The organism is Lacticaseibacillus sharpeae JCM 1186 = DSM 20505 (assembly GCF_001436225.1).
In the GTDB taxonomy this organism is placed as follows: domain Bacteria; phylum Bacillota; class Bacilli; order Lactobacillales; family Lactobacillaceae; genus Lacticaseibacillus; species Lacticaseibacillus sharpeae.
Genome location: NZ_AYYO01000030.1, coordinates 57,672 through 115,248, shown reverse-complemented (window position 1 = coordinate 115,248; position 57,577 = coordinate 57,672). Strand labels below are relative to the sequence as shown.

Annotated in this window: 55 protein-coding genes; 14 read left to right on the top strand and 41 right to left on the bottom strand. The window is 53.8% G+C overall.

Translation table 11 applies throughout. The features are described from left to right. Nucleotides 1-488: 488 nt before the first annotated feature. The 7 genes from FC18_RS07180 to FC18_RS07150 form a co-directional block, all read right to left on the bottom strand. Nucleotides 489-2,645, bottom strand: coding sequence for an LTA synthase family protein (locus tag FC18_RS07180; protein ID WP_056975883.1), 2,157 nt, complete (start codon nt 2,643-2,645; stop codon nt 489-491). A gap of 229 nt (nt 2,646-2,874) precedes the next feature. Beyond that, a complete protein-coding gene (locus FC18_RS07175; RefSeq protein WP_054677981.1) occupies nt 2,875-3,129 on the bottom strand; it encodes a YkuJ family protein in 255 nt (84 codons plus the stop codon). A gap of 98 nt (nt 3,130-3,227) precedes the next feature. Further along, nucleotides 3,228-4,265 carry a lysylphosphatidylglycerol synthase transmembrane domain-containing protein gene (locus FC18_RS07170; protein WP_054677979.1) on the bottom strand — a complete coding sequence of 346 codons (1,038 nt, stop codon included), beginning with the start codon at nt 4,263-4,265 and terminating at the stop codon, nt 3,228-3,230. Nucleotides 4,266-4,274: 9 nt separating this feature from the next. After that, a complete protein-coding gene (locus FC18_RS07165; RefSeq protein ID WP_056975881.1) occupies nt 4,275-5,342 on the bottom strand; it encodes a glycosyltransferase family 4 protein in 1,068 nt (355 codons plus the stop codon). After that, nucleotides 5,339-6,562, bottom strand: coding sequence for a glycosyltransferase family 4 protein (locus tag FC18_RS07160; protein ID WP_054677988.1), 1,224 nt, complete (start codon nt 6,560-6,562; stop codon nt 5,339-5,341). Before FC18_RS07160 ends, FC18_RS07165 begins: the two co-directional genes overlap by 4 nt. A 257-nt stretch (nt 6,563-6,819) precedes the next feature. Further along, entirely contained in the window at nt 6,820-7,248 is a 429-nt protein-coding gene (locus tag FC18_RS07155; protein WP_156660882.1) for a hypothetical protein, read from the bottom strand. 223 nt (nt 7,249-7,471) lie between these two features. Then, nucleotides 7,472-8,347, bottom strand: a complete 876-nt coding sequence (locus FC18_RS07150; protein WP_054677975.1) for a LysR family transcriptional regulator — start codon at nt 8,345-8,347, stop codon at nt 7,472-7,474. Nucleotides 8,348-8,447: 100 nt separating this feature from the next. Between FC18_RS07150 and FC18_RS07145 the strand changes: the two genes are divergently transcribed. The 3 genes from FC18_RS07145 to asnA all read left to right on the top strand — a co-directional run bounded on the left by FC18_RS07145 (nt 8,448) and on the right by asnA (nt 11,066). Next, nucleotides 8,448-8,996 (top strand): chromate transporter, encoded by a 549-nt coding sequence (locus FC18_RS07145; RefSeq protein WP_056975878.1) that lies wholly within the window; start codon nt 8,448-8,450, stop codon nt 8,994-8,996. Then, nucleotides 8,989-9,540 (top strand): chromate transporter, encoded by a 552-nt coding sequence (locus FC18_RS07140; protein WP_056975875.1) that lies wholly within the window; start codon nt 8,989-8,991, stop codon nt 9,538-9,540. Before FC18_RS07145 ends, FC18_RS07140 begins: the two co-directional genes overlap by 8 nt. 518 nt (nt 9,541-10,058) lie before the next feature. Then, complete coding sequence (asnA, locus tag FC18_RS07135; protein ID WP_054677972.1) at nt 10,059-11,066, top strand: aspartate--ammonia ligase; 1,008 nt, start codon at nt 10,059-10,061, stop codon at nt 11,064-11,066. Between the two features lie 41 nt (nt 11,067-11,107). On the opposite strand, the gene FC18_RS07130 is transcribed toward asnA, so the two are convergent. The 5 genes from FC18_RS07130 to FC18_RS07110 form a co-directional block, all read right to left on the bottom strand. Continuing rightward, nucleotides 11,108-11,668 carry a histidine phosphatase family protein gene (locus tag FC18_RS07130; protein ID WP_191983039.1) on the bottom strand — a complete coding sequence of 187 codons (561 nt, stop codon included), beginning with the start codon at nt 11,666-11,668 and terminating at the stop codon, nt 11,108-11,110. Between the two features lie 92 nt (nt 11,669-11,760). Further along, entirely contained in the window at nt 11,761-12,162 is a 402-nt protein-coding gene (gene arsC / locus FC18_RS07125; protein ID WP_054677966.1) for an arsenate reductase (thioredoxin), read from the bottom strand. A gap of 12 nt (nt 12,163-12,174) precedes the next feature. Beyond that, entirely contained in the window at nt 12,175-12,780 is a 606-nt protein-coding gene (locus tag FC18_RS07120; protein WP_054677965.1) for a YitT family protein, read from the bottom strand. 88 nt (nt 12,781-12,868) lie between these two features. Next, nucleotides 12,869-14,215 carry a hypothetical protein gene (locus tag FC18_RS07115; RefSeq protein ID WP_056975873.1) on the bottom strand — a complete coding sequence of 449 codons (1,347 nt, stop codon included), beginning with the start codon at nt 14,213-14,215 and terminating at the stop codon, nt 12,869-12,871. 261 nt (nt 14,216-14,476) lie between these two features. Further along, the gene (locus tag FC18_RS07110; protein ID WP_056975871.1) at nt 14,477-15,331 is read right to left on the bottom strand and encodes a patatin-like phospholipase family protein; all 855 of its coding nucleotides are present in this window, start codon (nt 15,329-15,331) and stop codon (nt 14,477-14,479) included. A gap of 291 nt (nt 15,332-15,622) precedes the next feature. Between FC18_RS07110 and msrA the strand changes: the two genes are divergently transcribed. Together msrA and FC18_RS07100 are read left to right on the top strand one after the other, a co-directional pair. After that, entirely contained in the window at nt 15,623-16,429 is an 807-nt protein-coding gene (msrA, locus tag FC18_RS07105) for a peptide-methionine (S)-S-oxide reductase MsrA (RefSeq protein ID WP_054677960.1), read from the top strand. 161 nt (nt 16,430-16,590) lie between these two features. Then, nucleotides 16,591-17,967, top strand: coding sequence for an MFS transporter (locus FC18_RS07100; protein WP_056975869.1), 1,377 nt, complete (start codon nt 16,591-16,593; stop codon nt 17,965-17,967). A 38-nt stretch (nt 17,968-18,005) separates the two neighbouring features. Here the strand turns inward: FC18_RS07100 and FC18_RS07095 are convergent, their stop codons facing one another. The 8 genes from FC18_RS07095 to FC18_RS07060 all read right to left on the bottom strand — a co-directional run bounded on the left by FC18_RS07095 (nt 18,006) and on the right by FC18_RS07060 (nt 24,968). After that, nucleotides 18,006-18,866: an aldo/keto reductase gene (locus FC18_RS07095; protein WP_054677959.1), complete on the bottom strand. Its 861-nt coding sequence runs from the start codon at nt 18,864-18,866 to the stop codon at nt 18,006-18,008. Between the two features lie 132 nt (nt 18,867-18,998). Further along, the gene (locus tag FC18_RS07090; protein ID WP_056975867.1) at nt 18,999-20,903 is read right to left on the bottom strand and encodes a copper-translocating P-type ATPase; all 1,905 of its coding nucleotides are present in this window, start codon (nt 20,901-20,903) and stop codon (nt 18,999-19,001) included. Between the two features lie 27 nt (nt 20,904-20,930). After that, complete coding sequence (locus FC18_RS07085) at nt 20,931-21,203, bottom strand: cupredoxin domain-containing protein (protein WP_054677955.1); 273 nt, start codon at nt 21,201-21,203, stop codon at nt 20,931-20,933. Nucleotides 21,204-21,227: 24 nt separating this feature from the next. Further along, the gene (locus FC18_RS07080; RefSeq protein ID WP_054677952.1) at nt 21,228-21,596 is read right to left on the bottom strand and encodes a cupredoxin domain-containing protein; all 369 of its coding nucleotides are present in this window, start codon (nt 21,594-21,596) and stop codon (nt 21,228-21,230) included. A gap of 15 nt (nt 21,597-21,611) precedes the next feature. Continuing rightward, entirely contained in the window at nt 21,612-22,049 is a 438-nt protein-coding gene (locus FC18_RS07075; RefSeq protein ID WP_056975864.1) for a CopY/TcrY family copper transport repressor, read from the bottom strand. A 133-nt stretch (nt 22,050-22,182) separates the two neighbouring features. Further along, a complete protein-coding gene (gene phoU, locus FC18_RS07070; RefSeq protein WP_056975862.1) occupies nt 22,183-22,860 on the bottom strand; it encodes a phosphate signaling complex protein PhoU in 678 nt (225 codons plus the stop codon). A gap of 194 nt (nt 22,861-23,054) precedes the next feature. Further along, entirely contained in the window at nt 23,055-23,819 is a 765-nt protein-coding gene (locus FC18_RS07065) for a sulfite exporter TauE/SafE family protein (protein ID WP_054677950.1), read from the bottom strand. A gap of 81 nt (nt 23,820-23,900) precedes the next feature. Continuing rightward, nucleotides 23,901-24,968, bottom strand: a complete 1,068-nt coding sequence (locus FC18_RS07060; protein ID WP_056975860.1) for a hypothetical protein — start codon at nt 24,966-24,968, stop codon at nt 23,901-23,903. 123 nt (nt 24,969-25,091) lie between these two features. Between FC18_RS07060 and FC18_RS07055 the strand changes: the two genes are divergently transcribed. After that, entirely contained in the window at nt 25,092-25,907 is an 816-nt protein-coding gene (locus FC18_RS07055; protein WP_054677948.1) for a MerR family transcriptional regulator, read from the top strand. Nucleotides 25,908-25,977: 70 nt separating this feature from the next. Further along, the gene (locus FC18_RS07050; protein ID WP_056975857.1) at nt 25,978-26,661 is read left to right on the top strand and encodes a DUF554 domain-containing protein; all 684 of its coding nucleotides are present in this window, start codon (nt 25,978-25,980) and stop codon (nt 26,659-26,661) included. A gap of 43 nt (nt 26,662-26,704) precedes the next feature. Here the strand turns inward: FC18_RS07050 and FC18_RS07045 are convergent, their stop codons facing one another. Next, nucleotides 26,705-27,691, bottom strand: coding sequence for an Rgg/GadR/MutR family transcriptional regulator (locus tag FC18_RS07045; RefSeq protein WP_054677947.1), 987 nt, complete (start codon nt 27,689-27,691; stop codon nt 26,705-26,707). Nucleotides 27,692-27,890: 199 nt separating this feature from the next. Here FC18_RS07045 and FC18_RS07040 point away from each other — a divergent pair, with 199 nt between their 5' ends. Together FC18_RS07040 and FC18_RS12210 are read left to right on the top strand one after the other, a co-directional pair. Continuing rightward, nucleotides 27,891-29,471 (top strand): ATP-binding cassette domain-containing protein, encoded by a 1,581-nt coding sequence (locus tag FC18_RS07040; RefSeq protein ID WP_056975855.1) that lies wholly within the window; start codon nt 27,891-27,893, stop codon nt 29,469-29,471. A gap of 150 nt (nt 29,472-29,621) precedes the next feature. Continuing rightward, entirely contained in the window at nt 29,622-30,947 is a 1,326-nt protein-coding gene (locus FC18_RS12210; protein WP_056975853.1) for a TPM domain-containing protein, read from the top strand. Nucleotides 30,948-31,001: 54 nt separating this feature from the next. Here the strand turns inward: FC18_RS12210 and FC18_RS07030 are convergent, their stop codons facing one another. The 6 genes from FC18_RS07030 to FC18_RS07005 all read right to left on the bottom strand — a co-directional run bounded on the left by FC18_RS07030 (nt 31,002) and on the right by FC18_RS07005 (nt 36,606). Next, nucleotides 31,002-31,856 (bottom strand): DegV family protein, encoded by an 855-nt coding sequence (locus FC18_RS07030; RefSeq protein WP_056975851.1) that lies wholly within the window; start codon nt 31,854-31,856, stop codon nt 31,002-31,004. A 165-nt stretch (nt 31,857-32,021) separates the two neighbouring features. After that, nucleotides 32,022-33,197, bottom strand: coding sequence for an MFS transporter (locus FC18_RS07025; protein ID WP_235804214.1), 1,176 nt, complete (start codon nt 33,195-33,197; stop codon nt 32,022-32,024). A gap of 56 nt (nt 33,198-33,253) precedes the next feature. Next, on the bottom strand, nt 33,254-33,694 hold the full coding sequence (locus tag FC18_RS07020; protein WP_054677945.1) for an Rrf2 family transcriptional regulator: 441 nt from the start codon (nt 33,692-33,694) through the stop codon (nt 33,254-33,256). A gap of 2 nt (nt 33,695-33,696) precedes the next feature. Continuing rightward, the gene (locus FC18_RS07015) at nt 33,697-35,226 is read right to left on the bottom strand and encodes an ABC transporter permease/substrate-binding protein (RefSeq protein ID WP_056975850.1); all 1,530 of its coding nucleotides are present in this window, start codon (nt 35,224-35,226) and stop codon (nt 33,697-33,699) included. Continuing rightward, on the bottom strand, nt 35,219-36,157 hold the full coding sequence (locus FC18_RS07010; RefSeq protein WP_054677944.1) for an ABC transporter ATP-binding protein: 939 nt from the start codon (nt 36,155-36,157) through the stop codon (nt 35,219-35,221). The genes FC18_RS07015 and FC18_RS07010 overlap by 8 nt, the downstream gene beginning before the upstream one ends. A gap of 65 nt (nt 36,158-36,222) precedes the next feature. After that, on the bottom strand, nt 36,223-36,606 hold the full coding sequence (locus tag FC18_RS07005) for a nuclear transport factor 2 family protein (RefSeq protein ID WP_056975848.1): 384 nt from the start codon (nt 36,604-36,606) through the stop codon (nt 36,223-36,225). A gap of 206 nt (nt 36,607-36,812) precedes the next feature. Here FC18_RS07005 and FC18_RS07000 point away from each other — a divergent pair, with 206 nt between their 5' ends. Further along, entirely contained in the window at nt 36,813-37,580 is a 768-nt protein-coding gene (locus FC18_RS07000) for a threonine/serine exporter family protein (RefSeq protein WP_054677943.1), read from the top strand. Next, nucleotides 37,577-38,062, top strand: a complete 486-nt coding sequence (locus FC18_RS06995) for a threonine/serine exporter family protein (RefSeq protein WP_420806091.1) — start codon at nt 37,577-37,579, stop codon at nt 38,060-38,062. The genes FC18_RS07000 and FC18_RS06995 overlap by 4 nt, the downstream gene beginning before the upstream one ends. Before the next feature lie 34 nt (nt 38,063-38,096). Here the strand turns inward: FC18_RS06995 and FC18_RS06990 are convergent, their stop codons facing one another. The 3 genes from FC18_RS06990 to FC18_RS06980 all read right to left on the bottom strand — a co-directional run bounded on the left by FC18_RS06990 (nt 38,097) and on the right by FC18_RS06980 (nt 42,570). After that, nucleotides 38,097-39,155 carry a GGDEF domain-containing protein gene (locus tag FC18_RS06990; protein ID WP_162207903.1) on the bottom strand — a complete coding sequence of 353 codons (1,059 nt, stop codon included), beginning with the start codon at nt 39,153-39,155 and terminating at the stop codon, nt 38,097-38,099. Between the two features lie 286 nt (nt 39,156-39,441). Continuing rightward, nucleotides 39,442-39,975, bottom strand: a complete 534-nt coding sequence (locus FC18_RS06985) for a GNAT family N-acetyltransferase (protein ID WP_235804213.1) — start codon at nt 39,973-39,975, stop codon at nt 39,442-39,444. A gap of 72 nt (nt 39,976-40,047) precedes the next feature. Next, nucleotides 40,048-42,570: a M1 family metallopeptidase gene (locus tag FC18_RS06980; protein ID WP_056975844.1), complete on the bottom strand. Its 2,523-nt coding sequence runs from the start codon at nt 42,568-42,570 to the stop codon at nt 40,048-40,050. Between the two features lie 214 nt (nt 42,571-42,784). On the opposite strand from FC18_RS06980, the gene FC18_RS06975 reads away from it, so the two are divergent. Further along, entirely contained in the window at nt 42,785-44,671 is a 1,887-nt protein-coding gene (locus tag FC18_RS06975) for a helix-turn-helix domain-containing protein (protein ID WP_056975842.1), read from the top strand. 82 nt (nt 44,672-44,753) lie between these two features. On the opposite strand, the gene FC18_RS06970 is transcribed toward FC18_RS06975, so the two are convergent. Next, nucleotides 44,754-45,941, bottom strand: a complete 1,188-nt coding sequence (locus tag FC18_RS06970) for an MFS transporter (RefSeq protein WP_056975840.1) — start codon at nt 45,939-45,941, stop codon at nt 44,754-44,756. Between the two features lie 156 nt (nt 45,942-46,097). Between FC18_RS06970 and FC18_RS06965 the strand changes: the two genes are divergently transcribed. Both FC18_RS06965 and FC18_RS06960 read left to right on the top strand, forming a co-directional pair. Further along, complete coding sequence (locus FC18_RS06965) at nt 46,098-46,484, top strand: winged helix-turn-helix transcriptional regulator (RefSeq protein ID WP_054677933.1); 387 nt, start codon at nt 46,098-46,100, stop codon at nt 46,482-46,484. 232 nt (nt 46,485-46,716) lie between these two features. Then, the gene (locus FC18_RS06960; RefSeq protein WP_056975838.1) at nt 46,717-47,031 is read left to right on the top strand and encodes a SemiSWEET family transporter; all 315 of its coding nucleotides are present in this window, start codon (nt 46,717-46,719) and stop codon (nt 47,029-47,031) included. 48 nt (nt 47,032-47,079) lie between these two features. Here the strand turns inward: FC18_RS06960 and FC18_RS06955 are convergent, their stop codons facing one another. The 10 genes from FC18_RS06955 to FC18_RS06910 form a co-directional block, all read right to left on the bottom strand. After that, entirely contained in the window at nt 47,080-47,904 is an 825-nt protein-coding gene (locus FC18_RS06955) for an alpha/beta hydrolase (protein ID WP_054677931.1), read from the bottom strand. Between the two features lie 175 nt (nt 47,905-48,079). Beyond that, a complete protein-coding gene (gene crcB, locus FC18_RS06950; protein ID WP_054677929.1) occupies nt 48,080-48,430 on the bottom strand; it encodes a fluoride efflux transporter CrcB in 351 nt (116 codons plus the stop codon). Further along, the gene (locus FC18_RS06945) at nt 48,424-48,822 is read right to left on the bottom strand and encodes a fluoride efflux transporter FluC (protein ID WP_054677927.1); all 399 of its coding nucleotides are present in this window, start codon (nt 48,820-48,822) and stop codon (nt 48,424-48,426) included. The genes crcB and FC18_RS06945 overlap by 7 nt, the downstream gene beginning before the upstream one ends. After that, complete coding sequence (locus FC18_RS12390) at nt 48,819-49,445, bottom strand: sugar O-acetyltransferase (protein ID WP_056975836.1); 627 nt, start codon at nt 49,443-49,445, stop codon at nt 48,819-48,821. Before FC18_RS12390 ends, FC18_RS06945 begins: the two co-directional genes overlap by 4 nt. Before the next feature lie 52 nt (nt 49,446-49,497). Next, nucleotides 49,498-50,433, bottom strand: a complete 936-nt coding sequence (locus FC18_RS06935; RefSeq protein ID WP_056975834.1) for a nucleoside hydrolase — start codon at nt 50,431-50,433, stop codon at nt 49,498-49,500. Nucleotides 50,434-50,633: 200 nt separating this feature from the next. Next, nucleotides 50,634-51,569: an ATP-binding cassette domain-containing protein gene (locus FC18_RS06930; RefSeq protein WP_054677921.1), complete on the bottom strand. Its 936-nt coding sequence runs from the start codon at nt 51,567-51,569 to the stop codon at nt 50,634-50,636. After that, the gene (locus FC18_RS06925; protein ID WP_054677919.1) at nt 51,566-52,651 is read right to left on the bottom strand and encodes an ABC transporter ATP-binding protein; all 1,086 of its coding nucleotides are present in this window, start codon (nt 52,649-52,651) and stop codon (nt 51,566-51,568) included. The genes FC18_RS06930 and FC18_RS06925 overlap by 4 nt, the downstream gene beginning before the upstream one ends. A gap of 64 nt (nt 52,652-52,715) precedes the next feature. Next, entirely contained in the window at nt 52,716-53,705 is a 990-nt protein-coding gene (gene oppC, locus FC18_RS06920; RefSeq protein WP_082403962.1) for an oligopeptide ABC transporter permease OppC, read from the bottom strand. 1 nt (nt 53,706) lies between these two features. Then, the gene (locus FC18_RS06915; RefSeq protein ID WP_054677917.1) at nt 53,707-55,203 is read right to left on the bottom strand and encodes an ABC transporter permease; all 1,497 of its coding nucleotides are present in this window, start codon (nt 55,201-55,203) and stop codon (nt 53,707-53,709) included. A 177-nt stretch (nt 55,204-55,380) separates the two neighbouring features. Next, nucleotides 55,381-57,357, bottom strand: coding sequence for a peptide ABC transporter substrate-binding protein (locus FC18_RS06910; RefSeq protein ID WP_156660880.1), 1,977 nt, complete (start codon nt 57,355-57,357; stop codon nt 55,381-55,383). Between the last annotated feature and the right edge of the window lie 220 nt (nt 57,358-57,577).

Here is a 57,577-nt window from a genome sequence, read left to right as displayed (position 1 = left end):
ATTAAGCTGAAGAACCTACATTTATACGAAACTTTGTTCAGTTTTCAAGGAACCACGTTTGACAACTTGATGATAATACCAAGTTTGTCATACGCTGTCAAGCAACAATTGTAATCAATTACCTGTTGGCTTTTGATTACCGCGTCGCTAACAACAAGAGATATCTTACCAGCTACATTCGCCACGGTCAAGGCGTTAATTCAAGCTCCGCATAACTGAATACGAATTGCATCTGAACGATTGGTCTAAATGTGCGCATGTAGTTCGTGAATACGGACAGTACGTAACCGTGTTCACGTGACTGATTGGGTAAAACACGAACCTTGTGTGGCAAAAAGAATTTTTCAAAAGAATTTATTAACCCAACCTTGGCGCAAATATGGGCACATTACCTCTAAGAAGGCGACAAATCAAAGCGCACGCAATGCCGCGACTGGTACAAAAAAGCCGTCCACTAATTGTGGACGGCTTGATTACCGGTCAGCGAATTACTTGGCGCTCGATTTTTTCGAAGCAGACTTCGCGGACGAAGCAGAGCTAGAGCTACTGCTGTCACTACTACTATCCTTACTGTTCTTACCCGACTTGAGTTCAGGCGCGTCCGTCACGTACTCGTCAACGGTAGACTTGCCCTTGTTCTTCGCGAGGAGGCTGGTGCCCTTCTTCTGACTCTTCTTAAGTTCATCTTCGGAGGTCTTCAACTTGTAACTGTAATCACTCGCATCAACCTTGGTGTAACCTGACGGCTTGTAGAAACGCAGAAGATCCCCGTTCACAACCCGGTCAGACAGCGACAGAACGGTCGTTACTCGGTTAACCGCAGCGTTTTCCGCCTTCTCCTGAGCTTCCGTTGGGTGCTTAATCCGTTCACCCGTCTTGGTATCGTACAAATGATTACCAACCTTGGTGAGTTCAGGTGTGACAAAGTTCCCACTTCTGAAGGCAACAGTCTGATTGCGATTCTTAGCAAGCAGGTCTGAGCCAAACATCAGGTATTGCGAGTCCTTCACCCCAAGCAAGTTGAGCAGCGTTGGCATCACGTCGATTTCGCCACCATACGTGTGGTTAATGCCACCCTTGAGCCCAGGCATGGTAAACATGAGGGGCACGCGTTGCTGCTGGGCATCGTTGTATTCATTGTAGCCTTTAATCTTCAGCAGCTTAGCCATCGCTGGGTTGTGGTTAGACGACACCCCATAGTGGTCCCCATAGAACATGACCATTGAATTCTTCTCCAGCCCGGTCTTCTTCAGCCAGGCCATAAATTCACCAATGGATTGGTCCAGGTAGTGCGCAGTCTGCAGGTAACCGTCGACGGTCTTATCGCCCGTGTCGGTCTTGGGAATATCGGTAACGTTCTGCTTGTCCAGTGGGTATGGGTAGTGGTTGGTCAGGGTGATCATCTTGGCGTAGAAAGGCTGTGGCAACTGTTCAATATATTGTGCCGACTGCTTGAAGAAAATTTTGTCCTTAAGCCCGTAACCCATGTCGTAGTCGCTCTTCACGTCATAGTAGCTCTTACTGAACCAGTAGTCGTAGCCCCACTGCTTGTACGTATTGTCCCGGTTCCAGAAACTACCTTTGTCCCCGTGGAACGCCGCGGTGGTGTAACCGTCTTGATCAAGAATCGATGGCACCGCCTCGAAAGTGTTACTACTACCAAGGTTACTCATGACGGAGCCTTCAGACAGCCCGTACAACGAGTTTTCCAGCATCAGTTCGGCGTCGGAGGTCTTCCCCTGTGCCACCTGGTTGAAGACATTGTCAAAAGCCAGGGTGTTGCTGGAGTGGTAAATCTTGTTCAGGTTCGGCGTAACTTCCTTGCCTTCATACTTAAAGTCAATCAGGAACTGCTGGAAACTCTCAAGGTGAATGACAAAGACGTTCTTCCCCTTAGCCACACCCGTGTACGAAACGTTGGCGGGCACGTGGTTGTTCTTAATCCACCGTTTGACACTCTTCAAGTCGCTGGCGGACGCCTTGGCCCGCACCGCACTAGTCTGGGCTGTCCGCACGCCATCGTACACGGTGTAGACGTTCAGACCCAAGTACTTAACGATGTAGTTACTGTCAAAGGTCCGGGTCAGCAGTCCAGAGCGGTCGTGGTAGGCCATGGACAGGTTAGCGCCAAACAGCACCACCGCAAAGGCCGTGACCAGCATGGCAAACCGCTTCTTGATGGGCCGCATGTCCATCTTGATGTACCGCACAACCAGCAACACAATCAGAATCAACACATCGAGGAAGATCAAAAAGTCACCCGGCTTGATGATTCCGGCAATCGCAATGCTTAAATTGCTCGATACTGAGCTACTCCCCTTCATGAGTGCGAACGTCATGAAGTCGGAGAACTCACGGTAATACAGGACGTTAGCGAACAGCCACGTACTGGTAATCGCGTCCACAATCACCACTGCAATGTAGGACTTGCGCCCCGTCATGTACAGCGCTATCCCGAATAGCAGGAGTGTTGTTGGTAGCGGGTTGATTGCGAGTAGCATCTTCTGGAACGCGCCATCAACTCCCAGGGAGAACCTGGTATTGTAGACCCAAAGTGTCTTCGCCCAGAACATTACTATTGCGAGCACAAAGAATCCTAGCCGCGAGCTTAAGACTGCGCGAATTCTACTGCCAACTTGCTTCATCGGTGAACCTCCAACATAATCTAGTTTCAAAATTAGTCTACATGTAAACTTTCCAAATAACAATTTAGGTTGCAAAAAGAGATAATAACTTAAAGAAAAAGACACAGAGCTGTGCTATCCTGCCCCACAAAAAATGCGCGGCGACATTATCGCGAGCGCAATGCAACCATCCCACAAAAAAAGGGCGAGCGAATAGGCCCAACCCCTTTATTGTTTTAAATGTGAATCACTAGTCTTCGTTAATGTCTGTCCCGTCATCAAGGAGGTCAAAAATCTCCATTGCGACAAGGTCAATGTTGTCGAACTGGAACGTCTGGTGATCAGCTAGTTCTTCAAGTTCAAATGTTTCTGTCTTTGGGTCATACGTTACGAGACCGCGTTCGGCACCGTTCTTTTCAAAACGACGCGTCTGAACCTCAGTGGAGTCAGAGTCTTGCATTGCCTCGAGACGCTTGATGATTGCAACGAGTTGTGAGCCTTTCATGGGAGTGCCCCCTTCTTTTATATCCGGTATGAGCATACCACGGATTCACGGTTAATGCCGCAAAATTTCCCTAGTTTGTGCGAAAAATTCGGATTTTTTTACGAAATTTGCTTCTTGTCCTTCAATTGTTTGCCGTGGTGCGGCTGGAAACCAACTGCCACCACTCCGCAAATCATGCCCAGGTAGTAGGTGAGCAGCCGCCATAACAGCATCGCCAGCACCAGCTGCGCGGGGTGCGGCATGAAGGTGGAAAAAATCTGGCTGAAGCTGTATTCGGCGCCCCCACTGCCCCCAGGAATTGGGAACAATGACACAATCATCACGATCATCACGTGCATCACAAGCACGCGCAAGAAATCGACGTGCTGTACGTGCAGTGCGAGCAGGACGAAATACGGAACGCTGTAGTACATCAGTAGCTGCACGAGGGTGAGGATGCTGGCCCGAATGACCTTCTTCTTCTCCCGCTTAAGGTGCAGACTCTCCTGATAGAACGTGTCGATTTTCTCCTCAGCGCGCGCACCAATCTCGTGGCGCCGCTTCTGGCCGAGAATCCAGCCGACCGGCACCATCGCGATGGCGACCAAGCGTTTGGTGAAGCCGTATCGGTACATCACGAGCAATAACCCCGCGATGACGGTCACGTGGATGACCATGCCGAAGATGATGAACCACTTCAGCGGCCCCAGCTGGTCGGCAATGTAGTGGAACCCTACCGCAATGGTCAGGATAAAGTTCACGAGCACCATGAACTGGTACACCACGAACTTCATCAGGAGCACGGAGCTGGCCCGGCCACCTTCAATCCCGCTTTGCATGAGGGCAAAAAGCTGGGCGGGCTGGCCCCCAGTCGAAAACGGGGTGATGGCGTTGAACAGTTGCTCAACCAGCGGTACACGGACCGCTTCCCTAAACAGCAGTTGCTCGTGCTCCTGCTTCAGGAACACCTGGACAATCACCGTTTCCACCAGCCAGGAACCGAACATCATCAGCATCCCCACCAGAATCCACCACCAGTTGATCTGGTTAAACTGGTGCACCAGGTGGCGAATGTTGGTATTACGCAGCTCCCAAGCGAAGATGCCCACGCCAAGCAAAAGCATAATGAATGCTGCTATTTTGTTTTTGCGTGACATGACTTCTCCCTACTTCTTTCCCGCTTTTTTCTTATCCTTTTTCTGTTTCTTCAGGTGCTGAATGTGCGCTTGTTCCGTGTAAAACTTCTCCCAGACGTGGGCCAAGTGTTCTTCAGAATATTCATTCGTGGCTTCAGCGCTCAAGTCAGCGTAGTGCTGCAGTTGGTCGGGGTTGTCCTTCAACTGACGAATCTTCGCGTTCATGTCGAGCATGTCGTCTGCTTCCACGGCGTACGGTTCAATAATCTGGTCGTACAAATCCAAGCTGCGCACCATGACTGGCGTGTGGGTCGCAAAGGCCTCAAGCACCGTCATCGGGAACAATTCCTCGTATGATGGCAGCAAGAATAGGTCCGCCACGTTGTAGTAGTGAATCATCGTTTCCCGGGGAATAATATCCGTGAACGTCAGGTTTGCTGGCGGGTTTGCCACTTCCTTCTTCAGGTGGCTATAACCGTTCGTGATGGCGCCAAAGGAGAAGCCTCCCGCCCAGATGAACTGAATGTCTGGGTTGCGCTTGGCTAATTCGATGAAGTCATCAATCCCCTTACGTTCCTGCACCTGACCGGCCCCGAACACAACGAAGGCGTCTGGCGCAATGCCGAGATCTTCTCGCAGTTGCTGGTTGCGCTCCTTGGTTTCGGGGTGGAAAGTCTTGGTGGCCACGAAGTTCGGAATGTAGGTCACGGTATCAGGGTCAATCCCGTACGCGGCCAACCGCGGAATGAAATTCGGGTTGACCACCACGAGATGGTCCATGCGTTTGTAGAAGGAAATCACGTACTTGTCCAGGCTCACGCGCGCCACTGCAGGCAGGGTCAGGCTGGAATCGAGCGTGTCAGGCAAAAAATGTACGTAGCCAATTTTCCGCCCGCGTTTTGGTGCCCAGGTAGACAAGAAAAATTGGGGATCAATCGTGTGGTAGTGGCTGATATTGCTGCGCCCGTAATCGTTGACCTTAATCTTGAATTCGTTGGGGAAGTACTTCCGCAGCAACCCCATAAGTTCAAGATATGCTGAGCCAACGCCTTGACCCGCAACCTTATCGGCAGAACTGAACATATTGATGCTAATCATTCTTCTTCTTTCCCCCATACGCTCTGCAGACGCAGCGTCTTGGCAAATGAACGTGACGACAGCTTTTCTTCCAGCGTCTCGTCATAGTAAACCTGGGCGTCCTCGTAGAACTTAACGATGCGATCACCAAAACGGTCCGCCGAAATCGCGTCCAGCTTGGCTTCGCGCGCCGTTGCGTCACTGTATTCGTCTGCATGCGTTAGGTACTCGACTGCCAGTTGGGCCATCTCGGTCGTGCGCGTAAACGTGCGGCCGATCGTTGGGTCATCAAGCAGTGCGTTCGTGTAATCACCGGCCAGTGCCAGCACCTTCGTCCCCGCCGCCATGGCTTCAAGGTAGGTCAAGCCCTGCGCTTCCGAATCACTAGCGGACATGAAGATGTCGGCAGCCCGGTAGTACAGCGGCACTTCGTCGTGATCCACTTCACCAATGAAACGGATATGGTCCGTCAGCTCCAAAGATTCCGCCTGTTCTTCCAGGCTTTCGCGAGCTGGGCCATCACCAACAACCAGCAGCACCGCATCCGGCACCTGCTTCAAAATCCGCGGCATCGCGTCAATTACACGGTCAATCCGTTTTTCAAACGCCACCCGGGACAGCGAAATGAGAACGGGCACGTCGGTGAGCCCCAGTTCCGCCCGCACATCGCGGTTGCTGTGGTTCGCGTAGGCGTTAAGCTCAATCCCGGTTGGAATCACGCGGATTGGTGCGGTTACGCCGTAGCTGGCCAGCTTCTCCAGCACCCGATCACTGGGCGCCACCACGCCGGCGTCATTGTGGACAAAGGCCCGCGTCATCTGGCGCACATGGTATGGCCGCAGCAGATGGCCGTTAAGCACGTAATGCAGATAGTCTTCATACATCGTGTGGTAGGTATGTACCGTGGGGATGTGCATGTTCCGCGCCACGAACTTACCGATGAAGCCGATGGAAAATTCGGTCTGTGTGTGGACAATGTCCAGCTTGAGGTCCTTGGCCACCTGCAGCGCGTGGAACAGGCCGCGCACAGCAATCCGCCGGTCCTTGAACGACACGAAGGCCACACTCCCGAAGCGGAAGATGTTCGGTTCAACCGCATCTTCGGGCACGTGCGGATCTGTCGTTGTAAAAATGTAGACAGAATGCCCGCGCGCTTCCAACTGATCCTTCAATGTCTTGATGGATGTTGCAACCCCGCTAACCTGTGGGAAATAACTGTCGGTAAAAATACCAATGTTCACCTGACTCACTCCAAACTCGTCAAGAATAGCTTAATTATAAAGATTCACGTAGGCCGATGCAATTTTATACTGGCAAACGTTAAAGATACACAAGAATCTTCCTGCAAATAATGGCAACTTGTTTCAACACTTTTTATATTGCGCGTTTTTTTACCCCCGCACATCGGTCCATGGGCCCATATTATGTCACACATGGTATTAAATTCGCTAGTAAATGCAAAAGCGGCGCAGCATTTCTGCTCCGCCTGCTTGTTACTTTAACGATAAATGGCGCGCTGATACTTGGCGAACCAAGCCTTGGCCATCCCGTAATCGGCCACCAGTAGCAGCTGACTCTTGCTGTAAACCCGCTTGTTTTGGCCCACATAATAGGTGCGTGCGGAATTGGCATCAGCTTGGCTACTGAACTTCAATAACATCATGTTCGTCTTCGTGCCGCCGACAAAAGTAACGCCGCTGGTGGCTTTAACCGCACTCGGCAGGTTAGTCGCGTTCGTCACATTCTTCACCGGTAAGCCCCGTTTTTTGCAGTCGCTGAGCAGGTCCCGCGGCGTGCGCTTGCTCGCCTGCGTAGTGGTTGTACTACTGGAACTAGATGCGGACTGCTTCTGCACGCCACACCCCGTAAGCAGCGCGGTGAGCGCCAGCGCCCCAAGCACTGCTGCAACATTTTTCTTCATCATCATTGCCCCTCTACATTTGCTGTGAATAGCATAGCAAAGTATCCGTGTTCCCGAATGCGACTTTGGGTGGAAATTTCGGTCCTAGTTTTTTTCGTGTTCATCGCGCCAGGTGCTACCAATCATGGCGATGGCTAGTGTTAGCGACCACAGGCACATCTCAATGCGGCCGAAACCCCGCTACTGACAAATAGTTCCGTGAACCGCAAAAAAAGCAACCCAATTCAGGCTACATTCCCGCATCGCGAAAGCACGCCACCAAGTCCGCCAACACGGGGGAATCCCCCTGCCCCGCCAAACTAATCGCGTAGTTCACCGTTTCCAGCGGCGCACCAGGCAGCGTGCACTCGGTCAACGCGCCCGCTTCGACGTACGGTTTGGCCAGCGGCTCCGGCAGCACGGTGAGGCCCATCCCGGCCACGGCCGCGCCAATCAGCACCTGCGTGTTGACACTTTCCAAAACCGGATCCACGGCCACGTTCAGTTGGTGCAGCCGCTCGTCGAAGTGATCCCGGAGCGTACTGCCCGCTTCCCGCAATAACCACGGCAATTCAGGCAACTGGCTGGCCAGTATCGTAGACGCCCCGTTATACTTGCTCGGCGCCCCGAAGACACCGAGCCGGTACACCGACAGCTTAGTGGTCTGAAACGCATTGCTCTGCGCGTTGCCCTCAACGAAGGCCACGTCGATATCCCCGCGTACCAGCCTATCTTTGATTTGCCGCACATTCTCAGCGTAGACGGTCAGTGGCGTCTGCGGGTGCAACTGCTGGAACCGTGCCACCGCTTGGGGCAGCACCAGTTGGCCAATCGTAAGGCTCGTCCCCACCCGCAGTGGCAGCTGCCCCGCTTGCTCTTGACCGAACGCCTGCAGTTCGCCGTAATCGCGCAATAATTGCAAGGCGCGGAGGCGAAAAGTGCGCCCGGCGACATTCAGGTGCAGCCGGTTATCAACGCGGTCAAATAGATGCACCCCGATGCTGGCCTCTAACTCGCGGATGGCCTTGGAGACCGCGGGTTGCGACAGATACAGTTCCGTTGCCGCCCGCGTGATACTCCCGGTTTCGGCCACCACCCGGAAAATTTCTAACTGGCGAATGTTCATGTCCTGTGCTCTCCTTAACCTTTTAGTTATGCTAAGTGTACAAAACATACATTTTTAGTCAAGCTCCATCCAGGCTACAATATAGGTGGAGGATGATTGCATGCACAAAAATTGGTTACTCTTCAAAATCTACCTAATCGCCGGCACATTCACCTTCTCGGGTGGTCTGGCAATGCTACCGCTGATTGAACGGGAGGTGGTGCACAAACACCACCTGATGACCAAGGCGGAACTATACGAATACAGCACCCTGGCGCAAACGCTACCCGGGGTCATTGCGCTGACCAACGCCTTTTTGGTCGGCCGCAAAATTAATGGGCGCGTGGGCATGTTCGCCGCCGGGCTCGGAGCCATTCTACCGGCATTCATCTTGATGTCCCTGGCAACGACGGCCTACCAGATGATTCCGCAATCCGGCGTGACCCTCAGCATTTTGAGTGCCGTGCGTGCTGCATCCGCTGCGTTCCTGTTCAGCGCGGCGTACAGCCTGGCCAAGTTCAACCTCACTGACTGGGTGACCATCACCGTCGCGCTGGTCTGCTTTGGCCTGACCGCGTTCAGCTTAGTTGGCGCCCCGACCATCATTGTCGGCGCGGGCATCCTGGGGGTTGCACTCACTGCGCAGAAACGGAGGGGTAAGCATGCTTAACGTCATTTTAGCGTTCCTGAAAATCGGTTTTCTGGGGTTCGGCGGCGGATACGCAATGCTGTCCCTGATTTTTGCTGAATCCGCGCGTTTTGGCCTCACCGTGCAACAATTCGCCGACCTCAACGCGCTGGACGGACTCATCCCCGGACCCATCGCGATTAACTCCGCCACGTATATCGGCCAGATGTACGGCGGCTTCTGGACGGGGGTCGCTGCGACCCTCGCCGTCTGCGTTCCCTCACTCGTGTTCGTGCCGCTGTACATGCACTTCGAGGCCAAAATCAAAAGTAACTGGGTTCTCACCGGGATTCTGAACGGCATCAAGCCCGCGGCGGTCGGCCTGATTCTCGGCGTGGCGCTCAGCCTGCTGCTGGTGACCGTGTTCGGCGTCAGCAACATCCACGTGTGGACGCACGCCCATCTCGACTGGGTCAGTCTCATCGTGCTCGTCCTGGTGCTGGGCATCGACCTCAAGTGGCACGTCAACCCGCTGTGGCTGATGTTACTGGCCGGGGTGATTGGCGCGGTGGCATACTATATCTAACAGTCAGCGAAAAATATTTTGTCAAAAATTTGTTTCGCACCAAAACGCCGGGTTTAAGGCGTTTGCAGCCGGATACACGTTGCCAGCCAGCTGCCATTTTTACTAATTTGGCTCACATTGGGGTTTCACATTTTAGTTTTCCGTGCTAAGATAGCGCCAAGTTAAATATTTCAGCAACAAGCAAGAACAGTACACCTGCGACCTCTGCCAGTGACTTGGGAAATAGTGCGAACCCATCCAGATGTGTTGCCCGCCGAATAACCCTTGCTTATGCTTCTAACCCAAAAGGCACTGCCCGAGTAGGCTTAGACGTTACCGGAACGTTATCCTCGGCGGAGTATGTTAGTACTCTATGAGGTGGTTTATTTTAGATAAACAATTTGGGTGGTACCGCGATTAATTTCGTCCCGATGAACAGTTAAAAATCTGTTCGTCGGGACTTTTTTTATCCACAATAATCAAAGTCCCAATACCTCACGTTGTCCGTCACCCACATCACCAATCAAGGAGAAACCATTATGCAACTCATTATCCCAGATCACTACGACCCCAAATTGTCCATCCGCGAAACCCAGGAAGCCATCCGCTACATCCGCGAAACTTTCCAGGATGAATTCGGTAAGGAACTCAACTTGTCCCGGCTGTCCGCGCCAATGATGGTACCCCGGTCCACCGGGCTCAACGACAACCTGAACGGCTACGAACAGCCCGTTTCCTTCACCATGCAGGAAATCCCCGATGACACCATGGAAATCGTGCACTCCCTCGCGAAGTGGAAGCGCTGGACGCTCGGTCGCTACGGCTTCAAGCCTGGCGAAGGCCTCTACACGAACATGAACGCCATTCGCAAGGACGAAGAACTGGACAACATCCACTCCATCTACGTCGACCAGTGGGACTGGGAAAAGGTCATCACGCGCGAGCAGCGAACCATGGATACCCTGAAGGACACCGTTAAGCACATCTTCAAGGTCATCAAGCACATGGAACACGAAGTTTGGTACAAGTACCCCAAGGCCGTGCACCACTTGCCTGATGAAATCCACTTCGTTACCACCCAGGAACTGGAAGACCGCTGGCCCGACTACACGCCCAAGCAGCGTGAAGATGCCATCACCAAGGAACTCGGTTGTGTATTCCTGATGCAAATCGGGGGCGCCATGAAGTCCGGCAAGATTCACGATGGCCGCGCCGCTGACTACGATGACTGGAGCCTGAACGGGGATATCCTCTTCTGGTACGAACCGCTCCAGCACGCCCTTGAGATTAGCTCCATGGGTATCCGTGTGGACAAGACGGCGATGGCCAAGCAGTTGAAGATTGCCGGCCAGGAAGACCGTCTCGCCCTGCCATTCCACAAGGCCATCATGGCCGAAGAGCTGCCATTCACCATCGGCGGTGGGATTGGTCAGTCCCGTCTGTGCATGTTGCTGCTGGGTAAGGCCCACGTCGGTGAAGTGCAGGCCAGTGTTTGGCCAGAGAAGATGCTGAAGGAAACCGAAGCGGCTGGAATTCACATTCTGTAATCAAAAAAGTTCTCGCAATTGTGCGGGAACTTTTTTTGTGCCTAATGCAGCGGATGAATTATCTGCACCAGTTTGAACACCCCATCCGCGTAACTGAACTGCGCGATATCACAATTGTGCAAGCGGTTTTCGAAGCCTAAGTTGGCCCAGTGGTGCATGAAGGTCATCGTGGCGCCGGCGTGGCTGACAATCAAAATATTCTGACCGGGATCAGTGTCCACAATCGACTGCACGGCAGCGGTAATGCGCGCGTCCACCTGCTCATCGGTCTCCCCGCCATATGGGGCAAAGAAATCGCCGTATGGACGCGGTGGATTCAAGTATTCCGGCTGGCCTTCGAATTCGCCAAAACCGCGTTCACGCAGACCCTTCAGCCGCGTGTACGGCAAGTCCGTAATTAATGCGAGGGTGTCACTGGCACGCTCGGCGGTTGAACAGTAAGCCGCGTCGAGGTGCACATGGGCATCGCGAAAATACGCGGCAGCCTGCGTGGCCTGCGCGCGCCCATTTGCGGTCAGCGGCGAATCACACCAGCCCTGAATCCGGCGCTGGCGGTTAAACAGCGTTTCCCCGTGGCGCATTAAATAAATTGTCTTGGTCATAGCCAAAGCCCCCAATATCTGCATCTTTGCGTTTAGAATACACCCAATTAGGTCAAATATAAAACGCTATCATGTCTGAGTAATGGTGCTGTCTATTCGGCCAGTGCTTTAACCCGCCGTTCAATCTCATCACGCACATCCCGGAACACCTGCATAATTTCGGCGTCCGTCCCCTGCGCCTGGGCGGGGTCGGGCAACGGCCAGTGCCGGCGCTCAACCGTTGGCGGCGTCATTGGGCACTTATCCCGCGCATCCCCACACAGCGTAACCACCAAATCGGACGAGTTGAGGTAGTCAAGATCAATCAACTTCGACTGGTGCTGGCTAATATCAATGCCGACTCCCGCCATCACCGCAACCGCCTTGGGATTCAGGCCGTGCGTCTCCACCCCGGCACTGGCCACGCGCCAGTCAGGCAGATACTTCGCTGCGAAGCCCTCGGCCATCTGACTCCGACAAGAATTACCGGTACATAAGAAGTAGATTTGCCGCATATTGTTTTCCTCCTATTCGGTTGGTGCCGCCCATCTCCGCAGCATCAAGTTCAGTAAGTGCGAGTAAATGAAAGCAAAGATGAGGCCGTACACCACAGCCCACAACCCAAACGCAATGAGCCCAACGAGCAGGATGGCGTAATTGAACAGCCGGATGGTCGCCGCCAGATTCGTTTGCGGTCGGTATTTTTGGATAATGAGCGCGAACACGTCGACCCCCACCGTTGAGCTGTGCGATGACAAGCAAGCAAAATAGCCGAACGCAACCAGCACACTGGCAATCAGCAGATCCAGCAATGGCGTCACGTTCAGGCGCGTCGGCCACATTGAGAACAAGGTGAAGCTGATTGAGTACACAATGCTGCTTAGAAGTGATTTAACGAACACTTCCCGCCCCAGGAATATCAGCGTCAGGAGCAAGAGCCCGGCTAGCCACAGGTTATTGGCCATCGCAATGCTGATTGGGTAGTAGTGGTTCACAATTTGCGACAGACTGGTTACCCCACCATTAATAATATGATTGGGCACCATCCATTTGGCGTACCCTAGCGCCATCACCACGTTACCGACCACAATCAGCCCGACTTCCCGCAGTTGCCGTGCTTGTTTGCTTCCCATGATTCCTCCATTAATGAATTGATACTGTCAGTGTACTTGGCGGGGCACTAAAAAACCAGCCCGGAAAATTTCGGACTGGTCGCATAGATTATTTAGTTACCCCAGCGTTAACATAGCCAACCCACTTACTACCTGAGTACAGTGAGAGATAAGTACTACCATTTGCGCAATTGTACTTTACCTTAGCCGTCAACTTTTTGTTCTTATACTTAGTCGAAGTTCCACGCTTCTTGCCGAAGAAACTACCCCAGATTGTGTACCCGGCCTTCTTGATAGTCACAGTGTGTTTGTAGGTGATGGCAACTCCTTGCTGACCTGCAGCGGTTTTGGTGCCATTTTGGTTGATATAACCAAACCACTTACCCTTGCTATCATATAGAGACAAATACGTACTGCCAGAGAAATGATTGTAGACAGTCTTCACTTGGTACGTCTTTTGGTAATAATTCTTGGAGTAGTGCTTTACGTTCTTAAAGCCAAAGTCACTCCAAATAGTGTAGTTCTTGCTCGTCAGAGTAACGTACTTATTGGCGGAAATTGCACCACCTTGCTGACCGGAACCAACCTTAACCGCCTTTGCATTCACATATCCGAGCCATTTGTTCTTGTGATCATACAAAGACAGGTAGGTGCTACCGTTGCTGTGATTGTACTTAACTTTTGCCAACAGCGTCTTTTGGTACAGCTTATCAGTCGTCGTTTTCTTGGTCTTGAAGTCGAAGCCACTCCAAACTGCGTTGCCTTTCTTCGTCACGGTCACGTATTTGTTGTACTTAATCGCGTTGCCCTGGACCTTGGCCGCTAGCTTAGTTGCCGCTGGCTTGTACGCTGGTGCCTTACTTGCAGTTACGGCGCGATTAGCTACGTACCCAACCCACTTGCCGTTGCCATCATACAGCGACAGGAAAGCAAATGCAGAGTTATCCTTTTCGCGATAAATCACCTTGGCCAGATAAGTATTGCCCTTAATACTATTGGTATCACCAGTTTGTTTTTGATTGGTAAACACCGCGTAGTCCGAATAGGCTATTTTTACATATTTGTTGTACGCTGCTGCTTTTGCCATTGAATTAGGCATCGACGTACCATTTTTAAACATAGTAGTATATTGGAGCGGAACTACTTGATTATTAACAACACCAACTTCCACCTTGGAATGCATTACATTATGATAGCCAGATAGCGCAGGTACAGCTGCCTTCATAATTACAGATTGACTCTTTGCAGCTGTGACATTCTTGCCAATGACATAGGTGGTTTTTCCGGCTATATCTGAGTCCAAATGCACCTCAAACTTGCAACTGCCTGTGATTGTTGCATTTGTCGCCTGGACAACCTGGGGCGTTGAAGCATCCCCTAATGTTTGCGCAAAACCGATTGCTCCAGTTGCCGCCAATCCGGCAACTAATATTGCAGTAACTTTTTTCTTAAACATATTTTTTCCACTCTCCAATAGTTGAGCGTGGTCACTCGCGGTAAAAAAGTGCGCAAAAAACTCGGCCGCGGACAACTACGCATTTCAAGTTGTCATACATATACCATCCATCTTGTTGCATAAACGTAAATTCATTTTTAATAGATAGGTACCGTTCGCTCGGCCGAGTTTGTAAAAAATATCAACGTATACACACGTATTAAATCATAAAAAAAGTGATAGTACAATCACTATCACTCGTTGTCATGGAAATTACTCAGATTATTTAGTCAGGTAGCTCCGCAAATCCGGGATCAAGGCCTGCGTCTGCTCCAACCCCGTTTCGTACAGTGCTTCAAGCTTGTCGGTGTTGCCTTCCAGTCGACCCACCGTCACGGGTTCGGCTGGCGCGATGACGAACACTTGACCAGCTTCTTCCAGGTCATCGAGCTTGTCGGCCTGGCGGTTGTACATTTCGGGCCGGGCCGCAGCGGCCTTGACGAATTCGGGGTACTGGGCAAAAGCGTGCTCGTAGGCATACCGCAGCGGCGACTGCGTGCGGCGCTTGCGGTACTCACGCTCGCGGGTGCGAATCACCACAATCTTGTCAAAGCCGGCCAGCTGCGCGTATTCGAACGGAATCGAGTCAGCAATCCCGCCGTCGAGGCACAGCCCTTGGCTCGTCTTGGCGGGCGCCGAAATGAACGGCATCGAGGAGCTTGCTTTGAGCGTCTGCACCATCTCCCGCGCCACGGGGTGCTCGAAGTACACCGCCCGGCCGAGTTCCAGTGAGGTTGCCACAATCACGAACTTCGAGGCTGACCGCCGGTACGTGGTAGCGTCGAAATCCTCCCAGCCATCCCCGTGTGATTCAAACAGGTAGTCCAAGTTGATGATGTCCTGCCGGCGAAAGGCACGGCGGACCGAAATGTAGTTCTTATCGTGCCGGTACTGGGTGTTAATCATGTTCGTGCGGCCCCGCTGCTCCGAGATGTAGTTCGTCCCGCACAGCGCCCCCGCCGACACCCCGATGACCGTGTCGAAGTGGATGTCTTCGTCGAGGAATGCATCAAGTACGCCCGCAGTGTATTCGCCGCGCAACGCACCCCCCTCTAATACCAATGCTGCTTTGTACATATCCTCGTCGCCTCCAAAATCAATTGCATACCATTAATTAATGGCTTTAGGTTAACACATTTTGACCGTTGTGTAATTGGTCGATAGCCGAACTTTGTCCAAAATTAAACCGGCCAGACAAATTGTCAACAACCCAATTTGAGCACCAACCGGAGTAGCAAAAAGCCATCCTCCCTATTCCGCCACGAATGCGCCCAAGAATAATCTTGCGCAGTTCAATAAGCTTAATCGCTTACAATTAGTATGTATGTTTGCTATACTTTAGTTAGTAAACATCTGGAGGTGCGCCTTATGATCAAAATCGATCTGCCGCGCGTAATTGCCAGTCCCGGCACCCGCACGTTTGAGCGCGAACAACTCGTGCGGGCGCAATCGGCCCTGGACCGCGGTGAAAACCACAATCGTGTCCTGGCGCAGCTGGAAGCTAGTCTGCGGCCACTTGCGCTGCGCAATAACCTGACACCCGATGTTGCTGACTTGTATTTGCTGCTCATCCACGACCCGGCGGCCCAACAATTTGACTTCGCCGCCCACCGGATTAGTGATGTGCAACATCAAGACCGCGCCATCTTCGCCGGTGGCTGCTTCTGGTGCATGGTCGAACCCTTCGAGACCATGCCGGGGATTGTCTCCGTACTGTCGGGTTACACGGGTGGCACCACCGCACATCCCACCTATGAGCAGGTCAAAGGCGGCCACACTGGTCACGTGGAGGCCGTCGAAGTAATTTTCGATACGCGCCAGGTAACTTACGACCAGCTGCTGCAACTGTACTGGCAGCTCAGTGACCCCACCGACAACTCCGGTCAGTTCAGCGACCGCGGCGCTAACTACCGGCCCGTAATCTTCACTACCAGTGCGGCACAAATGGCGGCGGCAACTGCCGCACGCGCGCACTTAGCCGCGCACAATCCGTACCGCCAGCCCATCGCGGTGGATATCCGCCCCGCGACCACGTTCTGGCCGGCGGAAAACTACCACCAGCAGTTCTACCGCAAATTCCCGCAGCGGGCTAAGCACCTAGAACGTGAACGCAAGCAGTACTTGTTCTGGAAGCGGGTAACCGGCAAGCTGTTGCCCAAAATCACATCAGATTAATGTCACTACACGCGTCGGCCAAGAATGGCGGCGCATTTTTGTCTTCTCATCACATTCACCGCGCGAATGTTTTCAGACCGGTGCTATACTATTCTTAACAACTTTAATTGAAAGAAGTCCGTCAATTGTCTACTGCAAAGCCAGAACATTCAGAAAATCCCATGCTGGTCGTGACCGCCGTTGCGCTCATGTCCTTCATGGGTGTACTCACCGAAACATCGCTGAACGTCAGCTTTCCGGCTCTCATGCGTCAGTTCCACGTCAGTCTCAGTACCGTCCAGTGGGTGACCGCGGGTTACCTGCTGACGGCCGCGCTCGTCATGTTGACGTCCGCGTACATGAAACGCCGCTTCACTAACCGCAACCTGTTCGTGGCCTCCGCGCTCATGTTCATCATCGGGGACATCATCTGTGGCCTCGCACCGGCGTACTGGCTGCTGCTACTCGGGCGCCTGATTCAGGCCGGTTGCGTGGGCCTGTGCACGCCGCTCATGGTCAACATCATCTTGGATGTGGTCCCGCGACACAAACTGGGCACCTACCTCGGCATCGCCAACTTAATCATCCTAGTCGCCCCTGCCCTCGGCCCGACGTTCGGCGGGACGGTCGTCGCCTTCATGAGTTGGCGGATGATTTTCTGGATTCCACTACCATTTGCCGTAATTATCCTTTTAATTGGTCAAGCACAAATTAAACAGTACACGCCGACGCAAAAGTACGCGTTCGACTGGTTGCGCTTTGCGGTGCTGGCGGTCGGATTAATCTGCCTGATTGTCGGTCTGAACGCGTTGGGGGCAAACAACTGGCTCGAGTTTGGGCTGCTTCTGCTGGTCACACTGGCTTCCTTTGCCATCTTCTACCGCCTGTCGTTGCACGCAACGCGCGAACTATTCTCACTGGATGTGTTCAAGGACCCCGCCTTCCTATATAGCTTTCTGCCTTACATCTGCCTGCAATTCGCCAACGTCGGCATTAACTTTTTAATCCCGAATTACACCCAGGCCGTCTTCATGGCTAGCTCCTTAATCGGCGGGTTGGTGCTGCTGCCCGGTAGCCTGTTCAACGGCTTCGGTCAACCCGTTTACGGCTGGATGCTCGACCGGTTCGGGGGCAAATTGCCGCTGTATCTCGGTGCGAGTCTCTTCACGGTCGCGCTGCTGTACATGGCAGTCGTCGGCTCCGGCATGGGCGTTTTGGGCATCACCCTCGCCTACATGATTTTCGCCATGGGCCGCTCGATGGCATTCGGTAATTCGGTGGCGTATGGGCTCAAGCACATTGACCAGAAGTTGCAAAACGACGCCAACGCCCTCTACAACACGGGCCAGCAAGTGACCGGGGCGATTGGGACCACGGTACTGGCCCTGATGATGGGTTCCGTGCACCGCGCCGGCAACACACACGCACAGAACGTCGCTAGCGGCAGCAGTCACGCATACATCATGCTGACGGTGCTTGGGATCATCATTCTGTTGCTATTCCACAGGCTACTGAACTTGCGGGATGCCAAGGCGGCCAGTACGAACATCGATAAATAAAAAATTGGCGCCACGGTTAACAAACCGTGACGCCATTTTTATTCATGTTTACCTGCCGGGTCAATCGCCAGCAATCGTTCAATTAATTGCGGCGAATTAACCGCACCCGGATCATCAGGATACCGATCAAGCCGCGCTATCTCGGCAATTTCTGCCTCAGTGAGGTCAAAATCCGTAGCCGCTAAGTTTGCATCCATTCGCTGACGGTGCACAGACTTTGGAATCACAATGATGCCCTGCTGGGTCGCCCACCGCAAGATTACTTGCGCCGTGGTAACGTGATGCCGCGCTGCAATTGTGGTGATTACCGAGTTAGAGAAAATTCCATCCCGTCCCTGTGCGAACGGACTCCAGGCTTCAATTACGGTGCCCAATTTTGCCGCCGTCTTCCGGGTCGCTCGCTGTTGCCGCCAGGGATTCAGTTCGATTTGGTTCACAGCCGGCACAACGCCGCTAAACTGTGCCAAATCATAAAGACGCCCGGCGTTAAAGTTCGACACGCCAATGCTGCGGATGTAGCCAGCCTGTTGCATCTCGGTCAAGGCCCGCCAAGCCCCGTAGTAATCCCCTAGCGCTTGGTGCAATAGATACACGTCAATGTAGTCAACACCAAGGTGATTCAAACTGCGTTGGACCGCAACTTTCGCACCCGCATAGCTTGCATCTGTCGGCCATAGCTTGCTAGTTAGAACAATTTGTTCACGTGGCACGCTACTTTGGCGAATCGCCCGGCCAACACCTTCTTCGTTGAAATAGCCCGCGGCCGTGTCAATCAGGCGGTACCCAGCGTCAAGTGCCTGACTCACTGCTTCCCGCGCCGCCTCTTGCTGCCAAATTTGAAACGTCCCAAAGCCAATTAACGGCATCTCGACGCCGCCCCGTAATGTTGTTGTCCGCATGTTCGTGACCACCTTTCACCCCAGATGTTAACGCGGAAATGTGAAGATGTTGTGCGGCTGGGTTAAAACGTTGCCGGATATTTAAAAAGCACTGCAAATCAGCAATTAGCGATTTGCAGTGCTTTGCATAAATTACAACCGCGCTTTGTTCAGCAGCACCGAGCTGGTGACCACGGACAGTGACGAGAACGCCATTGCCAGTCCTGCCAGTTCCGGACTGAGGGTGAGGCCCGCGGCGGCGAATACCCCGGCGGCGACCGGAATCCCGAGCACGTTGTAGATGAACGCCCAGAACAGGTTCAGCTTGATGCGGTTGAAGGTCTTCTTGCTGAGGGCCAGCGCCGTATCGACATCGCGCAGGTCGTTTTTCACCAGCACAATGCCCCCTGATTCAATGGCGATATCGGTCCCGGAACCCATCGCAATCCCAACGTCGGCTTGCGTTAGTGCGGGAGCATCGTTAATCCCGTCACCCACGAACGCCACTTTATTCGTCTCCTGGAGTTGCTTGATGTGATCTGCCTTGTCGCCGGGCAGCACGTCGGCGACCACGTCATCAATGCCAACCTGATCGGCGATGGCGCGGGCAACCCGCTCGTTGTCCCCCGTCAACATGACCGTCTTCAGACCGCGGGCATGCAGCGAGGCAATCGCTTCTTTGGATGTTGACTTGGGCGCGTCCTGAATGGCGATGAGGCCAATCACTGCACCGGCACGGCCAACTAGTACCACCGTTTTAGCTTCATTCTGCAGTTCAACCATCTTGCTCTGTAAGTCAGCACTAATCTGGTAATCCTGCAGCAGTTTGGTGTTCCCAACGAAGGCTTGCTTGCCGTCGACAGTTGCCTGCACCCCTTTGCCTTCAACCGCTTTAAAGTCCGCGGCCACGGGAATGTCGCGTTTATCCTTAGTGGCACGGGCAGTGATGGCCGCGGCCAGCGGGTGCTCAGAGGCTGCTTCAAGGCTAGCCGCAACGCGCAGCACTTGATCCGCATCCCCAATAATATCGGTCACAGCAGGCTTCCCCACCGTAATCGTCCCGGTTTTGTCGAAGACGACCGTATCAATGTCGTTCACGCGTTCGAGTACTTCACCGTTCTTGATGAGAATCCCCATCTTCGCCGCCCGGCCGGTACCGACCATGAGCGCAGTTGGGGTTGCTAGCCCGAGAGCACATGGGCAGGCAATCACAACCACAGAAACCGCGTAAATCAGGCTGCTGGCAACCGTCGCGCCGAGGAAGACGTACCAAATGAGGAAGGTGGCCAGCGCAATAATCATGACGGCAGGGACGAAAATGTCAGAAACCTTGTCCGTCAACTTCTGAATTGGCGCGTGGCTGGTCTGCGCCTTCTTCACCATTTCCACAATCTGGGCCAGCAGAGTGGCATCCCCCACCTTCTCGGCGCGGAACGTGAAGGTCCCAGTGCCGTTGATGGTGGCGCCAATCACCTTGTCGCCGGCCTTTTTGGTCACCGGCATACTTTCACCAGTCACCATGGACTCGTCGATGGTTGAAGTCCCATCAACAATTTCCCCGTCGACCGCAATCTTCTGGCCTGGCCGCACGCGGATAATGTCGCCGGCAACCACTTCAGCCAGTGGCACACGGACAACTTGGCCGGCGCGCACGACCTCCGCGTCCTTGGCCTGCAAATCTACCAGCTTCTCCACGGCACTCGATGCGTTGTTGCGCATGCGCTCCTCGAAGACTTGGCCGAGCAAGACGAACGTAATCACGAACGCAGCGCTCTCGAAGAACACGGGCTGACTAGTCGCCATTGCGTAAATACTGTAGACGTACGCGGTGACCGTCCCGATTGCAACCAGTGTATCCATGTTGGAATGGTGCTTCTTAAAGGAAGCCCAGGCACTGGTGATGAACGGCCCGGCGGCAACAATCATAATAATTGTGGTCAAGACCAGCTGCACCCACTCACTGCCATGAATCATGACGCCAAACGGCATGAGCAGCATGTTCACAACCATCGGAATGGACAGGATTAGCGCAATCCAGAAGCGTTTTGTCACTGACATATTTATTCCCCCACTTTCCGGCCGTGCTTACTTAACGATGACCTTACCAAAGAACATGTCCATACCGCAGCTGAAGCTAAATTCACCGGCCTTGTCCGTGGGTACCGTCACCGTCTGCGGCTGGTTCAGTGGCAGGTCGGTGTTGAACCCTAAGTCGGTGCTGTGGACCACGTCCAAACACCCCTGCGCGTTGGTGCGGTTAAAGGTGATGGTTGCGGGCACGCCTTGCTGCAATTCAACCCTTTCCGGATTGTAACCCCCGGCGACCTCGACGTTTACGTTCTGCTTTGCTGTTGTCATGTTGAAATCCTCCATATTTGTCTGCTATTTAATAATTAATTTGCCGTGGAACATGTCCATGCCGCAAGCCCAGCCGTATTCGCCCGGCTTGCTGGTGTCGATCGTGATGCTCTCCGTTTCACCCTTGGGTAACTCGCGGTTAATCCCGAAATCAGGGAATACCACGTGGTCCAAACAGGTGGACGGGTCGGTGCGCGTGAAGTTGAGCGTTGCGGGCACGCCCTGCTTCAGCTCAACCACTTCGGGCGAGTAACCGCCCTTAACCGTGACGTCCACGGTTTGTGTAGCGCCAGTCATAGTTGCCGCCGCGCTTTCGGCCTCGTGCTTCCCGAAGAACCACCACACAATGAGACCGATAATGATGATGCCAATGATTAATACTAAAATCCGCATAATTACCACTCTCCTTTACATCGCGCAGCAGCCATCTTCGGGCCCTAAGCAGTCGCACGCTACCTGCTTGGGTGCGTCCGGCAACTTGGCTGCAAGCATGGCCTGCATGCTGCGGATGTCGTCTTGACTCAGTTCGGTGTGGGCGATTAAATTATTAATCACTGCACCCTTTTTCATCGCACACAGGTGATCGAACAAGTCGGTCGTCGTTTCGTTCATCGCCGTCTTCTCGTCAATCTGGGCGACATAGATGAACTTGCGCCCGTCCGCCTCAGTGGCGAGCATGCCTTTCTTCACCAAACGCCGCAGCAAGGTCTTGACGGTTGATTCCGTCCACTCGCGCTTGGCCTGAATTGCCGCAATCACTTCACTGCTGCCCAAGCTGCCCTTTGTCCAAATAATGCGCATGACTTCCCATTCTGCGGGGGTCATGTCCGTTGCGTTCACTGCCATGCTGATTCCGCCTTTCGTTTACAACTGTCATCCTCATTTATGATACTACGCCCGTCGTTTACACTTGTCAACGTAAATTACAAAAAAATTCCGGCAACCCCAATCGGATTGCCGGCCTGCCTGCAGTCTGTTGCTAAAAATCATCGTCATCCGTGCTCGAATTCAACTCAACCACCTTGCCCGTCTGCAGGTACACAATCCGCTCACATACATTGGTGGCATAATCGGCAATGCGCTCGAGGTAAGTGGCAACCTGCAAGTAATCCGGCCCAAGCTCCACCGCATCCTGATTCTGCAACATCCATTCCAGGCTCGCACGGTAAATGGCGGTCTTGTCGCGGTTCACGCGGTGGTCGCGTGCGGCCACGCGCCGCGCACCATGGGCGTCCACGTGCACGTACGCGTCCAGCACCCCGTCCTGCATCTGGCGCACCACCGCAAACATTGCGCCAATTTGGCTTTCGATGGCGAACACACGCGGGGTGTCCGGCATACGCAACGTCACTTTGGCAATCGCCACCGCGTGGTCCCCAATTCGTTCGAGGTCACTGCTTGATTTCATTGCCGCCACTACCTGCCGCAAGTCACTAGCCATTGGCTTCCCCAGCGCAATTAGCTCCAGACATTTTTGTTCCAGCTGCATCTGGCGCGCATTCACCTGCTGATCGCCGGCAATCACTTCCGCCGCCAGCCGCTTATCGTGGTTCGTGAATCCCTGCACAGCACGGTAGACCGCCACGTTCACCATCATTCCGAGCTCCAGGAACTGCATTTCGAGTGCCCGTAATTTTTGCGTAAAATCTTCGTTCATCACCATTACTCCTTGCACCCGTATGAATTTTTCTATATTTCCAGCCTAGCAAGTAAATGTAATGACCACGTAAAGGTTAGTACCACATGGTGTAAAAGTTATGTAAGTTCAGTGATGCACTAAAAAACGATACGCCCAGAAGTCATCTGTGCATACCGTCGCGCGCCAAACTTATTAACTTGTTGATAACCAGTTCACCCGAAGTATGCCGTGACGAACAGGTACCCCGCCAACACGAACGCCCCGATAGCAATCGCCGACCGCAATAAGCGCGCCGGAATGTGACGGAACCAGATTGGCCCGATGTAGCCACCGATGAAAAAACCAATCCCGAGCGGCAGCACGTACTGCCAGTACACCTTGGTGTTAAAGGCATAGATGATTAACGAAATAATATTCGTCAGCAGCGAGGAGAAGTTCTTAATCGCGTTATTAACGGGAAACGGCAGATTATTGGTCACCGAAAGCAGTGCCAGCAGAATGATTCCCGCCGAAGCGCCAAAGTAGCCAATGTACAGGCCCACCCCGAAGATGGCCACCAGGCGGCCGAACTGTTGCCAGCCCGTCAGCACGTGCGCACGCGCCTGCACCGGCCGCCGGTTTGCGACCACCATCAGAATCCCGGCAAAGGCAATAATGAACGGCACCACTTTCTCAAAGGAAGACGCCGGCGCCTTGACCAGAATGTAACTACCGACGATACCGCCGACCAAGCTAGTGAGCGCCACCTGCAGGGTCATGCGCGGTTCGTGGCGCAGCTCCTTGGTCGATGACGCACCGGCACCAACACCGGTGAAAATCAGCGCGGCGGTATTCGTCACGTCCGCGTTCACCGGCGGCACCCCAAGACTCAGCAGCACTGGGTACGAAAAGATCGAGCCCATGCCTGCCATGGAGCTGGTGAGTCCCGACGCAACGCCGGCGACCAACAGGTAAATAATAATTAATAAACTGTGCACAACTATCAGGACCTTAGTTTCAGTTATTCACAGATTAGTATATACCTATCCACTAATGGTGCGTAAGCTGTGCCTAATTCTTCAGAAACGAATCTCCGTCACAAACTGCAGCTGCCGGTGGTAATCGAGCTCGACAAAATCGGTCGGCCGCACATCACCGGGCTTCTTCTGGAAGTAGTCAACGCCCGCCACCTGCAGCATCTTGTAGACAAACTGCGAGCAGAACATGATGTTTTGGCGCATTGAACGCTTGGTCACGAGACCGAGAATGTTGTAGGCACTGCCAGTCAGATTAATCTCGCGAATCGTGTTCAGTACCTTCTCCTTCTGCGCGCGCGTCACGGGCAGGCGGTACACGAGCACGGAAGCATCCGCTTTTTTATGGAATTCCTCCACCATTTCTGGATTCAGACCCGGTGGATAGACGCGTTCGCCCCCGTTGTAACTGATGATGGTCGTGAGGTCCGCATCGAAACTGAGCGACGCGTGGTTGAACTGCTTCTGCGTGAACAATGAAATCAGCTCACTGGCCGGGCTACCAGTGTTAGAAATCACAAGGTACAAGAATGGATCGGTCAAACTTTCTTCCGCCCGCAGGAAATAATCCTGGCTGAGTGAACCTTCATTGATGTAGCGGGTCGCGCTGTGCCGGTGCAGGTCAGACATGATGTCCTTGACGTTATCCACCGACAAAATATTCTTCACCCGGTCGGCCCCCGCAAGTGCGTGCCGCAATCGCGCCTCATTTTGCTTGAACTCCGCGAAACTAATCGTCGCCATCTGCCCGAGTTTCGGCAGGTAGAACCGGTCGTTGTTCGTGCGCGTCACCAGGAATTCCACCATGAACGGCACTAGCAAGAAGATGGCCGCAAGCAGGCGCACCACCACGGCCTCAACGGTCAATACCGGACTCATGGCAGACGCGAAGAAGACGATTTGCATCACCATGATGGTCAGGTACGCCAGGCATAAAATAAATTTTAGCCCCCGGGGATAGCGCCGCATCACCAGCACTTTGGCCATCAGGAAAACCGCAATGCTGACGGCGCCGAGAATAAATAGGCCCGGCGTTCCGAAGACCGCTAAGCTTAGTAATATCAGGATTTCAATCCGGTTAATCAACCGCTGATAGTTAAAAATATCATTCATGAACGTATGTACTCCACTTCGTCATAATCCCCAACTATTGAGATTAGCATATGTACAAGAATATTAATATTAGACTAAGGTCGCAAACGTGCAATAACAGAAGAAAAATGCGGAGGAAACGCCATGTCTAATGTTGCGCACACACCTGAATTCACCATCGGCCAGATGAGCCAGTTGCACCACATCCCCGTCAAGACGCTGCGCTACTATGACGAAATCGGGCTGTTTGCCCCTCACCGCACCGACGCGCGCACCGGCTACCGCTATTACGTGGCCGACCAGTTCGAACTTCTGAACACGATTCACTACCTGCGGACCCTGGGTATTCCCATCAAGGAAATCAAACAACATCTGGCCGCACGCAATCTGGACGCTTTTTTGAGCCTACTGACCAATCAACTCGCCGCCACGCAGGCCCAAATCAAGGCGCTACAGCACACCGCCGCCCGCTTTGAAGCCCGCATTGACGCCATCCACAAGGCACGCAACATCACGGCACTCGATCAGCCGCAGCTAATTAGCCGTCCGCGCGAACCAATCGTGCTCCTGCAAGACCAAATCCACACCAACAGCGAGATTGAGCTTGCCCTACGTCAGCTCGGCAATGACAGCGGCGAACCCGACAACCTGTTCATCGGCAACATTGGCCTCACTATCAGCCAGGACAACCTGCTGAATGGCAAATTCGCCACCTTCAGCAGCATCTTCATGACCGCCACCGCGCCAAGTGCCCTCAGCATCCCCGCAGGTCAGTTCGTGCGCATCGTGTACAACGGCGACCACCAGGTGAATGCCCCACGCTATCGCAAAATCTTGGCGTACATTGCGGCGCAAAATCTCACTGTCACTGGCGACGCGGTGGAACGCACCATCATCGACCACTACATCTCTGCCGATCCCGCCGACTACCTGACCGAAATTCTGGTGCCGGTTAAATAATTCGTTGACCCTCCAGCTACTAGAAGGTTTATCATGGAAACATCAACTTTCGCCAAATGGAGGACAAGACATGTTAGGCACACTATTCAACACCGGCATGATTATCGCCGGTAGTCTAATCGGCGCACTACTGGGCAAGGGGCTCAAAAAGGAATACCACAAAGCAATGATGACCGCGATGGGGCTGGCGGCCCTCTTCATCGGCATCAAAACCGCTTATTCTGCGGCGGTGAAGAGTCACTACCCCGTCCTGTTCATCGTCAGCCTGGCCATCGGTGCCCTTATCGGCCAGGCATTGCACATTGACGACCACTTCAACAACCTGCTAAACCGCTTCGCCAAAAAAGAATCCGGCTTGCAGCAGGGTCTGTCCACCGGGATTTTGCTCTACTGCATCGGCACCCTCTCGATTGTGGGCCCGATTGAGGCGGCGATGACCGGCGACATCACGATGCTACTGACCAACGGGATGCTGGACGGAGTGACCTCGATGGTGCTAGCGTCGACGTTTGGCGTGGGGATGGTACTCGCCGCGCCCGTGCTGTTCTGCTGGCAAGGCGGCATCTACCTCATCGCCACGCTGCTCCAAGGCGCCATCAGCAACACGATGATCACCGAGGTTTCGATTGTCGGCGGCATTCTGATTATGACCAGCGGCCTGACCATCTTGAACATCAAAAAAATCAGCACGCTCAACCTCCTGCCCGCACTAGTGGTGCCCGTGGTCGGTGTCCTGATTATGGGGCTATTTTAAAATTAACGGGACGGACAACAATTGTCCGCCCCGTTTTTTGTGCCTACTGGAAGTACACACTTGTCACCTGCCAGTCCGCACCTGCCGGCTGACTAGTCAGAAAGTTGAAGCGGTGGCTAAAGTCAGCATTCTTGTCCTCTAATCCCAAAAACCGCACCACGGTTAGTGCCTGCTGCATATCTTTGACCCCCGCTTCCGGCTGGCCCGCACGCAATTTGTACCAACCCCGATCGAATAGCCACGCAATATTGTTATTGGCATTGCGGCTGTACTGTAAGTTCGCCGCGAACGTGTCCAAGTAATACTTGGCAGCAGCGTAATTCTGCCGACTCATGGCAATATTAAACTGGTTTTCCGTCACGCGAAACAACAGGTCGCTTTCAGAACGGAACTGCAAATATTTGCGGGCGCGTTTCTGCAACGTTTTAAACAGTTCCAGCCCTTGGTCATCGGTCATCCCCAGCGCAAAACCGGAGAACATGTAGATGTCGAATTCGCCCCAGGTGTCCAGCTGACGGAAGTACGTGATGGCCTCGTGCACGAACTTTGGGTGCGGCTGCAGGTTCTCGTTGCCACTCACACGCGCGAGCAAGTAACTGCTGATCACTTGCCAAAACGGCAGCACCAACTTGCCCACCTTGTCCTGCGCGTTCTGGGCCAGCTCGGTCACCTTATCCATAATGGGTAGAAGCCGCGTCGACATTTCGGCCATTGACGTGCCCTCTTCCACTTCAAAGTTCTGCGCCAGCGGCATGAAGCGCTCCAGCATCAGGCCCATCGTGCGGTAACCGTTCAGGTCAAAGCCGCTGTCGTCTTCGAAATAGCGGTAGATGAACTCTTCCGGCGTCGTCCACAACTTCTCCAGTAGGTGCACAAAACGGGTGACGGTCAGGTCGCTCTGACCAGATTCAAACTTGGAAATCGTCCCCACCGACAGCTGGTCATCCGCAATATCACTGAGCGTCATGCCCTTGCTCAGACGAATCTCTTTTGCTGTTGCGCCATAACTTTGCACGATTTTTACGGCCATTTTACGTCCCCCTTTTTGTGTACACCTCATATTAACGTGTACGAACTGCAGATGAAACTCATTTTTCGAATTCGAAAATATTGCATAGGTCCCGTTCGTACCCAATTACACTGTGGTCATCAGCAAGTAAATTAGATCTGCTTGCACGATACTACATAGGCAGAGCAAATCCGCTCTGCACTTGAAGGGAAGTTTGACAATGATTATTTGGCGTTATGGTAACAAATTCCAAGTCTGCCTGCTCGGGGTCCTCGACCTCTTCGTTGCGGGCCAAAATGTTTTCTTCGCGGTGGCAATGAGCAGTTTCATCGCCGTCGCCACGGACGGCAACATGGCGCAGTTCGCGCGGATTGCCGTGGTCGCGGTGGTTGGGTACGCAGCCTTCAGCGTCGTCAACTACCTGCACGCAACCTTGCGCGCAACGATTATTCGCCGCGTCAACTTACGGGTCAAAAACATCATGACGGCCCAGATTGTTGACCGTGATCCGCTGCCCGACAACAACGGGACTACGCTGTCGTTCATGACTAACGACCTGAAGCTACTGGAAACCAACGGAGTGGAAACTGAGCTGACCATCATCGAAATGACGTTGACCGCCATCTTTGCCATCGCCGGTGGCATCTACTTCGATTGGGTCACCGCCCTAGTGTTCTGCATCGCCTCCCTCGTACCCATGGGTATTTCCGCCCTCACGCAGGGTCCAATCGAACGGCGCTCTGAGCAGTGGTCACAAGAAAATGGCCGTTACACCAGCTACATCAAGGACATCCTCACCGGGCTAGACACCGTGCGGACCTATCACGCCAATGCGGTCACGAAGACGCGCATCAATGAGGCCAGCACGCAGCTGGAAAATTCCCTGCGCGGCATGAACGTGTTCATCAACCACACGGAGATCATCATGAACACCTTCATCATGACGTTCGGCATCATCCTGCCGTTTGCAGTCGGGACCATGCGCATCATTGCCGGCGCCAGCACCGTGGCGGCCTTCATCGGGGTCGTCCAGCTATCAAACTACATCATGAATCCAATTTTGCAGGCGCTGGATGCCATCAACAAGCGCAACACCACCACGAAAATTCGGGCACGGGTCCGGGCAGCAGAAAAAACGACACCCGATGCAGGTTCTGCGCAACCAACCCCTACCTTTACCGGCCTGCAACTTCAAGACGTTACACTCATGCGCGGAGACAAGCAAATCGTGCAGCACCTCAACCTCAACGTCGCCCCAGGCACCAAGTTATTGCTCCAGGCGCCATCTGGGTTCGGTAAAACAACGATTCTCTACGCGTTGATGCGCCAAATTCCGCTGACGGCCGGTTCCTACCAGATTGACGGCCAAGACGCCGCGTCTTTGAGTCCAGCCACCGTCAGTGATAACTTCGCCCTCATCAAGCAGACCCCGTTCATGTTCGCCGACACCCTACGCTTCAACCTCACCCTTGGCGGCAAGTTCAGCGACGCGGAGATTAACGCGGCGTGCATCCGCGCCCAACTCGCCGACTTGGTGGCCGAAAAGGGGCTCGACTACAACGTCGGCGAATCTGGTGCCAACCTGTCTGGCGGTCAAATTCAACGCGTCGAAATCGCCCGCGCCTTCCTGCACCAGCGGCCGGTCTTACTAGCCGATGAGGCAACGAGCGCGCTGGATGAGGAACTGACGGCGGCCATTAACCAGGAATTCTTCCGGAGCAATCAGACCGTGATTGCAGTGGCCCACCACATCAGCGACGCGGAAAAGGCCCGCTTCGACCAGGTGATTCAGCTCGCATAACAACCCAACTTTCACGAAAGCCCGCGGTATAGTCTGCGGGCTTTTGCGTTGCGGCGAAAAATCCGCCCAAAGTCGCATGCCTGAATTCGTTTTCGTGGGATAATTAATCTATCAAAGGCGCATCTGGGATTGCGCTGCAGGAGGATTAGCATGAAGAAGAAGCTGTTGCGAATGCTGGGGTGGTTCGCACTACTGCTGGGACTAGCAGGGTTAATACTGCCGGGACAAAACACGGCAGCCAAGTCGAACAAATGGGTGAATGATCACGCTGGCGTGCTGAGTACCCGCACCATGCGCCAAATTGACCAGCTGAGCGAAACGGGCTGGAGCAAACTGCCTGGGCACCCACGGCTGGTCGTCGAGACCTACTACAAGCTGCCCCACGGTGATAGCATCGATGAGTTCAAAGCCACCCGCTTTGAACAACTGGGCATCGGCGAAAAAGGCTGGGATAACGGCCTCTATTTTGTCCTCGACCTGAACAACCGCAAGTATGGCCTCGAGGTTGGCTACGGCCTGGAAAGTGCAATGCCGGATGGCGCGATGAGTGACATCATCACGCGCGCAGTGAAAACTGACCTGAAGGCGAAGCGCTACGATGCGGCCACGAGCCTGATTGTCGCCAATATCGACCACCAAATGCGCACGCACAAAGCAGACATCTTGACGCCCAGTGGCATCGCGGCGAAGCGCGCCGCACACAAACGCGCGGTCATCATCGTCAGCAGTGTCCTCGGCGGTCTCGTGCTGATTGCCTTAATCTGGCTACTCTGGTTCAGCTGGCGCCACGCCCGGCGGCAATACCGCCTGCTCACTGCCGCTCAGAGCGACCATGAGTTAACTAGTGACATGACGCTGCTGCACAGTCTGCCCGCAGATGAGCAAAAACGCTTCTTTAACAGTCTCAAGGCGCCTTGGACCGGTCCGATGGAGATCAAGCAGCAACTGCATGAAGACTTCGCGGCCTACATCAAGGACAATCTGGTGCAACTACTGGAGCGTAACGACACAACCACCACCTACCCCACCTACGTTTACGGGGTCACCACGTTGCAGTGTCCAACCTACAAACTGATTGGCATGCACGACCTGTTTGCCGTGGCGGCCTTCGCCAACACGCAAGCGGCCCTGCACTACGACGATTACGGCCAGTACACCGCGAACTTCGCGAGTTGGGCCAAGGATAAGAACCTCACCGTCACGTGGCAAGCAGAGGTCTGGGCGGAGTTCATCAGCAACGTCCGCAAGAAGGATGCGGAGAAGCTGACGCCGAAGAACCAGGTCCGCACCTGGAACGCCATCCTGCACTTCATCGAGCACCCACACGAGCAGCGCAACCCGGGGGCCGACCTGCCATTGTGGGTTGCCGCTAGTTACACCGGGAGCGCGGCGGCCAGTGGCGGCGACAGCTTCGGTAGTGGCTCCGGTTTCGGTGGTGGCTCGTCCGGGGGCGGCGGGTTCTCCGGCGGCTGGTAAGTAAATACAATAATGGCGGTCACACAAGCATGTGCGGCCGCCATTTTCTATCTATTAATCAATCTGCACGCCAATGCCGACCAGTCCCGGCCCCGTGTGCACCCCGAGCGATGGGGAAATGTCGCCCTGGTAATCCACTGCCCGCCCCGTAGCCTGCTCGAGCATTGCGGCCACAGTCGCCTGCAATTCTAGGTTGTCGCCGTTCGCCACCCCGATGCGCCCGCAGCCGCCGGCCAAGTCATCGCTGACCTGTTGCACCATTTTCGCCATCGCCTTAGCTTCCGAGCGCGTCTTGTGCACCACATAGTACACACCGTCCGGTCCGCAGGAAATGACCGGTTTAATCTTCAGTACACTGCCGACCAACCCCGCGACTCGGCCGATGCGCCCACCCGCCTGCAGGTAACTCAGCGTCGGCACGTAGAAGTACACGTGGCTCTTCGCAATTGACGCCGCCACCCGCGCCACGAGATCCGTGAACTGCATGCCGCCCGCAATCAATTCCAGCGCGTAGACGGCCTGCAACCCACTACCAATCCCGATGCTCTTGGTGTCCATGATGGTCACCTTACCGTCCGGGAATTCCTGTGCCGCAAGCTTGAACGTCTGGTGCGTGGCGGACAGGGCACTGGAAATCGTCACCCCGAGAATGTGGGTGTAGCCGCGGGCGAACAGCGCGCGCATCTGTTCCTCCACCGCTAGCGGTGCGGGACTGGCCGTCTGGGGCAATTCGTCAGCACCCCGCAAATGGGTGTAAAATTCCGTCGGCGTCAGGTCCACGCCGTCGTGATAGTCGCGGCCGCCATACGTCACCGTCAGTGGCACCACCGCCACGTTCTGGTTGGCACTGAGCACACTAGGTGGTACGTCGGATCCGGAATCCACAATCACAGCAATTTTGTCGTTCATTTGGTTATCCTCACAAATATTTTGATAATCAAACTATATAGTATTCGATACTAGCTGTAAACGGTTTTGATAACTACATTTGTAACGTATACCAATCTGGCAAGATTTTAACCACAAAAAAGGACGTCCCCGCAAATTGAACGGGCACGTCCTTACATATATCACTTAGACTTGGAGTTGCTTGCGAAAAATCAGGTACACAATCGCCGTAATCGGCACGACCAGCATCAGCGCCGGATAGAACATGCTGTACGGCAGGTAACCGTACAGGAAGCCGCCAATGATTGGCCCGAGCACCATCCCCGTGTCCATGCCGATGTAGAACGTGCTGTTCGCCAGCCCCTGTTCCTCCATCGGCGCCACGAGCAAAGCCGTGGATTGGCAAACCGAGTACATCAGACCGTACCCGCCAGCCAGACCGGCCGCGGCCAGAATCATCATCCAGATGTTGTACAGATTCATCAGCCCAACCATCCCAATCAAATCGCAAATCGTTCCGGCGAGCAGGAACCACTTGAACGGCACGCGGTCGAAGTAATCCTTGAGCACAATCCGCATTACAAGCAGAATGACGGCGTAGATGATGAAGAAACTCCCTACCGCCACGTGCAAGTGCCGCGCCGCTACGTATTCCACAATGTATGATTGCGTGGCGAAGTACGGAATCGACAGCAGCATGATGATGATGGCCACCGGGATGACCTTGGGCTGCACGATGCGTAATTTGTGCTTGCCCCCCTGCACCGCCGTCTGCAGCGGCAATCCGCGGTCGAGCACAAACTGAATCAGTATGAGCAAGATGGCACTGAACACCGTCGCGCACAGGAACGCAATGCGGTAACTGAAGTGGCTGTAGACGAAAATCCCGAGGGCGGGAGCGATGGCCATCCCGAGGGCATTCATCATCCCGTAGTAGCCCATGCCCATGCCGACTTTATTTCGCGGCAACATACCCGACAGCCAGGTCGCCATGCAGACAGAGCAAAGGGCAAAACCAATCCCGTTGGCAATGCGGAACAGCGCAATCATCCACGGCGCAATCGCAACCGCATAGCCGACACTCGCCAGCAAAAGCAATCCGCCACCAATGAACGCCAGCTTGTACTTAGACACCGTGTCCGTTAACTGCCCCGCAAACGGTCGGAATAGTAGCGACACGAAATTCATCATCGCGGCAATCATGCCGGCCAGCACCGCACTGGCCCCCAGGCTGTGAGTGAACCCCACAATCAGCGGGTTCATCAGCATGGACGCTGCTTGGTAGCTAAAGGCCCCGAACAGAATCAAAATCGTGTTGCGGGTAAAAATCGATGGTTGCGGTTGGTCGGAATGGCTGTTCAATGTCAGGCTTCTTTCAGAAAAATTAGTTAATTATAACTATACCATAACCTGCAAACTTAAGGTTCCTGAATTTTGGCCTTCTGCGCTGCCACCAACGCATCAATGATTTGCTGCAAATTCGTCTGGCGCATCGCTGCCTCCGCTTGGGCCTGCACATCAGCGTACACCCCGTTGAGCACGTCCTGGATGTTGCCACCAACCGGGCAGAGCGGATTCGTGTCTTCGTCTACGTGGATCAAGTGCCGGTAGTCTTCGACGGCAGCGTAAACATCAAAGAGGGTAATCTCGCGGGCATCCCGGCCCAGACTGACCGCAACCTTGCCCGGCTGACTCGTCAGCAGACCCGCCTTGACCAGCTGCGACATCAGCCGCCGAATCTGGCTCGCGTTGGACTGCACACTGCTGGCAATCACCGCGCTGGACAGATCATTAGCCGGGTTAATCGCCACGAACGCCAGAATGTGCACGGCATCACTTAATTTGTGCGAATACTTCATCGCTACTTCGCCTCCAAAATATGGTTTTCGAGCAGGTACCGCCGCGCCACGGTCGCCGCCTTCTCGTGTTTGACCGTCACTTCGTAGTTCATCTCCTGCATGTCCTTGGTGCTAATCTTGCCGGCAAGGCGGCGCAGACTCTTGACCACGCCCGGGTGCGCCTGAGCAAAACTCGTCAGCATCAGCGGCGCGCCTTGGTAGGGCGGGAAGAATCGCAGGTTATCTTCCAGCACCACCAGGTTGTACTTACGCAGCTGCGGGTCGGTCGTGTACGCATCGGTCACGTCCAGGTTGCCCTGGGCGAGGGCCTCGTAGCGCAAAGACGGCTCCATGGTCCGCACCTTGTTGAAGTGCAAGCCGTACGCCTGCTTCAGCCCCGGATACCCGTCGTGTTGCTGGTAGAAGTCGGGATCAAAACCGGCACGCAGTTCAGGGTGGTTAATCAAATCATGCACCGTCTTCAGGTGGTATTTCTTTGCCGTCGCCTGGGTCACCGCCAGCCCGTAACCGTTCTGGTAGGCCATGGGTTTAAGCAACGTCATGTTGAACTGCTGGCGAAGCAGGTTCTTGGCGTCCGTGTAGGCGGTCGCCGGGTTCGCCGACACGTTCTTGTCGGTCTGCACCAGTGACTGCAACACGGTCCCGGTAAATTCTGGATAAATGTCAATCTGCTTGGCCTTGAGCGCCTTGAATAGGAAACTGGTGCCACCGAAGTTCCGCTTCAGGGTCACCTGTACGTGCGGATTATCGTCTTCAATCAAGTCCTTGTACATGTTAATGAGGATTTCGGGTTCCCCACCCATCTTGCCCGCGATGGTGATGTTTTCCGTTGCGGGCCGCGTCAGCGCGTGAACGCCATACGCCCCGCCACCAGCGACCAGCAGCGCCACCAGGCCAATCAGGATGTGCTTACCGGAAACATGGCTGAGAACCTTGATGACCCAGCTGGCCACCAGGGCGAGCGCAGCGGCGAGTATGGCCCCGACGAGCAGTGCCGCATTATTGTTGCTCTGAATCCCAAGGAGGATGTACGTCCCGAGGCCCCCACCACCAATCAAGGCGGCGAGCGTGGCGGTCCCGATAATCATGACGACCCCGATACGAATCCCGGACAGAATCATCGGCATCGCTAGCGGAATCTGGACCCGCAGCAACTTGTAGCGCCGCGAAACGCCCATTGCGTCTGCCGCTTCAATCAATAATGGGTCGATATTCGTCAGCCCGGCATACGTGTTTTGAAAAATCGGCATGATGGCGTACAGCACCAGGGCGATGACGGCCGGCACCGTCCCAATCCCAACGAACGGAATCAGCAGCCCCAAAATTGCCAGGCTGGGAATCGTCTGAATCACGCTGGCCACCTGCAGGACGAATTCCCCCGCCCGCCGGTGGTTCATCAACGCAATCGCCAGCGGAATGGCAATGACGATGGTAATCACCGTGGCAATGAGCGCGACCTCGATGTGCTGCAGCAGCGCCAGAAGGATTTCGTGCCCGTTAGTTTGCACATAATGTAGTGTTTGGTTAAGCATCATTCTCCTCCTTGCCCATCTGCGCCAGGTAACTAATCAAGTCTGCAGGTACGAGCACACGCGCACCCACCCGCACGTTCTGGTTGGGATCCTCACGTAACAACTGCGCCCAGGTGTAGATTGTGGCGCTGGCTGGTAGCTCTGTGGCCGTTGCCGCCGTATCAACTGAGCCGAGCCCTGCCGCCACAACTTGGGCCAGGCTCTGCCCGTTGTCAACACTAGCGAAGAAGTTGGCCACAAAATCCGTTGCCGGTGCCTGCAGAATCTCTTCTGGAGTGCCCACCTGCTGCAGCTGGCCTGCATGAATCACGGCCAGCCGGTCAGCCAACCGCACCGCCTCCTGCATGTCGTGGGTGACAAAAATCACGGTGGTGTGCGTCTCGGCGTGCAGCTTCAAGATGAGGTCTTGCAGCTGGCGCTTAGAGACGGGGTCCAGCGCGGAGAACGGCTCATCCATCAGAATCAGGTTGGGCTTACCCGCAAGCGCGCGGACAATGCCCACCCGCTGCGCTTCCCCACCAGAAAGTTCGGCGGGCATGCGGCCTGCATAGATAGCAGGATCCAGGTCAACCCGCGCCAGTAACTCTCGCACGCGCGCGGCAATCTTGTCTTTAGGCCAGCCGAGAGCTTCCAGCTGGACCCCGGCATTTTGCTGCACCGTCATGTTCGGGAACAGCGCACTACTCTGGAGCACGTAGCCAATATGTTGTCGCAGCGTCTGCAGATTGCCCGCCGCCACGTCCTGGCCGTCGAGCAGCACCTGGCCGGAAGTCGGCACCACGAGCCGGTTCACCGTCTTGAGCAGCGTCGTTTTCCCGCTCCCCGACGGTCCCACCAGCACGAACAACTCGTGCGATTGGACGGTCAGCGACAGGTCCTGCAGCGCCGTCTCATTTTCATAGTCTTTTTGGATATGTTGAAATTCAATCATGCGCTACCTCCTGTTGGTGTGCGTGCTTAAACTGTTGTTAATTTAATGGTAACATCTTGACCGGGCTAAAACATCCCGTGGCCATTTAGCGACGTGCCACTGATGGTTTGCAGCACATCCCAGTGCTCGACAATCTTGCCCTGATCATCGAGGCGGAAAATATCCATCCCCGCATAGTCATCGATACCCGGCCATTCTTGCAGGCAGTGCAGCACCACCAAATTGCCCTCGGCCACCACGTGCTTAAAGGTCACGTGCTTGCCCGGATACTCACGGGCCATGCGCTCGAAGTAGGCGATGAACGCCACCTTACCGTCGCCCACGCCGGGGTTGTGCTGGGTGTAGGTCGCCCCCACATATTTGCTCACCGCCAGTGTCGGGTTATCCTGATTGAACATCAGGTCGTAAAAGGCGGTGACTGCTTTTTTATTCGCTTCTAAATTGGTCATGTTTGCGCTCCTGTAATTTTGTAATTAACCTGTGCATTTAATATTAACACCTTTTACATACTTTGCAAGGACGTTGCTGCAAAAGTGTCCGCCAAGTGTGTTCACCACCCGCAAGCACCTGCTCACGGCCCTGTTGCACAGCCGGGCGCACGCGGCTAAACTAGACGAGGTACCAAGTAAAATACATATGCTTAGAGGAACAACCCATGACGCCGAACGAAAAACAAGTCATCGCCCTCTGTGGTCAGGTGGGCAAAATCATGTTGGAAAACGGTGCGGAAACCAGCCGCGTCGAGAATACCGCTGAGTACATCGGCAAAGCGGCCGGTGTGCCTGTTTCCTGCCACGCCACGATGACCGCCGTCTTCGTGGACGCGAACAGCGGCACGCATACGCACCTGGTGAAAGTTCGCACGAAGAACTTCAACCTGCGCAAGGTGGATGACATCAACTCCATGTCCCGTGAATTCACGGCTGGCCACATTGATTTCGCCACCCTTTGTTCCAGCGTGGCCCGCATCGAAAACGAGCACAAGGACTTCACCTTGCCCCAGAAAATTTTCGGTGCCGGGCTCGTATCAGTGGCCCCAATGCTGCTGTTCAAGGCCACTTGGGCCGACCTCGCCTGGGCCTTTTTCGTCGGTATAGCCGGCTATTTGGCGTCCATGTGGGCCGACAACCACACCAGCACGCCCTATTTTGCATCCGGGGTGGGTGGCCTCACAATCGGCGCGCTGGCGATGCTGCTGCAAGTGCTCGGCTGGGGCACTAGCGCGGATAACATCATTATTAGCGCGCTGATGCCACTCGTGCCCGGCGTCGCCATCACCAACTCGCTGCGGGAACTGATTGGCAAGGAGACCATCTCGGGTGCGGTTCGGGCGATTGACGCCGTGCTCGTGGCCGGAGCCATCGGCGGGGGCGTCGTCGTTGGCGGTACCCTAATCCGCCTGCTTACGGGAGGTGCGCTATGATTGCCATTCTCATCCACGCCGTCGTTAGTTTCGCTTCCAGTGTTGGCTTCGGCATCATCACGAACATCCCCAAGCGCACCCTGCTGCCAGCTGGCATCACCGGCTCGGCCTCCTGGGTCGTCTACGTGTTGCTGACGAACGCCACGCACTCGGTCATCATCCCCAACCTGTTCGCCGCCATCACCATTGGCGTGCTCGCCAACATCGCTGCCCTCATCGTCAAGGCCCCGGTCAACGTCATGTACATCCCGAGTCTCGTGTCACTGGTGCCCGGTGCGATTATCTACATGAGCATGAAGGACTTCACGCTCGGACGCGAGGCTGCGGCCCAGGCGGGGCTGGTCAAAACGCTGACCATCGCTATTGCCCTAGCCGTTGGGTTCGTCATGTCCGAGGCACTGTTCAACCAGATTCGCCTGCCCCTGCGTAAGTGGCTGACGAACCGGCGCAAGCGCAGAGCAGCAAATATCCACACCAAATGAAAAAGCAGAACCCGCGCGGTTCTGCTTTTATTGTCTATTCAGCTAACAATTCTCCGTGCACCGTAATGGCGTCGCGCCCGTTTTCCTTGGAGTTGTACAGGTCCTTATCCGCTCGCCGGAAGACTTCGAGGTACCCGCTGTCGCCTTGGTCGACATAGTTGCACCCAATCGACACGGTCCAGTGAATCGTGTCGTTGCCCACTTGCAGCGACTGCTTGCGGATGTTGTACTGAATGACGCGGCAGAGTTCGTTAATCTGCTGGTCGTCGTGTTCAGGTAAACGCACAATCAGGCTGAACTCTTCACCACCGGTCCGGTACGCGCGACTGCCAGCGCCGTAATCCTGAACCAGGTCAGCAAGTGCGCCCGCGGTCTGGTGCAGCACATCGTTACCCACCAAGTGCCCATAAGTGTCATTGATGCGCTTAAAGTGGTCAATGTCCATCGTTACCAGTACGAAATAACTGGTGGCGTCCGCCCGTGTGGCGTAAATGTCATGCAGGTCAGCCGAAAAGGCGCGGAAGTTGTGCAGTCCCGTCATTTCGTCGTGGGTGGCCTGCTTAGTCAGCGTCATTTCCCGGCTGTAATCCCGCCGCAGTCGCAAGTTGAAGGCATTGACCAGCAGCAGTTGCAGCGCGAACGCGATGAAGTTGATGGCCCAGTCACTGAAGGTATCCCCCCGCATCTGGAGGCCAACGGTGTACCAGATAATAATGCTAATCATGAAGGCGATGGGCAAGACGCGCCAGTAGTGTTCCAGCATCATGGTCCCGTAATAACACAGAACATAAGCCAGTGCCAGCACCGCAAAAAACGACAGCCAGCCGCGCCACATGGTGAAGAAGCCGCGCTCCCAGTAAAAGAGCGCGAGGGTCCCAGTGAGATAAGCCGCCCCGATGCGCGACGACACCGTCACCGCCATGAAAATGAACAGAATAATCTGAATGTTCAGGAACACCCAGTCATACGAGATGCCCCCCAGCGTGTAGGTCTTGAACGTCACCACCTCGGTGTGCAGGAAGACCAGCACCGCCAGCAGCAGCGCTCCGAGTACGGTATCGATACGCTGACGAGACACATTGCTCGCTGTCATTTTATCTTGCAGCCACTTGCACACCGAAATAACGCCGAGACACAAAAACAAATTGCCAAACTGAAATTCGTAATACATGTACACTCCCTGCCCCGCACTAGTGTGCAGGCTGTCCCCCGGTCACCAATAGGTATCAACGTATACTAATTAATTCATAAAAATCGTCTACTACATGTATATCTTGTCTGCACAAAAAATACAAGTAAATTGATCAAAAAGACCCAGAATTTGCCCATTCAAACCGTTCTTGATTCCGGTTTCTAAGTTACATGCACAAACCGCACAGTTAGAAGTCGAAATAATAGTACACATCCGCCTTGCCGACCTGCTTGGTGAAGTGATAATCGTCCGTGTTGAACCCGCCGATGCGAAAGCCGTAGTGCAGGTAGAAGCGGTTGGCGCCTAGGTTATTGTCCTGGGCAATGGTCGTGAGCCCGCGCACCCCGCGCGCCTGCGCCAATGGTTTAGCGGCATCCAGCAGCTGGGTTGCAACCCCCTGGCCGCGAAAATCGCCGTTCACCTTCAGATCATCGAGGTACAGGTACTTGTTCCAGCGCCAGGCATAGGTGGCCAGGCCAATGCAGGTGCCGTCAGCCGTGAACGCACCAAGGGCGAACCCGGCCGCATCAATGTCGGCCAGTTGGTAATGCTCATCAGGAAAGGTCTGGGTGGTTGTCTGCGTAAACAGTTCTTCACGGTGCTGCCACTGACCATCTGCGCGTTCAACCACGAGCCGGCCGAACAATGGGAACGGCTCGTTAGGCAGTGCCAGCGCAGCGCAATTGCTGGCGTCGATGCGTTTAACCACAATATTATTCACTTTCATTCTCCTCGATATGTAAAAATGGATGGCCCACTCCTTTTGAGCAGACCATCCATTTTTTAATTCAACTTAACGCAAGGCTGCACGGACGGCATCCTTCTCAGCGTCAATCAGGGCCACGCGGGCTTCAATCACCTTGGTGTCCATCTGGATTTCACGGCCGAGGCCAGGAACGTCCAGCTTTGGTTCGAAGAAGGCCTTGAACTCGTCAAGACGCGCGTGGGTACGGAAGGCGTTGGCGGTCACCGTGATGTAAGTGGTGAACTCCATGTCGCCCCCGACCGTGGCTTCGAGCCATGACCATTCGCCGCGCAACCAGTCCCAAGCCTGCTGCTGGGTGTGGTTGTTGGCGAGCAAGCCGTAGTACCATGCACGCAGGTCTTGTGGCTTGATGACTGCTGCATCTTCAAGCTTGGCAATAAGCTGCGCGCCGAACTCGGTGTCCTTAGTGCCGGTCAAAGCGGCGCGAATGCTGCTCTTGTAACTTGGGTCGGAGCTAGCAACATAATCGTGCAACAGCTGGTCGAACAATGCCTGGGTGCCGAAGTTCTTCACTTCGCTTGCCAGGACAATTGGCCGCACACTGGCTGGCAAGGTGCTTGGGTCGTCCTTGCTTACCGTGAACAGTTCGTGCGCGGCAGCAATGGCGTCTTCATTCTTGGCGAAGATGGCGAAGTCAGCAACGGTTGGCCGCACCATTTCGTCATCCTGCACTTCGCCAGCCACGGGCTTCATGCCCAGGCGCTTGAACTGGTCCGCAGTGAGCTTGCCGAACAACTGGCGCAGGTTAGCTTCGTCTTCCGTGTCGGGGTCAACGAACTTGCGCAGGGAACCAGCAATGCTGTACAGCGCGTTGTTGGCAATGGTCGAGGTGGCACCGGCAAAGCTTGGCAGCAATGGCACCAGGTCAGCGTACGCAACCTGGTGGCCTTCAGCGAGGAAACGCAGGTCTTGGAGCGTCTGCATTTCGTCAATTGGCGTGAGGTCTTGAACGTTAGCCAAGATGTCGTCCAGCAGCGTCTGGTCGTACTTCACGATGAAGTGGGAGTTGTTGCCCACGTTCAAGCGGAAAGGCTTGCCAGCTGCAGCACGTAATTCCTTGTAATCGCCGAGTTCGATGGTCTTGTCAGCCATAATCTGTGGTGCCGCGCTGTAGTTGCTTTCCAGCGGAATCTGCCACTGACGGCCGATATCCTTGCCATCCCCGATGAAGAACTGCTGCTGGCTGAGTGTCAGCTTGCCGTCAACAACGGATGCGGAGACGACGGGGTAACCAGGCTGTTCGAGCCAGTCGTGCATGATGGCCCCAACGTCGATGCCAGAAGCTGCGCCCAGCGCACTCCAGAGGTCAGCCCCCTTGGCGTTGCCGTACTTGTGGGCGTCAAAGTAGGCCTTGAGTCCCTTCCGCAAAGCGTCGTTACCGATGAGTGCGCGGACCATGACCAGCATCCGGGAACCCTTGGCGTAAACAATCGCGCCGTCAAACAGGGAATCAATCTCGGCTGGGTCTTCCACTTCAACGTGCACGGACTGCACGCCATCGGTGGCGTCCCGGTTGAGGGCGGACACGGCTTCGGACGTCTGGAACATTTCCCAGATCTTCCAGTCAGGTTCGATGGCATCAATCGCCACGTATTCCATCATGTTGGCGAAGCTTTCGTTGAGCCAGATATCATCCCACCACTTCATCGTGACGAGGTCCCCGAACCACTGGTGTGCCAGTTCGTGGGCAATCACGGTCGCAACGAGCTGCTTCATGCGCAGTGCGGTGTTGTCTGGATCCAGGAGCAAGTACGCTTCACGGTAGGTGACCAGACCCCAGTTTTCCATCGCGCCCGCGGAGAAGTCAGGCAGAGCCAGCTGCCATGAGTGTGGCAGTGGGTATGGTGTCTGGTAGAAGTCTTCGAAGAACTCGATGGAGCGCTTGGCAATGTCCAGGGCGAAGTCGAGTTCGTTGGCGGCGTGGGCCTTGGTGCCGAACACACCGACCTTGACGCCGCTCTTGGTTTCGGTCGTCTTCCCCTGCAATTCGCCGAATGCGAAGGCAATCAGGTAGCTGGACATCCGCTTGGTGGTGGCGAAGTAGTGCACGCCATCCTCGCATTTTACTTCGGGCATGTTCGCCAGCGTGGTTTCGCCAGCGTGTTCATCGTACTTGATGGCCAAATCGAAGGTCGCCTTGGCCTCAGGTTCATCGATACATGGGAAAGCCTGGCGGGCAGAAGTGGTTTCGAACTGGGTCCCGATGAGCTCCTTCTTCTCCCCATTGATTTCGTAATATGATGGGTAAATCCCCATCATCGTATCGGTCAGCGGACCATTGTATGTAATGGTAACCGTGTTGTCCCCGGTTGCGGGGACGTCGAAGCGGAATGCTTCAGCAGCTGGGTCGTCAGTGAACGCAACGGACAGGCCGTTCACGGTGACAGACTTGATGGTCAGGAACTTCTGGTGCACCCCAACTGTGGTCGTTGATGCGTTACCTTTCATCGTTACTTTCCCGGCGAAGGTCTTGTTAGCACGGTTAATGTCGATGAAGACATCATAGTGTTCTGGTTGGAACGAAGTAAAAAGATGTTTTGATTCAGCCATGGTTTCCTCCAAATTATATAAGAATACATTCATTATACGCCTCTAGCGCGCCCAGTGGGACATAATTATGACGCCGGCAGTGGGCAAATAGCCGTGCGTGTCTGGAAGATGGAGACGGTGCCAATTTTTCCCACTGATTCTAATTTTGGCGCACCCGGAAAATGTTAAAATATACGCAATGCTAATTAACGTCTAAACTCGGGGGACCAAAATCATGTCTACCAAACCATTCGGATCATTCATTCAACAATTGCGTAAGGACCGCGGCATCACTCTCACTGAAGCAGTCGCAGGCTCTGGATGCTCCCCGGCTGCATTGTCGCGCTACGAACGGGGACTAAGCGACATTAGCGTCACCAGCATGCAGAGCATCATCACTAACCTGCAGCTAACCGTCAAAGACTTCCTCCATCACTACACCGCCCGCACAGATGTCATCACCAAAAACACCCTCTACGCCTTCATCAGTGGTAACCAGGAGTATCTAGCCGTAAACATGGCGGATTTCATGAGCACACATGCGCAGCTGTTACATTTGCGTTCAATTAACTTCACCAAATTTTTACTCGAAGTCAGCCAAAAAAGTGATTACTCTGCTTACCGGCTCACGGCAGAACAAGAGCAGGCAATCAGTGATTTCGTTGCCCCTTCCCCCGCTTGGAATGACACCCAATCACTTGCATTGGTCAGTGCCCTCCGTTTCGGGAGTGCAGAGTTAGGCACCCAACTCGCCCAACGGTTAATTGATTACGCCCACCAGTTCACCGCAACGAACATTAGGCAATCAACAATTAGCGGGAATGATTTCGGCTACCTCATCATTAGTTGCCTAATTAATCGCAACTTAACGTCGGGCGAACCGTTACTGACGGCACTGCGCACTTACTACAATCTCCGCGTCGACCATAATCTATTCGATCAAATTAGTACCGACGTCATTAATAGTGCCCCTCTGGTATACTTCAGCGAAGCAGCCCTGGCGTGGATTAAGCAACCATCAGCCATGAACGAAAAGAAAGTACGGCAAGTAATTACGCAGGTTCAGGACCTGTCTCTTTCTGGACTGACCGCTTACTTAGAACGGATGTGGCCGCTCATTAAAAATGGTCAGCACAGCTGGCATAACACAAAGTTAATCGATAACCACCAAACTCCGCAGGTCTTCGATGTGCCCAACTGGCGCTTTAACTATACCAACATCAAAACCCTGCGTAAGTTCTATCACTTAACCCTGGCGGATGTGAGTGTTAACTGGCAAACATCCACCCAGTCACGGTTTGAAAACGGCAAATCAAATTTTGGCTTCAATGACTCGCTACGTTTAACCGAAGCCATGTTGATGCAGCCGACAGTTTTCTACCGCGCCCTTTTCCCGGTCCCGTTCTCGGATTTCAAGAAGCAGGCCAGTGACACTAGCATCCCGGATAAATACGAACGGGTGCGCCAGGCCGCAATTGCCACCCGTAGTACGTTCCGGCCCAAGCCCGCGAGCCGCTATAAAATGCTGCAAGCTGAACTAAATATGCGCGCAATCCAAATGCTGGGTGGCGGTGACAACGCCAAGGCCTTCGCCGAATACGATGGTGCCAATATTCAAAATCTCGAACTAGCCGGAATCCTGACCACCAAGCATTTCCAGTACTCGGATTTAATTTCATTCATGGATGTTGCGGGTCTGCTGGATACCGACAAGCAAATTACCGCCCTGCATTGGATAGTCGCCCACGCCCGCTTCAGCATCAAGGACAGTTCACCAATCACCGAACTTGTCAGCATCGCGGTCAGCCATCTAGCCCACAACGGCGATGTTGCTGCCATCAAGGCTGTACAGTCCTTCTTTGAAAATGTCAATTACAATCGCGTTGAGGCCGCCATTGGTTGCGCGTATTCCCGGACAGAATTGCTGATCAAACTGTACACAAACCCCGCTGATGCGCCCGAGATCAAGGCACACATCATGCGCAACCGGCAAACAATGCGCCAGTTCGCCCAGCCCGGCGATGCTTACCTCTGGATTGGCAACGTATTTGACGGACAAATGGACGAAACCCTCGCAGCTTGGGATGAATGGGCGGCAAAAAGGACGTTCACGGACAAATAAAACTCATACAAAAACGAGCCAAAACGCGGGCAATTGCCCGCGTTTTGGCTCGTTGTTAGTAATCAGAATATCAGGCGGTGCGTTAGTGTTTGCGCATCATCAGCAGCGTGATGATCAGCGCGGCAACCGCCATGAGCACCCCTCCGATTGGCGTGCTGAGCAAGCCGAACGTGCTGAGCAACCGTCCGCCGATGAACGAACCGATGACGATCCCCACATTGAAGGCCGAAATGTTCAGCGCGGAGGCAAGCTGTGCATCTTCAGGCACTGTCTCCTCCGCGGCCTGCATCGTAAACAGCTGCAAGCCGGGAACATTCATGAAGGCAAAGAGGCCCATGATGAGAATCAGCACTAGCCCGAAGACGTGGCTGCCGAGACCAAATGCCATGATGAGCATTAAGCCGGCCACCAGTGCGAACATCGTTGCCAGCGCTTGGAGCGGGTTGCGGTTGGCCAATTTGCCCCCAAGTGTGTTGCCAATCGCGACCGCCAGTCCGTAAACGAGCAGGATAATGACGCTGGCGGTTGCGCCCCAGCCCTGCCGCGTCAAAACCGCGGACATGTACGTGTAAATTGGAAAACTTGCGCCGTAGCCCAGGGCCGTGATGATAAGCCCCGCGACAATCTTGGGTTGCCGCAAGAGGCGGATGAATCCGCCCCGCTTGCCGACCAGTGGGCGCGGTAAGTCATTGGGTACGAGCGCCAAGTTGGCAATCAGGGCGACGACGCCGAGCACAGCGATGAAGATAAACGCCACGCGCCAGCTGGCATGCTGGGCGATGAACGTCCCCAGCGGCACCCCGGTTACGGTCGCCACGGTGAGCCCGGTGAACATCGTCGCGATGGCGGACGCGCGCTTAGTCGGTGCGACCACGTTAGCCGCAATCACCGTCGCCACGGACATGAACAGCCCGTGCGCGAAGGCCGCAACCACCCGGCCCGCAAGTAAAATCGCGAAAACAGGCGCAACGGCGGTAAGCACATTGCCGAGAATAAAGGTAATCATCACGGCGAGCAGCAATGCTTTGCGCGGCAGTTTGCCAGTTAGTGCCGTCAGAATCGGCGCGCCGAGCATGATCCCGGCCGCATAAACTGAGACCGTAAGTCCCGCCGTGCTCAAACTAATCTCGAATTGCCGCATAATGAGCGGCATCACGCCAACACTGATGAACTCAGTCATTCCAATTGCAAAGGCACTGAGCGCCAAGGCAAGCAGCGTCAACGTGGCGCTGGCCTGCTTGGTGGTAGTTAAATTATTGGTTGTTTCCATTTGATCCTCCCCTATGTTCAAGCGCACAGTCGGTTCCCCCACTGGCCGTGCGCAGTTGCGTTACTGACAAGAACTGATTATACTGGACAGGAACAAAATGACAATTACGCACAATTAAGTGCTATACCCACTTTTTAGTGCCTATGGAGGACAACAATGGCGAAGACGTACAACATTGGCGTGGAAGCAACCATGGAAATCATCGGGGGCAAGTGGAAGGCCATCATTCTGTGCCACCTGCGCCACCAAACGATGCGCAGCAGTGAACTGCGGCGCGCAATTCCGCAGATTACACAGAAAATGCTCACTCAGCAGCTACGGGAACTTGAAGACGATGGGATTGTGCACCGCCACGTCTTCAACCAGGTTCCGCCAAAGGTTGAGTATTCCCTGACCGCCCGGGGCGAAAGTCTCAACGCAATTTTGAACCAGCTCTGCACGTGGGGTGAGCGCAACATCGACGAACGGCGCGCGGCGGGCGAGGAAATCGAGCTCCACCACCGCGATGACGTGGCAACAATGCCAGCTAAACAGAACGGTTAACGGGACTAAAAACGGACGGTACCTTTGCGTACCGTCCGTTTTGGTCTAGTCAAAATTAGCGATTCTTGTCAGTTTGCGGCATATTTTAAAAATTGTTTCGCAAGCCCATTGTGGCAGTGCTCATCACCACATTTAGGCGTTTTCATGAAAGCATAACGGTGGTTTGCATTTGTGTCGGCACGGCATATATGTTATATTATTACCCAATTAATTCCACAAGGAGGAAATTGGTATGCGTATCGACACATCGAAGTATCCAGAAGGTAAAGAAGCGGTGGATCCCAAGCGGGTGCGGCGCCTGAAGATTCTCAGTAAGGTGGCCACCATCATGTGCATCTCGATGTACATTTCCTACATTCCCCAGATTATCGCGAACTTCTCCGGCAACCCGGTCTCCCCCCTGCAGCCACTGGTTGCGGCGGTGAACGCCACGCTCTGGGTGGGCTACGGCTGGAGCAAGACCTATAAAGACTGGCCGGTCATCATTTCCAACCTCCCCGGAATCGTATTCGGGTTGGTCACCGTGATTACGGTTTACATCCACTAAAAACAAAAACGAGGACAATTCCGCCATTGGAATTGTCCTCGTTTAATATTATGGAAACAAGAACTGGTTCACATTCAGTGCCACCTGCGGATTGGACCGCAGCATTGCGTGCTGGGCCTCCCAGCCGCGGACCTTAATCTCACGGTAGCTCTTGAGCCGCTTCTTGAGCAAAAAGCCCAAGGAACGCGAACTAGCATTGAGCACCTTGCCGTCGTTGTGCTGACCGTCCATGTCACCGTAAATGTTCAGCACCTGCACCTTGCGCGGGAAGTTCTGCCGCAACCGCAATGCCTGCTTGAAGTTCGGCGATAACCACGCGGGCCGGCCATCGGGCAACGTGTGGTTCGGGTGCTGGTGCCGGTTATGCCCCGGAATCCCATCGAAGTTGCCCCCCAGCGCTACGTACTTATGCAACTGCGGCATCTGTGGATCCCGACCGTAGCGCAGTTCGTAGAAAAGGCAGGCAATATTGCCCATCGAATGTGCCACCATGTTGAACTTGGTGATGCCATAACGGTCGCGCAGGGCCACCAAGACGTTGCGTAGCCAGTTACTAATCCGGTGCCGGCGGGTCGTCCGGTTGTTTTTGAAGACCACCTTCACCAGCGGCCGCACAGTGTCAGCAGGCCAGTAACCGTGCAAGTCGACCTTCCCGTCGCGCTGCACAACTGCGGTGATAACTGAATGCGCGTCATCGGCCGCCTCGGCACTAGCCATCAGGTCGTCCATGGAGCGTTCGCCGCCATGGTGTCCGTGCAGGTAGATTGTCGCTGTCGCCCGCACCGTGGCGTCAACTGGCCGCTGATTCGTAGCACACAGACCGAGCATGAGCGCAACGCTCGCGCCCAGTAGTAACAAATATTTCCGCATCATTCGTGCCTCCCCACATCAACTTAACTCCATTGTAGATGTGGTTGCGGCGCGCAACTACCAAGAAAACCTTAAATGTAACTGAGAAATTCTCAGGTTTTAATCTTAAGTGGCGGTATTATCATTTCGAACCCAAAAAATGCGCTGCTGGGCACCACCTTTTGTTCACCTTCGCTGACTAAAGATTTCGGCCCGCCAGCGCGCCAAACATCACTGCTAGCACGCCACAGACAGCCGTACCGACATAATATAAGCAAGCTGCTACGTGTCGTCCATTGCGCCACAAGCTGGTGGTGTCAGCCATGTAGGTGGAAAAAGTGGTGTAGCCGCCGCACACGCCGGTCAGCAGAATCGTGGTAACCGACCCGGAAAATAGCGTCATGCTGAGGGCGCCGGCGATGAAAGCACCACTTAAGTTAATTAAAAACGTCGCCAAGGGCAATTGTGGCCACAACCGTTTACCTAAGTTGGTTAACGAATAACGCAGCATGGCCCCACAGCCAGCACCAATCGCAAGCAAAATCACCATCCGCGCCGCCACCTCTCACCAAGCTGGCCCACCCAGTAACCGCCAACCGACGCCAGCAGACCCAGCAATAGGTTCAGGGCAAAAATCGCGCAGGCAAGAATCGGTTCACTGCCTACGTGGCGCACCAAATTCAAGCCAAGTGTCGAGAAGGTCGTAAACGCACCGACAAAGCCCGTGCCCAGCCCCAGAATCAGCCAGTCGGGCACGTCATAACGCACCGCGATGCCATACGTGATGAACGTCAGCAGGAAACTCCCCACCACGTTCACGACGGTGGTGCCGAGCATGGTGTGCGCGTCATTGATCCACATACTGAGACCGTAGCGGGCAATGCCGCCGAAACACCCGCCAAGGAACACGGCGAGGTAGTTGCGAAGCACTGTCCCTTTCATTCCGCCGTTCCCCGCTCCCGCCGGTAGGCTGCTGCCTCATCGCGCCAGTACTTGCGGTCCGCAGCGTTAATCTTACGCAGCACGCGCGCCGGGTTGCCGACCGCGACCACGCCGTCCGGAATATCCTTGGTCACCACCGCACCAGCGCCAATAACAGAGTTGCTGCCGATGGTGACCCCGGGCAGCACCGTGACGTTGCCGCCCAGCCACGTGTTGTCCCCAATCGTGATGGGCGCGGCGAATTCAAGCAGCGAAATCCGCGTCTGGGCGTCGATGGGGTGCCCCGCCGTCAGCAGGTTGACCCGCGGACCAATCTTGACGTTATTGCCGATAGTGATCCAATTGGTATCGAGGAAAACGGCGTTCACGTTGCAGTAAAAATTATCGCCGACGCGGATGTGCTTGCCGTAATCAACGGCAAATGGGGGCTGCACGAAGATATTCTTGTGTTCGCCCTGGAAAATCTGTTCTTCCAGCGCAAGAATCCGCTCGGTCTGGTCAATGGGCGTCTGGTTAATTTGCTGGACAATCAATTGCCCCGGAATCTCGCGGTTTGCATCCTGAATCCGGTCTGTGATGTACAGCTTACCCGCCAACATCCGTTCATATTCTTCGTCCGCCATAATTGCCTCCTAAATAAAAACGCGACCGACCACAAGTGGCGGCCGCGCGATTTTAACCTTTAAGTGTATCGAGTTTACCCAACAAGACCCGCTGGAATGCCGGCAAATCAACTTCATTGAGCATGTACACCGCGTTATCCGCGTCGATGTGCGCGTCGGTGCAAATCGTCTCGCCGTTACCTGCGCCCTTACCGCAATCGACGTCGACCGTCACGAACTTACCGCCGAACAATTCAGGGTGGGTCAAGTAGATGATGGTGACCGCATCGTGAATCGCCACGAGCGGTTCTTCTTCATTACCCGGTACGTTCGCGTAGAAGCTGAGCATCTGGCCGTACGCATTCTTAATCGGGTCCGTATCCGCGAGCAAGGCGGCAATCTGCGGCTTGGTCAGCCCGCACTGGAGTGTAATGTCCAGTCCGCACATGACGGTCGGAATCCCCGAGTGCAGCACAATCTGGGCGGCATCGGGATCGGCCCAGATGTTGAATTCAGCCTTATCGGTCACGTTCCCACCAATTGACGAGCCGCCCATGAACACGATGCGTTCGATGCGTTCGCGCACATCGGGGAAGGTCTTCAGTAGGAGTGCAATGTCGGTGAGTGGACCGGTGGGTACCAGCGTGACCTTCTGCTCGGCAGGCAGTGACAAAATGCTGACGGCCATGTACAGCAGCCCGTTCTTTGCGGCGACCGTCTTCGCCGTCGCGGGCGCCGTGAAGTGGCCCAGGCCCGATTCACCGTGGAATTCGGCCGCATCCGCAACCTTCTTAATCAGCGGTTCGCGCGCCCCACGCACAACGGGCACGTCGTCCATCCCCAGCATAGCGGACAACCGCAATGCGTTGCGCGTCACCCGGTCGCTGCTCTGGTTCCCAGAGACCGCCGTGATGCCGAGCACGTTAAGCTCATCGGAACTTGCCGCCGCCATCGCGAAGGCAACTGCGTCATCAATGCCTGGATCTGAATCTAACCAAATGTTCTTCATGTTGTCCCCTTCTGCGTGGCCTGGCAATCAGTTGCCCGGCAAAATGAATATCCGTTCATTATAGCAAAAAAACAGCGGGCAAAGCGCACCCACTGCAACATCCGTTAATCTTTTTTCGTTACGCACCAATAATTCGTGCCATAAAAAAACCGCGCACTCACGTTTACGTGAATGCGCGGTTTTTCGCTCATCTGCTTAACCTACTTGATGATTTCCTTGTAGTGCGCAGTCTCTTCTTCGTTAGCGTAGATGAAGTGACCAGGCTTGATTTCAACCATCTTCGGCTTGTCGGTTTCGTAGTGGTGCTGGCTTGGATCGTACACCAGCAGCTTCTTCTCGCGGGCAAGCTTCGGGTCAGGCACAGGCACAGCGGAAAGCAGCGCCTGCGTGTATGGGTGCAATGGGTTCGTGAACAGCTCTTCAGTTGGCGCGATTTCGACAATTCGGCCGGAGCGAATAACGGCGATACGGTCGGAAATGAAGCGGACAACAGAGAGGTCATGGGCGATGAACAGGTACGTGGTGCCCTGCTCACGCTGGAACTTCTTGAGCAGGTTCAGAACCTGTGCACGGATAGAAACGTCCAGCGCGGAGATTGGTTCGTCCGCCACAACCAGGTCGGGTTCCATAACCAGCGCACGGGCAATCCCGATACGCTGACGTTGGCCACCAGAGAATTCGTGGGGGTAACGGTAGAGGTGTTCTGGCAGCAGCCCAACTTCCTCGATAATCTTACGGACCTTCTGCTGGCGGTCGTCTTCATCCTTGTACAGGTGGTAGTTGTACAACCCTTCAGAGATGATGTAATCAACGGTGGCACGTTCGTTCAGGGAAGCAGCAGGGTCTTGGAAGATCATCTGAATCTTCCGTTCAATCTCGTGCTTCTCCTTCTTCGGCATCTTGCCGTTGATGATGTTCCCTTCGAAGTCGATGGTCCCCTTGGTGGTCTTGTTGATCCCCAAGATGGCACTACCAATGGTGGTCTTACCGGAACCAGATTCACCTACAAGGGAGAAGGTTTCACCCTTGTAGATGTCGAAGTTGATGTCGCGCGTGGCAACGAAGGCGTTCTTACCTTCACCGTACGTAATCTCAACATCCTTGAGGGAGATCAGTTTCTCACGTTCTTCTGTCACTTGCGCTCACCTCCTACGATGTCGGCAGTCTTCACTGCTTCGTGCTGTTCAACCATGCGTTCGTGCAGGTTCTGAATCAATGCGGGCTTCTCAGTCTTAGGTGCCCGAGGGTCGAGCAACCAAGTCTTCGCATAATGCGTGTCGGTAACCTTGAACATTGGTGGGTCGGCCTTGAAGTCAACCTTCATGGCGTAAGGGTCACGAGGGGCGAAGGCGTCCCCCACAATGTCGTGGTACAGAGATGGTGGCGTGCCGGGGATAGAGAACAGTTCCCCACCCTTCGTTGCCAATTGAGGCAGCGAGGACAGCAGGCTCCAAGTGTACGGGTGACGGGGATCGTAGAAGATTTCGTCACAAGTACCGTATTCGATGATACGACCTGAATACATTACAGCAATCCGGTCAGCGATGGCGGCCACAACGCCCAGGTCGTGCGTGATGAAGATGGTAGTGAAGTGGAACTCTTGGGCCAGTTCCTTGATCAGGTCAAGAATCTGGGCCTGAATCGTAACGTCCAGCGCGGTGGTTGGTTCGTCACAAATCAGGATTTTCGGGTGGCAGGCCAGCGCAATCGCGATAACGATACGCTGCCGCATGCCCCCGGAGTATTCGAATGGGTAGTCGCTGTAACGGTCTGCAGCATTAGGAATCCCGGTACGTTCCATCAGTGAGATGGCCTCGGCCTTAGCTTCCTTCTTCGACTTCCCTTGGTGCTTGATAATAACTTCAGCAATCTGGGAGCCAATCGTCTTGATTGGGTCAAGTGAGGTCATAGGTTCCTGGAAGATTGTGGCAATTTCCTTACCACGAATCCCTTCCCAGTCCTTGTCCTTCTTGAGTTTCTCCAAGTGCTGTCCATCGTAATCGATGGTCCCGTTTGGAATGTAACCGTTGGATTCCAGCATCCCGGTGAACGTGCGGGTGAGCACGGACTTACCAGAACCGGATTCCCCAACGATGGCCAGTGTCTCGCCTTCGTATAAATCCATAGAAACGTGGTGAATTGCCTTCAGCGTACGCCCACGAACCTGGAAGTTGACGGACAGGTCATCGACTTTAAGAATTGTCTTTTTATCTGTCATAGTAAAGCCTTCCTTCTATCATAGTCGAGCTCCGCGAAACCAGGGTTTTGCGTGCTCTTCTTAACTACATGTGCGTACGAGGGTCAGTTGCGTCGGCCAAGTTCTGCCCAACAACATATACTGGCACGGTAATAAGCAGCAGGGCTGCAACTGGAAGCCAGAACAGGTATGGGAACGTGGTCATGTACGTGGAGTACTGAGAAATTAACCGCCCAAGTGATGGCGTGTTGGCACTGAGACCAACGCCAAGGAAGGAAAGAAATACTTCAGTGGAGACGAACCCTGGCAGTGACAGAGAGATACTTGTTACCAGGTAACTCGTCAGGTATGGCAGGATGTTCCGCGTGATAATCTTCGTAATAGGTGTCCCCAAAGTCCGGGATGCAACGTTGTATTCACGTTGCCGCTGAATCATAACTTGGACACGAATCCCATAAGCGGTCCCAATCCAAGATGTGCAGTTCATAGCGAAAATCAGGTTCCAGAAACCGGCACCGAAACTGTAAGACAGCACGATGATAATCAGCAGCTGGGGAATGTTGGAGATAACGTTGTAAACTTCCAGCATAATCCGGTCCATCTTCGGTGAAACACCCCAGAATGCACCAACCACAGTCCCAATTACGGTTGTGATAACCGTAGAAATAACTGAAATGGACATTGAGGTCTTAGCACCAGCCCAGATAGCGTCGAACAGTGACTTACCATCGCCATCAGTCCCAAACCAGAACTTGGATGAAGGTGGGTTAAACCGAGCTGCAAAGTCGTTAATCCCAGCTGTACTGTTCATGTCATAGCCAGAGAATGATGGCTGAATGAAGGCCATACCTAAAACTGCGATTAAGATGACCAACATCACAATCGTAATCTTGTTCGAGAAGAACTTACGAGCCACCTGTGGCCAGTAAGCGTACTTCGGGGTGTCAATAACTTCAGATGCTAATTCATCCAGACTAACTGGCGTGAAGTCAGTATCGAACACTTCAACTGGTGCAGCTGTTTCAGCAGTTGCCGTCTTTGGTGCTTCTTGTTTTGATTTCTTAAAAAGGGCCATGTTAGTCATCTCCTGACGCTGAAAGTTTGATACGTGGATCAACGGCGGCCATCAGCAAGTCACCAAGTAATACAGAAAGGACAGCAATTGTGGTAAAGATGAATACCAGACCAATAACAACCGAGTTGTTGTGAGCCGTAATTGAGTCTGGGAGCATCTTCCCCATCCCAGGCATCGCGAAGATTTCTTCAGTCATCGTTGCCCCACCAATCGTGGCAATGATAGAACCTGGAATCCCGTTAACGATAGGAATGGAAGCATTCTTAAAGATGTGCTTCGTGTAAATTTCGTTTTCGTTGAGACCCTTGGCCTTAGCAAACTTAACGTAGTCGGAGCTCTGCTGGTCAATCATGAAACGACGGAACCAGAGGGCAAGACCGGAAACCATCAGCAGACCCAAAATGACACTAGGCATTACCCATGAGGAAATGGCCGAAGCACCATTGGTTGGGAATGAATCTGGCAGCTGGAAGACTGCTTGACCGATGAACCGGAACACGTAGATGAACGCCAGTGATGGGACGGCGATGAACAGCGTGATAACACCAGTACCAATACGGTCAAAGAGACGGTTTTTGTACCGCGCCATGAAAATCCCAAACGGAATTGCCAACAGGTACTGAATCAAAATCCCTACCAGACCGGCACGCACAGAGGTCCCAATCATAGAAGGATCTTGATATGACTGATCGGTATCTGTGTAGTCATCCTGGTAAATAGCCTTTTTACTAGAATCCTGCTTGGATGGTGTCTGGTACTGACGCGTGTACACATCATCGGAGTTGTTAACGGTCTTGCCGTCTTCACCGGTAAATGTGACTGACTTAGCCTCACCTTGACCACCACCAATAACAGAAGAAACTGGCAAATTAGCGTACGTTGGGTATGACGTCCCAAGGTTGAATTTAATGATGTTCTGGTGAATGTATGGGAATGAACCGTTGAAGTAAATCTGGTAACGGTACTTAGTCCCTGAACCAACTAGGGCCCAACCAACAGTTTCATCGTGTTCAATCTTCAGGTACCGCTTCAGGTTTGGGTTCTTCTTGTCGTGAATTGCCCATGGGTTGTCAACCTTAATCAAACCACCGTAAAAGCGGCTCAGGCGTTCCCAGAGTGGAAGCTCTCGCACAGCATAGTAGTCTTTGCTCTGCTTGAACTTCTTCAACTCATAACCGTGCTTACTCGTCCATGCAGCAAAAGCTTTTCTGTTGGCTTCTGTGTGCGCTGTAGTAATAGTTGCCTTTGGATTTGCCTTCTCAACCTTAGTCATAAGATCACGGGTATTGAGGTAATCGAGGTAGTTCATCTTTTCAAAAGCGTTGTTCTCGTACTCAGTCAGTTTATCGGGTGAGGACTGCAGCTTGTTGACGTTGGGGTCTTCCTTGAAGACGTCACGACGTGGAACAAGTGAGTAAATAATGATGAAGGTAGCAGTCGTTACGAGGAAAATACTGACAATTGAGCGCAGAACACGAAAGAATACGTATTTTTTCATGTAGTTGCCCCTTTCTTTTATCTTGCCCAGATGTGACAAATAGTGACACAATAAGTTTCAACTTTGTGACGCTTTTTCCGCCACTATTTTTGATATGGAAAAAGGACTAGCAACGTAGCGCTAGTCCTTTTTCACACCACTCTAAGCTTAGAATGTCCGGTTTATATTCGTACCGACTTACTTGTCAGCTTCAGCGTTGAGCTTGTTAACCTTCTTGGTCCAAGCTGCCTTAGCAGTCTTGTATTCAGCAGCCGTTGTGGTGTCCTTCTGAACCTTGAGGTACTTGTATGCGTGCACAAGGCCAGACTTGCCGTATGCAGCGGTCTTAGGAACAACCTTTGTAACGGTAGCGGAACCACCCTGTGAGTATACAGGGAACTGCCAGCCCTGAGCCATCATGTAAGCTTCAGCCTTAGCGAATGCCTTGTAACGAGCGTTCGTGTCAGTCTTGATAGCTTCAGCCTTAGCCAGGAGCTTAGCGTATTCGTCAAAGCCAGCCTGCTTCTTGATGGAAGCGGATGGGTCCTTGCCAGCGACGTTCTGTGTTGCTTCCATACCAAGAGTCCGGAGCATAGAACCGGTTTCTGGGTTGTAGATTTCCAGGTACGTTGATGGGTCAACGTAGTCAGGACTCCAACCAGAAGCGTTAGAGATATCGAAGTCAGAAGCAGCACCAGTAGTTGCAGCGTAGGTAGCAGCCAGGTATGCATCTTCTGGGAGGTTCTGAATGTCAATCTGAACGTTCTTCTTGCCGAGGACGGTTTCGATAGAGCTCTTGAAGGACTTAGCCTGGTTGAGAAGCATAGACTGCTTTTCGTCCTGAGGCAGGTCGAGCTTGATTGGGAAGGAAACCCCTTCCTTCTTCAGTTCCTTCTTAGCCTTCTTGAAGAGCTTCTGTGCCTTGGACTTGTTGTAGAATGCATCCTGCTGGTCGGAAAGATCAACGTTCTTGAATGCTGTTGGGTTGTCCTTGGACAGGTCCTTCTGAACGAAGTCACCGTAGTCCTTACCGTTGATAGATACGAACTTAGGTGGGGTCAATTCGTTACGCATGCGCTTCGTTGCAGCATCCTTACCAGTCTGCTGAGCGATGTAGGAAGTACGGTCGAAGGCAGCCTGAATTGCGAGACGGAAGTCCTTGTTCATGATTGCCTTGTGCGTGTCAGACTTCTGCTTGGAAGTCGTCTTAGAAGTATCCTTGAATGAACGACGGTTGAAGTTAAAGGTAAAGTTGTACGTGGACTGGTCTTGATCGGTCCAGATAATGTTCTTACCATTTTCCTTCTGAACGGTTGCCCAAAGTGGGGATGTTGGGAACACAGTAGCAGCACTGAGTTCACCCTTCTTGAACTTCTTGTAGTATGCGTCTGAGTCAGAGCCATCGTCGAACGTCATCTTGATATTGTTCAAGTGAACATTCTTCTTGTCCCAGTAACTCTGGTTCTTCTTCATCTGAATTGTTGACTTGGATGTGAAGTTGGACAGAGTGAAAGGACCGTTGTACAGGATGCCATCTGGCTTTGCCTGACCGAACTTGGAGCCCTTAGATGCAAGGAACTTGGCCTGCACTGGGAACATAACCCCGTATGTAAGCTTGGAGTTCCAGAAACTTTCTGGAGCATTCAGTGTGTACTGAATGGTGTAGTCGTCAAGGGCCTTAATACCAACAGTGTTGAAGTCCTTGGTCTTACCGGTAACGTAATCGTTCAAGCCCTTGATGGAACCCTGAACAACGTACAGTGTTTCTGACTTTGCAGCAACCGCGTGCTTCAGACCAGTAACGAAGTCCTGAGCCTTAACGTCACCGTGACTGTTACCATCAGAGTCGACCCACTTAACACCCTTACGGAGTTTGTAAGTGTAGGTCTTGCCATCTTTACTTACCTTCCAAGACTTAGCAAGGTCATTCTTGAGCTGACCGTACTGATCCCATTCGAGGAGTCCGTCTTCGAAGTTAGAGTAGATGTCACTGTTGGTTGCACGGGAAGAAACCGTGTAGTCAAAGTTATCTGGGTCTGTTGAGAATACAGTTTTATATGTATCCACAAGAGTCTGCTTCTTGGCTGTATCGCTGGACTTGCTGTTACCACAAGCTGCGAGCAGCGTTGCAGTAGCAAGTGCTGCTACAACTAAGCCTTTCTTCTTCATCTTCATAAACATAAGCCTCCAACCTATGAATTGTTTATCTTCTCGCTACCGCTGACCGGCTTAAGAAGTTATCTAGATTATACGAAGATTAAAAAGCCGTGTCAACGGAAAATAGTCTAATTTTCGTCGCAAATCCAAAAAAAATTCACTTTTGGGGCATTAATCGTTCCTGAACTGGCGGCTTTGAATCCGTTTTCGATAACCAACTATGACTCAGTGCTTGCGT

What these genes read in the sequence shown, in the direction of transcription:
- FC18_RS07150 (WP_054677975.1), bottom strand. Translation starts at nt 8,347, where the DNA reads ATGAACATTCGCCAGTTAGAAATTTTCCGGGTGGTGGCCGAAACCGGG.
- FC18_RS07180 (WP_056975883.1), bottom strand. Translation starts at nt 2,645, where the DNA reads ATGAAGCAAGTTGGCAGTAGAATTCGCGCAGTCTTAAGCTCGCGGCTA.
- FC18_RS07175 (WP_054677981.1), bottom strand. Translation starts at nt 3,129, where the DNA reads ATGAAAGGCTCACAACTCGTTGCAATCATCAAGCGTCTCGAGGCAATG.
- FC18_RS06970 (WP_056975840.1), bottom strand. Translation starts at nt 45,941, where the DNA reads ATGGAAACAACCAATAATTTAACTACCACCAAGCAGGCCAGCGCCACG.
- FC18_RS07080 (WP_054677952.1), bottom strand. Translation starts at nt 21,596, where the DNA reads ATGCGGATTTTAGTATTAATCATTGGCATCATCATTATCGGTCTCATT.
- FC18_RS06925 (WP_054677919.1), bottom strand. Translation starts at nt 52,651, where the DNA reads ATGACAGATAAAAAGACAATTCTTAAAGTCGATGACCTGTCCGTCAAC.
- FC18_RS07005 (WP_056975848.1), bottom strand. Translation starts at nt 36,606, where the DNA reads ATGACCAATTTAGAAGCGAATAAAAAAGCAGTCACCGCCTTTTACGAC.
- FC18_RS07170 (WP_054677979.1), bottom strand. Translation starts at nt 4,265, where the DNA reads ATGTCACGCAAAAACAAAATAGCAGCATTCATTATGCTTTTGCTTGGC.
- crcB (WP_054677929.1), bottom strand. Translation starts at nt 48,430, where the DNA reads ATGGTGATTTTGCTTGCGATTGGTGCTGGCTGTGGGGCCATGCTGCGT.
- FC18_RS06915 (WP_054677917.1), bottom strand. Translation starts at nt 55,203, where the DNA reads ATGAAAAAATACGTATTCTTTCGTGTTCTGCGCTCAATTGTCAGTATT.
- FC18_RS07085 (WP_054677955.1), bottom strand. Translation starts at nt 21,203, where the DNA reads ATGACAACAGCAAAGCAGAACGTAAACGTCGAGGTCGCCGGGGGTTAC.
- FC18_RS07030 (WP_056975851.1), bottom strand. Translation starts at nt 31,856, where the DNA reads ATGAACGACAAAATTGCTGTGATTGTGGATTCCGGATCCGACGTACCA.
- FC18_RS07140 (WP_056975875.1), top strand. Translation starts at nt 8,989, where the DNA reads ATGCTTAACGTCATTTTAGCGTTCCTGAAAATCGGTTTTCTGGGGTTC.
- FC18_RS07050 (WP_056975857.1), top strand. Translation starts at nt 25,978, where the DNA reads ATGTTAGGCACACTATTCAACACCGGCATGATTATCGCCGGTAGTCTA.
- FC18_RS07115 (WP_056975873.1), bottom strand. Translation starts at nt 14,215, where the DNA reads ATGTTTAAGAAAAAAGTTACTGCAATATTAGTTGCCGGATTGGCGGCA.
- FC18_RS07045 (WP_054677947.1), bottom strand. Translation starts at nt 27,691, where the DNA reads ATGGCCGTAAAAATCGTGCAAAGTTATGGCGCAACAGCAAAAGAGATT.
- FC18_RS07155 (WP_156660882.1), bottom strand. Translation starts at nt 7,248, where the DNA reads ATGATGATGAAGAAAAATGTTGCAGCAGTGCTTGGGGCGCTGGCGCTC.
- phoU (WP_056975862.1), bottom strand. Translation starts at nt 22,860, where the DNA reads ATGAACGAAGATTTTACGCAAAAATTACGGGCACTCGAAATGCAGTTC.
- FC18_RS07130 (WP_191983039.1), bottom strand. Translation starts at nt 11,668, where the DNA reads ATGACCAAGACAATTTATTTAATGCGCCACGGGGAAACGCTGTTTAAC.
- FC18_RS07075 (WP_056975864.1), bottom strand. Translation starts at nt 22,049, where the DNA reads ATGGCAGTGAACGCAACGGACATGACCCCCGCAGAATGGGAAGTCATG.
- FC18_RS06910 (WP_156660880.1), bottom strand. Translation starts at nt 57,357, where the DNA reads ATGAAGATGAAGAAGAAAGGCTTAGTTGTAGCAGCACTTGCTACTGCA.
- FC18_RS07110 (WP_056975871.1), bottom strand. Translation starts at nt 15,331, where the DNA reads ATGTACAAAGCAGCATTGGTATTAGAGGGGGGTGCGTTGCGCGGCGAA.
- FC18_RS07090 (WP_056975867.1), bottom strand. Translation starts at nt 20,903, where the DNA reads ATGTCAGTGACAAAACGCTTCTGGATTGCGCTAATCCTGTCCATTCCG.
- FC18_RS06975 (WP_056975842.1), top strand. Translation starts at nt 42,785, where the DNA reads ATGTCTACCAAACCATTCGGATCATTCATTCAACAATTGCGTAAGGAC.
- FC18_RS06945 (WP_054677927.1), bottom strand. Translation starts at nt 48,822, where the DNA reads ATGAAAGGGACAGTGCTTCGCAACTACCTCGCCGTGTTCCTTGGCGGG.
- FC18_RS06935 (WP_056975834.1), bottom strand. Translation starts at nt 50,433, where the DNA reads ATGAAGAACATTTGGTTAGATTCAGATCCAGGCATTGATGACGCAGTT.
- asnA (WP_054677972.1), top strand. Translation starts at nt 10,059, where the DNA reads ATGCAACTCATTATCCCAGATCACTACGACCCCAAATTGTCCATCCGC.
- FC18_RS06980 (WP_056975844.1), bottom strand. Translation starts at nt 42,570, where the DNA reads ATGGCTGAATCAAAACATCTTTTTACTTCGTTCCAACCAGAACACTAT.
- FC18_RS12210 (WP_056975853.1), top strand. Translation starts at nt 29,622, where the DNA reads ATGAAGAAGAAGCTGTTGCGAATGCTGGGGTGGTTCGCACTACTGCTG.
- FC18_RS07015 (WP_056975850.1), bottom strand. Translation starts at nt 35,226, where the DNA reads ATGCTTAACCAAACACTACATTATGTGCAAACTAACGGGCACGAAATC.
- FC18_RS07010 (WP_054677944.1), bottom strand. Translation starts at nt 36,157, where the DNA reads ATGATTGAATTTCAACATATCCAAAAAGACTATGAAAATGAGACGGCG.
- FC18_RS07145 (WP_056975878.1), top strand. Translation starts at nt 8,448, where the DNA reads ATGCACAAAAATTGGTTACTCTTCAAAATCTACCTAATCGCCGGCACA.
- FC18_RS06990 (WP_162207903.1), bottom strand. Translation starts at nt 39,155, where the DNA reads ATGACAGCGAGCAATGTGTCTCGTCAGCGTATCGATACCGTACTCGGA.
- FC18_RS07055 (WP_054677948.1), top strand. Translation starts at nt 25,092, where the DNA reads ATGTCTAATGTTGCGCACACACCTGAATTCACCATCGGCCAGATGAGC.
- FC18_RS06960 (WP_056975838.1), top strand. Translation starts at nt 46,717, where the DNA reads ATGCGTATCGACACATCGAAGTATCCAGAAGGTAAAGAAGCGGTGGAT.
- FC18_RS07020 (WP_054677945.1), bottom strand. Translation starts at nt 33,694, where the DNA reads ATGAAGTATTCGCACAAATTAAGTGATGCCGTGCACATTCTGGCGTTC.
- FC18_RS07120 (WP_054677965.1), bottom strand. Translation starts at nt 12,780, where the DNA reads ATGGGAAGCAAACAAGCACGGCAACTGCGGGAAGTCGGGCTGATTGTG.
- FC18_RS06965 (WP_054677933.1), top strand. Translation starts at nt 46,098, where the DNA reads ATGGCGAAGACGTACAACATTGGCGTGGAAGCAACCATGGAAATCATC.
- FC18_RS07095 (WP_054677959.1), bottom strand. Translation starts at nt 18,866, where the DNA reads ATGCGGACAACAACATTACGGGGCGGCGTCGAGATGCCGTTAATTGGC.
- arsC (WP_054677966.1), bottom strand. Translation starts at nt 12,162, where the DNA reads ATGCGGCAAATCTACTTCTTATGTACCGGTAATTCTTGTCGGAGTCAG.
- oppC (WP_082403962.1), bottom strand. Translation starts at nt 53,705, where the DNA reads ATGGCCCTTTTTAAGAAATCAAAACAAGAAGCACCAAAGACGGCAACT.
- FC18_RS07060 (WP_056975860.1), bottom strand. Translation starts at nt 24,968, where the DNA reads ATGAATGATATTTTTAACTATCAGCGGTTGATTAACCGGATTGAAATC.
- FC18_RS07000 (WP_054677943.1), top strand. Translation starts at nt 36,813, where the DNA reads ATGACGCCGAACGAAAAACAAGTCATCGCCCTCTGTGGTCAGGTGGGC.
- FC18_RS07165 (WP_056975881.1), bottom strand. Translation starts at nt 5,342, where the DNA reads ATGATTAGCATCAATATGTTCAGTTCTGCCGATAAGGTTGCGGGTCAA.
- msrA (WP_054677960.1), top strand. Translation starts at nt 15,623, where the DNA reads ATGATCAAAATCGATCTGCCGCGCGTAATTGCCAGTCCCGGCACCCGC.
- FC18_RS06955 (WP_054677931.1), bottom strand. Translation starts at nt 47,904, where the DNA reads ATGATGCGGAAATATTTGTTACTACTGGGCGCGAGCGTTGCGCTCATG.
- FC18_RS06995 (WP_420806091.1), top strand. Translation starts at nt 37,577, where the DNA reads ATGATTGCCATTCTCATCCACGCCGTCGTTAGTTTCGCTTCCAGTGTT.
- FC18_RS12390 (WP_056975836.1), bottom strand. Translation starts at nt 49,445, where the DNA reads ATGGCGGACGAAGAATATGAACGGATGTTGGCGGGTAAGCTGTACATC.
- FC18_RS07100 (WP_056975869.1), top strand. Translation starts at nt 16,591, where the DNA reads ATGCTGGTCGTGACCGCCGTTGCGCTCATGTCCTTCATGGGTGTACTC.
- FC18_RS07040 (WP_056975855.1), top strand. Translation starts at nt 27,891, where the DNA reads ATGATTATTTGGCGTTATGGTAACAAATTCCAAGTCTGCCTGCTCGGG.